The organism is Vibrio sp. C8 (assembly GCF_054051265.1).
Genome location: NZ_JBPAOE010000005.1, coordinates 57672 through 115342 on the forward strand (window position 1 = coordinate 57672; position 57671 = coordinate 115342).

Sequence of the window (57671 nt, forward strand, 5' to 3'; positions counted from 1 at the left end):
CTTCCAATGACCAATTTAGCTTTTTACCTTTGTGGTGTAATTCAAATGTGCCATGAGGTCGAATTTGACCGATACAGGTTACCTTGGTTCCAGTATGCGCAAGCACACTTTCAAGCGAACCTTTATTCTGTTCTGGCACCGTAAAACATAACTCGTATTCTTCACCACTAGTTAAAGCGCATTTTTGGGCATCAGAGATATCACCAAGGAATTGGATGAGCTCTTTAGAGATAGGCAGCAAGCTGGTATCAATTGAAGCACCTACTTGTGAGCGATTCAAAATATGCTTTAAGTCTGCAATGAGACCATCAGAAATATCAATCGCGGATGAAGCAATGTTCAATAAAGCTTGCCCCGCCAAGACTCTCGGAGAAGAAATGTAATGGCGTTTTTCCAGCTCCAAAGCGAAAGGTTCATGCCTTTTTTCAGCATCAAGCACCACACTTAATCCAGCCTGACTATCACCCAGTTCACCGGTGACATAAATCCAGTCACCCACTTTTGCGCCCGAACGGGTCAGAGCACGGGTATCCGGCACAAACCCTTGTACTGTCAAACTTATGCTGAGAGGTCCTTTAGTCGTATCTCCACCAATAAGCTGGATATTGTAGTAATTCGCGAGTTCGAAAAACGCATCACAAAATGGCTTCAGCCAAGCTTCATCAATAGAGGGTAAAGTTAACGCCATTGAAACCCAAGCGGGCGTAGCTCCCATTGCCGCTAAATCACTGATATTTGAGGCTAATGCTTTGTGTGCCACCCAAGCAGGGTTAGCATCCGCTAAGAAGTGAGTACCTGCTACTAAGGTATCTGTGCTGATAGCAATACGTACACCTTCCGGTGCTTTCACAATGGCACAATCGTCCCCAAGCGAAAGATGGACATCTTTACGCTGAGTTTGACGAGTAGAAAAATATTTATCGATTAGGTTAAATTCACCAAACATTCGGTCATTCCAATCCTGTCGAATAGACATCTGATATTCACGATATAAAAAAGGTCAGCAATTGCTGACCTTTATATGCTAAATCGAATTACGATTTTTTACGTACGTGCGGCGCTGCTTTATCAAGCACACCGTTGATAAACTTATGGCTATCTTCTGCTGCGAATACTTTCGCTAGCTCAATCGCTTCGTTGATAACCACTTTGTAAGGTACATCATCACGACGAGTCATCTCGTACATTGCAAGACGGAGCAATGCTAGCTCCATCATATCTAGGTCTTGCATTGGGCGAGACACAAAAGGTCTTAGCTTGCTATCAAGTTCCATGTGGTTAAGCACGACACCCGCTAAAAGGTCGCGGAAATAAACAACGTCAGTTTCTGGCACAGCTAGAGCTGGTTCAGATGCGTGATGCTCTTCTTCATCATACTTACCATTTGATAAAAATTGCTCTTCAATTGTTGCAACATTATCTTTAGTAATTTGCCACGAATAAATAGCTTGTAGCGCAAATTGACGTGCATTACGACGTGCGGCTGGTTTCACACTGGCCCCCATTAGGAATCAAATTCAGAAAGAACGTTAATCATCTCAAGTGCGCTTAGTGCAGCTTCTGCACCTTTATTACCAGCCTTGGTTCCTGCGCGTTCAATAGCTTGATCGATTGTATCAACAGTTAGTACACCAAATGCCACTGGAATGCTGAATTCCATAGACACTTGTGCCAAACCTTTATTCATTTCACTACAAACATAGTCAAAGTGTGGTGTACCACCACGGATCACTGAGCCTAGAGAAACGATAGCGTCAAATTTACCTGTTTTTGCAACACGTTGCGCAGTAAGAGGAAGTTCTACTGCACCAGGGCAGCGAACCACAGTGATGTTATCGTCGCTCACCTGACCGTGACGCTTCAAAGTGTCGATGGCACCAGACAATAGACTTTCGTTAATAAAACTGTTGAAACGAGAAATCACAATCGCTACTTTTGCATTGGGTGCTGGGAAACCACCTTCTATCACTTTCATAAGCTTTCCTTTAACTCTGGTTCATCAAGTGAGAATCGCCGGATTCTAGCATAAGTTTGTGAGCTATATCTAATGGAAATTGGCTCGCTTGGTTATGAATAACCAACATTCAATCACTTGATTTAAAAATCATGATGAAATTTAACCCGCAATAGAAATCTATTACGGGTTCATTTTAACGCTTAGCTTTTGGATTATTCGCAAACGTACTCAACAACGTTCAACCCAAAGCCACCTAGTGCGTGATATTTTTTGTTTGGTGAAGAGAGCAAACGCATATCGCGAACACCCAAGTCAGCTAGGATTTGAGAGCCTACACCTACGCGGCGTGAGGTACCCTGCTTCTTAGCCATTGCTGGAGCATCTCCACTGTCTTGCTGTTCAAACATTTTGATGCGGTGAACCAAAAGGTCACTCGACTCTTCATTACCCAAAATAACCAGAACTCCACCTTCTTCAGCAATGCGTTTCATTGCACTTTGCAACGTCCAGCTACGTTCAGCACTTCTGTTGCTGTGAAGAATGTCCGTAAACATATCTTGTAGATGCACGCGAACCAGTGGAGCGTTATCGGTTAAGTCACCTTTTTGCATCGCAAAGTGTACTTGGTTATCGATGATGTCACGGTAAGTTACCAATTCAAAATCACCGTATTCTGTTGGCAGTTTGCACTTAGCTACACGTTCAATTGTCGTTTCTGTGTTATTGCGGTGTTCAATCAGTGCAGCGATAGTACCGAGTTTAATACCATGTTTCTCTGCAAAGATTTCTAAGTCAGGACGTCGAGCCATGCTGCCGTCTTCTTTCAGAATTTCGACAATCACAGAGGCAGGCTCTAATCCTGCAAGACGCGCCAAATCGCAACCCGCTTCAGTGTGACCAGCACGAACTAAAACACCACCATCTTGAGCAGTCAGCGGGAAAATATGCCCCGGCTGTACAAGATCAGACGCTTTAGCATCTTTTGCCACTGCCGCTTGAACGGTGCGAGCGCGGTCTGCTGCAGAAATACCCGTAGTTACACCTTCTGCCGCTTCAATTGATACAGTGAAAGCGGTGCTGTACTGAGCATTGTTGTCTTGCACCATTGGTGGCAAGCCTAACTTTTCACAGCGCTCTTTCGTCATAGTCAGACAGATCAAACCACGGCCATGTGTCGCCATAAAGTTAATAATTTCTGGCGTAATGTGTTCCGCAGCAACGATTAAGTCGCCTTCGTTCTCACGGTCTTCGTCATCCATCAGGATAACCATTTTACCAAGGCGGATATCTTCAATAATTTCTTGTGGCGTGCTGATTGGCATTATTCTTATCCTATTGTTAGCCGCTTAAGCGACTTCCGTTAAGTCAATCGGGTTAAAGTAGAACAGAGTTAAGCAAAACCGTTCTGTTGCAGAAATTCCATCGTCAATCGAGATTCAGGTTGTTTTGCCTGCTCTCTTCCTTGCAGTAAACGCTCTAGATAACGCGCTAATACGTCCACTTCCAAATTCACTTTTCGTCCGACTTGGAACGAATCGATCGTGGTTTCCTGAGTGGTGTGAGGAACGATGGTCAGTTTAAATGCGTTCTTACGTAAATCATTGACGGTCAGACTAATACCATCAACGGTAATTGAGCCTTTCTCTGCAACGTATTTATTCAGTTCTTCAGGTAATTCAACCCAGAATTCGATAGCTCGGCCTACGATGTTGCGCTCGACGATTTCGCCAACGCCATCAACGTGCCCCGATACAATATGTCCACCAAAGCGAGTAGTTGGCAGCATGGCTTTTTCCAAGTTCACCTTGTCGCCAGCTTTGTAATCGGCAAAGCCTGACTTTTTCAGTGTTTCCAGCGATAAGTCAGCGCTGTAACTCGTGTCATTAAAGTCCACGACAGTTAAACACACACCGTTAGTCGCAATACTGTCACCCAACTTAACATCAGACATATCCAGTTTGCCGACATTGACAGTGATGGTAACGTCTTCGCCTTTTGGTGTGATTGCGGTAAGTTGGCCGACCGCTTCGACAATTCCAGTAAACATATGATTAAACTTTTCTTTTTGATTCTATTGGCATAGGTACGGCGACAAGTCGAACGTCCGAGCCCACCAGCCGGCAATCTTTAATATCAAGCTCCAGCACTTGCTGCATATCCGTTAAGCCAAACGCGCCGAATAAACCGCGACCGTCACAACCCATAATTTTAGGTGCCAAATACAAAACAAGCTCGTCAACCAATTGCTCTTCAAGCAAAGATTTGGCAAGCGTCGCTCCAGCTTCTACCCAAATATGGTTGATATTATGTGTCTTGGCTAATGTCGCGAATGTTTGGCGCAAATCTAGCTGACCTGATTGGTTCACTTCAACGATGACTTCAGCATTTTCATTACTGACTCGCAATACAGGAGAGTGAGAAGCATACAGTGCTAGCTGCGGATGTAATTTATTCTGCCTGTCCAGAATGACGCGAGCAGGTTGACGCAATTCTGCTTCAGGATAGTGTTCTTTTACGCTTTCAGGCAGCTCATTCCAACGCACGGTTAATGATGCATTATCATCAATAACCGTTTGGCTTGTAGACAATATTGCGCCTGCTTGTGCTCTATAATTCTGAACATTTTGGCGAGCCTGTTTTGATGTTATCCACTGACTCTTGCCGTTAGCAAGTGCGGTTTGGCCATCGATACTGGCTGCCATTTTCAGTTGGACAAACGGCATGCCTGTTTGCATTCGCTTGATGAATGCAGGGTTCAACGCTTTCGCATCCGACTCCAGCAATCCAACTTCAACCTCAATACCGGCATCACGCAGCATTTGAATACCACGACCAGAGACCTGAGGGTTAGGATCCTGCATTGCACAAATGACTTTAGAAACGCCAGCGTTAATCAGGCCTTCAGCACATGGAGGTGTACGTCCGTAATGAGAGCATGGCTCCAAAGTAACATAGGCTGTCGCACCGCGAGAAGATTCGCCTGCCATACGCAAAGCATGAACTTCGGCATGAGGTTCACCTGCGCGGTAATGGAAACCTTCACCAACGATGGATTCGCCTTGGGTGATCACACAACCGACATTGGGGTTGGGTGCAGTGGTAAAGCGACCTTTTTGAGCGAGCTTAATCGCTCGCGTCATCATTTGGTGATCAAAAGGGGTAAACTTCGGCATCATCTATTCTTATTCAGGGAATTTCGAGCGCTGGAAATCAGTCTTCTAATTTGGCAATTTCTTCGCCAAATTCACGTACATCTTCGAAACTACGATAAACCGAAGCAAAACGAATGTAGGCGACTTTATCTAATTCTTTAAGTGCATCCATAACAAGATTACCAATTAGCTGGCTAGGCACTTCTCGCTCGCCAGTGGCTCTTAATTTGGATTTAATCGTGCTTATCGCAAGCTCAATAGAATCTGCGCTCACAGGGCGTTTTTCTAATGCTCGTTGCAAGCCGCCAATCATTTTTTCTTCGTCAAAAGGTTCGCGATTACCATTAGATTTAATGACTCTAGGCATCACTAATTCTGCGGTTTCAAAAGTAGTGAAACGTTCGCTACATGCAAGACATTGGCGACGACGACGGACTTGGTGTCCATCAGCCACAAGACGGGAATCGATGACTTTCGTATCGTTTTCAGAACAAAAAGGACAATGCATACCACCTCCATAGTAAGGTTCCGTTGACTTTTCGAGCAGAACGAAACCTTGGCTAGTTTACAGGAATCACTAATATTAAGAAAACAAAAAGGGGCGTTATACGCCCCATTTCAATGGATTAATTGCTTAAAATACAGAATATAACTGCAGTTCGAAAAGAGTAATTAAGCACGAGAAAGATAATTTGCCTTACCCACCCATTTGTAACTCGTTAGCTCTTCCAAGCCCATTGGTCCGCGTGCATGCAGTTTTTGCGTCGATACCGCAACTTCTGCACCCAAGCCAAACTGCGCGCCATCAGTGAAACGAGTTGAAGCGTTAACATATACTGCCGCAGAGCCCGCTGAGTTAATGAATTTTTCAGCGTTGAACAGATCATTGGTCATGATGGCATCGGAGTGGCTCGCATTGTGCTCACGCATGTGTTCAATCGCTTCATCGACATTCTGAACCACTTTGACGCCTAAGGTGTAGCTTAACCACTCAGTATCAAAGTCGCCGTCTTGAGCATCGCGAATTTTTTCTGCCGATTGCATCAGAGCTTTCGCTTTCGGCTCTGCAACGAAGGTTACTTTACCATTCAATTTCACCATCAATTTTTCAAGCAGTGATTGAGCGATATCCTGATGAACTAATAGTGTATCTAACGCGTTACACGCCGATGGACGTTGTACTTTCGCGTTTTCAATCACATCAACGGTTTTGTCCAAATCAGCACTCTGATCAACGTAAATATGACTGATACCAAACCCACCAATAATCACTGGGATAGTGCTGTTTTCTTTACACATTTTGTGCAAACCAGCACCACCACGAGGAATGATCATATCCACGTAATCATCCAGTTTAAGTAGCTGAGAAACCAGTTCACGATCCGGTTTTTCAATGTACTGGACTGATGCCGAAGGTAGCTGTGCTTTTTCTAGTGCGGATTGAATAACCTTGACCAACTCCATGTTGGAGAAAAAGGTTTCTTTTCCGCCACGTAAAATAGAAGCGTTACCCGTTTTTAAACACAAAGCGGCGATGTCGATGGTCACGTTTGGTCGCGCTTCGTAGATAACGCCAACCACACCAAGCGGTACACGACGACGAGACAGCGACATACCGTTTTCCAGTACTTTACTGTCAATTTCGCTACCAACTGGATCATTGAGGCTGATGACATTACGCACATCGTTTGCAATGCCCGTTAAACGTTCTTTATTCAGTAACAGACGATCGAGCAGTGCGTCCGATAAGCCAGCTTCACGGCCTAGTTCAATATCTTTTGCATTAGCAGCCAGAATGATGTCTGCATTGGATTCAAGCTCATCAGCAATAATTGATAACGCTTGGTTTTTCTGTGCTGTTGTCGCTGTAGCGAGTTGAAAAGCTGCGTCTTTCGCCGCTTTCCCCATAATAGTTAAGTCCATGCCTATCCTCGATTTATTCTTGGATCACGACCATATCATCTCGGTGAACGACTTCTGAGCCGTAATCATAACCAAGGATGTCGATAATCATTTTACTGTGTTTGCCTGCAATTTTTGCTAGGTCTGAATTTGAATATGCTGCGATACCACGTGCGACAAGCTTTCCAGCTTTATCAGTCACTCGAACTACTTCACCACGGGAGAACTGACCATGAACTCTCACAACACCTTTTGCAAGCAGGCTGCTGCCTTTTTCATTGACCGCTTTAACCGCACCATCGTCAATCACGATATCGCCCGAAGCAGATGGCCCCGCCAGTATCCAGCGTTTGCGATTTTCCAATGACTCTTCTAAAGGTAAGAAGCGAGTCCCTTGGGGTGTATCACTCAAAGAGTCAAAGATTACGTTTTCAGCACGACCTGCGGCAATAATCACTTCAATACCTGCTCGACGTGCAATATCAGCCGCTTGCAGTTTGGTAGCCATACCACCAGTGCCCAACGTAGTGCCACTGCCACCCGCGATTTTACGCAAGGTGTCATCAATGGTTTTGACCTCTTTAATCAGTTCCGCATGCGGATCTTTACGAGGGTCGGCGGTAAACAGACCTTTCTGGTCAGTCAGTAGCAGAAGTTTATCCGCACCACATAAAATGCCAACAAGAGCAGACAAGTTGTCATTGTCCCCTACTTTGATTTCACTGGTCGCTACCGCATCGTTTTCATTAACCACAGGGATAATATCGTGTTCAACTAAGGCATTAATGGTGTCACGCGCATTCAAGAAACGTTCACGATCTTCAAGATCGGCACGGGTTAACAGCATTTGACCAATCTTGATGCCGTAGATAGCGAACAGTGACTCCCAAACTTGAATCAGCTGGCTTTGTCCAACCGCAGCAAGCAACTGTTTGCTCGACATCGCGTTGGGCAGTGCGGGGTAACCTAAATGTTCTCGGCCTGCTGCAATCGCACCCGAAGATACAAGCACCACCGAGTGGCCTTGTTTTTTGAGTTCTGCACACTGACGAGCAAGCTCGACCATATGAGCTCTATCAAGAGCTAGAGTGCCACCGGTAAGAACACTGGTTCCTAGTTTTACAACGACAGTTTGCGTTGCAGTTCCGCTTTGCTGATTCGTTTTCATGCCTTCTTCTTCAAATTGAAAACAGTTAAGAGAAGATGTTTTAGCAATCAACCGCGCTGAGCACAAGAAGAAAAAGGTGCTAAATAGCACCTTTTACGTTCAGTAACATTCAAATAGCTAAAATCACACAAATTCTGCAGATTCTTCATGCATAGAAAGCGTTAAGCCGAAACGCTCACCTAACGTTTGCTCTAGCTTTTTATGAAACTCTTCTTGGTTTTGAATAACGTCAGATAACACAGATGCAGGAATAGCCTTCAATTCCCAATCACCCGCTAAGTTGTAACGTCCTGATTGATATTTTGCCTCATATCCGATATCTGTCTGGTCAAGTACCATCCACCATCCCCAGAATTCACGTTTTTCTGGCGACTTTTTGTCATCCACACAAGCAGCTAAACAGTCAAAAAAATAGCTACCTTCTTTACATTTTCCTTCACGTAAATAGGGGCCAATTGCTTTAAATGCGGATAATAATCGGTAGTGTGTCGGATTTTTCGTCCCTTCCGGCATAGGATTCTCCATTTCTATCGATAAGAATAAATATCACTACTATCTATATGCCTTAAAAAGCATATATTTAGTACAAATATTACTCTTAACTAATTTAGGAGAAATGTCACCTACAGAGTTCCTCTTGAAGCCACTTTATCGCCAAATCGAGGGATTGCTCATATCCTTGCGAAATTGTTTTGCTTTTTATCTGTTTAGCTTTGCCACCTTGGCTAAAAATCGCCGCTAGTTGGTTGTCTGAATGTGGCGAGACAGGATCACCTTCTAACCCTAGAGCTAGAATCGGCACTTTCGTACGTCGGCTACTCAAGAAACCTTGTGTTTTTAATGACCAAGCCTTCAATTGCCCAGATAAACTATCAATATCCACCACATCCTTGCCTAATCTTGATGACAATACGTCGAGATACATTTTAGGCATCTGCTTAAGCTTGGTCGGCGATGTCCACACATCATGGAGAGGCGCACCGATTGCAACACAGGCTTTGACTTTTTCTTGCTCTAGGAACGACAAACGAACCATAGCATTGCCGCCAAAACGGAAACCAATTAAACCAATACAGAAATGGTCAACCCAAGGGATATCTCCCAGTTGGTTGATCACAGCTTGGTGCAGACAAGAAGTATCTTCAGTGAGTGGCCACTGGGAACTGTGACCGATAGAAGGCATATCTATGGTCAACATCGCGATATCGTGCTTTGCCAGATAATCACGGAACAAACGCCACATATCGGTCTGTAAGCTATCCAACCCTGCACTCACTATCACTACTGGATGAGGTTTATCAGTGTTGGTCAGATGTAAGTAACCAGAAAACTTTTTATTTTGATAAGTGAAATCCAGTTGCTTGACGATGTATTTGGTTAACTTGGCTGCTTCAGAATAGGCCTTATTGGCCAACACTTGAGCTTGCAGCGCTAAATTGTCATTTCTCAGGTGCGGATAACCAGCAATACTAAAGCAAAGAGAAGCTTTGAAGAGTTCTTCCGCTGCATCGTCTCCCTCTAATACAGAAGCGGTTTTCTGATGCTGCATACCAAGACGCGTCCACTCAAATGTCCAGTTGCCGTTGTGATACCCCATGACAGTATCAAGCCAATCGTCATCAGTGCGAGAGTGTGTAGAGGATGCAATACGAGATAGCACTTCCTCTTGTTCGATAGGATTAACACCTTGCCACACCCATTGCAGACGACGCACATTGCGATACCAAGAGTATTTTTCTTGTTGCTTCTTCTGCTGTAAAAACTCCATATTACTAGGCATGTATTGAGTCAGTGCTGATGTTTCTTTCGCTTGCTTACGCTTTACAAACAACGTTTCTGACAAATTAGTATTTTTATCTTCTTCAGACATAACCCAGTCTCGCTCAACGAACCATCTATTGGGTTCATATAGTAATAAAAAAAATGACCCATGAAAGGGTCATCTTTGAGTAAATGCTATTTTTTAAGCAAAAGCCATGTTTAAACAACAGCAATGTAGGTTTATTTACGCTTACGATTTACTGGCTCAACAAAAGACAATTGCATATCCCAAGGTTGTTCAATCCAAGTATCTTGTTCGATATCTACGACATACTCATCAACCAAGTCTTTACCTGCTGGTTTAGCACATACAGTTACGAACTTAGCTTTTGGATACATTTCACGAATTTTACGTGCTGTGTCGCCGCTATCAACCAAATCATCAATGATCAGGAAGCCTTCTCCGTCATGCTCTGGTGCTTTTAGTACACTCATATCACGCTGATGATCGTGGTCGTAGCTAGAGATACATACTGTATCTACATAGCGAATACCCAGTTCACGAGCGAGAATAGCTGCTGGTACTAAACCACCGCGGCTAACACCTAGGATACCTTTCCATTGTTCTGCAGGCATTTGACGCTCAGCGAGTTCACGACAATAGTTCTGCATATTGTCCCAAGTGATAACGAATTTTTTGCTCATTGTAATAAACCTAAATTAAAACATGTGAAGCGCAGTGTAGTTCACTGCGCCTATTAAATACTTAAGCGAAAATCAATTTAGCTAGGAAAATAGCTGTCATAAACCAAACGCTAACTGAAATCTCACGGCCTTTACCGCTCAATACCTTGATCGCTGTGTAAGAGATGAAACCAAGTACAATGCCTTCAGCAATTGAGTAAGTCAGAGGCATTAATAAACAGGTCACAACAACAGGTGCTGCTTCTGATAAATCACGCCAATCAACACTTATAAGTCCAGACATCATCAAGATAGCAACGTAGAACAAAGCGCCCGCTGTTGCATAAGCTGGAATCATCCCTGCTAATGGCGAGAAGAATAATGCAAGAAGGAACAAAATGCCAACCACAACTGCAGTTAAACCTGTACGTCCACCTTCTGCCACACCCGCTGTACTCTCTACATAAGAAGTCGTGTTCGAAGTACCCAGTAGTGCACCAATAGACGTTGCTGTTGAGTCTGCTAGCAATGCTTTGTTTAAGCGAGGAATCTTGCCATCTTTACCGATAAGGTTTGCTTTAGTAGCAACGCCCACCAATGTACCTGCCGTATCAAACAGGTCAACAAACAAGAATGCAAAAATGACTGAAATCATACCGATTTCAAATACACCGGAGAAATCTAATTGTAGGAAAGTAGGAGCAATACTTGGTGGGGTAGACATAACGCCATGCCATTGAACATCACCAAAAATCAAACCTAAACCTGTAGTAAGTAGAATTGCAATCATTACCGCGCCTTTTACGCCACGGTTAACCAGACCGATAGTCAGGAAGAAGCTTACTGCAGCCAATACTGGAGAAAGACTAGTGAAATCGCCAACAGAGACAAGTGTCGCTGGGTTGTCTACTACGATTTTTGCATTTTGTAGTGCAATAAAAGCAAGAAACAAACCGATACCCGCAGATATACCCGTTCTCAGAGCCATTGGAATTGAGTTGATGATCCACTCACGAATCTTAAATAGGCTCAAAATAATGAAAAGTACACCAGAGCAGAATACTGCTGCTAGAGCCACTTGCCATGTATAACCCATACCGAGAACAACGGAATAGGTAAAGAATGCGTTCAAACCCATACCTGGAGCTTGCGCAATTGGGTAGTTAGCAACTAAGCCCATAATGAAACAGCCAATAGCCGCAGCTAAACAGGTCGCTACAAAAACTGCGCCCTTATCCATACCTGTTGAAGATAAAATGGCAGGGTTCACAAAAATAATGTAAGCCATTGTCAGGAACGTAGTTACCCCTGCAATGGTCTCAGTACGCACGTTTGTGCGGTTTTCACTGAGTTTAAATAGCCTTTCCAGCATGATCGAGTCCTAATAAAGGTAAAAAGTAAACGGTTGCGTAAACGATTGGGCGCAGATTATAAAGACATCAGATCACAAATTCCAGACCGAATTTATTTTGATTTCAAAACAACTGATGAAAGATTATGCAAGTAAAATCATAGATGGGTGGGCTATTTTACTCATGAACACTGTTTTCATGGATATAAAGTAGCGTTTTTGCAAATGCTCTACCTTTGAATATTCATCTTAGGTAGAGCATGAAAACTAGATTAATGTGGAGTTATCAAGCCATCACTTTATTAGGTAGCCAAGTGACGATGTCTGGAAATACCATACAGATGATAAGCACCAACAATTGAACCAATATAAACGGCGTAACTGACTTATACAGATCCATCATTGTTACGCCTTTTGGTGCTATCCCTTTCAAATAGAACAGAGCAAAGCCATAAGGTGGAGTCTGCACAGCAATGACAATATTTAAAATCATCAATACGCCAAACCAAATAGGATCATAGCCAAGAGCAACGGCTACTGGTGTGAATATAGGTGCACACATCAGTACAATGATGAACTCATCGATAATGAACCCTAAAAGCAACATGATAACTTGAAACATCATAATGATAACGATGGGTGGTAAATCAAGATTACGAGTAAACCCTGACACCATTCCCTGTATTCCCATCAGTAAATGGAAATTACTGAATACAGAAGCGCCTAATATTATCCACATAGCAACGCTGACTAACATCGCAGTTTGCATACCTGATTTCATTAGAATTTCAGGTTTAAAACGCTTAAACAGTATAGATAGCAGAATGGCACCAGCCACGCCTAACGCACCGGACTCGGTGGGTGTTGCAATGCCTGCAATAATACTTCCCAAAACCACAACAATCAGAGCAAACGAAGAAGCCCCATCACGAATGGTTTTAAATAACTGATAGCCTTTTGGAATTTCAATGTCGTTGTCAGAATCAAATGGGGCACGTTCCGGCTTAATTTTACAGCTGATTACGACATACGTAATCAATAAAACAATCGTAATTAATGCAGGCACCATAGCGCCAAGAAACATTTTCCCCACTGAGTTTTGAGTCGCCGAGGCAAACATAATCATTGGAATACTTGGGGGAATCAATATGCCCAAAGAACCACCAGCCATAATGACACCGAGAGCCAGTTTTTTATCATAACCGCGGTCAAGCATAGGTTTTAAAGCAATACTACTGGACGTCATAATGCCCGCGCCAATAATTCCGACCATAGCGCCGATCATTGAGCACACACCAATAACACTAATTGCAAGAGAACCTCGCACACGGCCGATCATCAGTTGGCTGGCATTAAACATTGCGTCGCCAATTCCCGAACGAGTTAGGATTTGTCCCATATAGATATAGAGAGGGATAGCAAGAAGTATGAAGTTAAAAAAGGTACTCTCAACCGTCGTCGGAATAATATTAAAAAGTGCCTCCCCCCAAACTAAGTAGCCGACACCCATAGCGATCCCGCCTAGAGCTAGACCGACCTGAGCTCCGAGAGCAAATGCAGCTAAAATACAGCCCAAAAGGACTAGGGTTAACATCTCAATTCCCATTTGTGCTCTCCTTGTCAAAAACGGAATTCAATTGGTCGCTATCAACCTTAAAAGGCTGCTCTTCCAACGCTATATGTTGGTGAACTTCACCATTCAGTTCGCGGCCTTTGATCAAAAAGAACAAGTTAGAAATTAACTCTGTTGAATACTGGAGAATAAAAATCACAGATGAAACGCTAATCATCAACCAGAAATGATGCATTGCTGGCGCCCATTCACTCTGTGTTTTATAGCCGAATTGCAAACTCTCAAAAAACATCTCAAGACATACTTTTGCCATGACAGTCAAAAAACCGATCGCAATCACTCCGGTAAACAGATCAAAAATACGACGCGTTTTTTCAGAGACTTTAGCGTGAAAGATATCCACGTTGATATGCGCTTCTTTCTGTTGAGCGTATGCTCCACCTAACGCAGAAATATATCCAAATAAGAACAATGACGTGTCATAGCTCCAGATTGTCGGTTTACCTAAGATGTAGCGGGCAAATACTTCGTAAAAAACAATCGCCGCTAACACAGGAAGTAAATAAGAGACCGAGCGTCCAATTAAGCCGACAATGTACTTTATGAACTGACAATACTTCAGTAAGAGGACTTCCATCATACAATTTATCCCTAAAAAAACAGGTGAACCCCTCTCGAAGTCCACCTGATTGAATCCATTACTCTTGTTCTAAAATCTCAACAAGTTGTTTTGAGTATTTATCTTCACCTGCATACTCTTTTGCTAATGTCAGACCTGCATTTTTCCAAGCAGCAACGTCTTCATCTGACGGTTTAGGACTCCATTTCAAACCTTTTGCTTCCATTTCAGCAACCGCTTTAGATTCCCACAGTTTAGATTTCGACATTTGCTCTTGAGCATGTACAGCTGTTGCTGCTTTCACAATCGCTTGTAAATCAGCTGGAAGTTTCTTCCACTCTTTTTGATTGACCACAATAGGTAGAACCTGAGCACCAGCTAGTGGTACTGGGTACATATATTTCGCGACTTCTACATGGTTACCGTCGCGGTGATCAATCATGTTTGAACCGATAGAACCATCGATAACACCTGTAGCTAATGAAGTGTAGATTTCACTCCATGCAAGAGACACAGGCGATGCGCCAAGATTACGCAAGAATTTGCCATAAGCACCCGGCGCACGAATTTTTAAACCCTTAAAATCTTCAAGTGAATTGATCGGTTCTTTAGTGATGATATAAACAGGAGGCTGAATGTAAGGGTCTAACCATGTTAAACCTTGTGAAGCGTATGCTTCCTCCATCACTTTACCGAAGCCTTTATCATGAAACAGTGTTGTTAGTTCGGCCACATCAGAAGTACCACCAGGTAAGCCAACTTCTACAACACCAGCAGGAAACTCTCCAGCATGCATGGGTTGAAATGGTGCTCCCATCGTAATAAGCCCCGACTTCACCGCGCTTAGAATGCCACTGGTTCCTACTCCCTCTCCAGAATAAAGCACCTGAACGGCAATTCGACCATTTGACATGGTTTCAATATTTTTAGCCAAGTCTTCATAAACCTCACCAAATGCGGTACCACGGCCATAAAGGTTAGCAAAGCGCCAATTATATTCAGCAGCCATGCTAGCTGTTGAAGTAACCAAAGCACTGACACCAATAGCTGCAGCCAATACTGCTTTGGTAAATTTGTTTCCTTTCATTCCTAGCATAAGAAATTCCTCTTTCTCACATTGTTACACTTTTGTTAGCGATTTATTTCTTGGTTAAATATGAAGAACGGATTTCGAATGCGACAGTGCCAGAGGTGAAGTTGTTATGGTACCAGCACCGACTTCTTCGCTGGTACCAAAGTTTTGACACAACTGGTACTTAGATGACGCTGAGTTTTGAGACTACTATGCATACAACAGACTACAAAAGAGACACAAACATGGACCAAATCATTAACAAATCACTACTTAATGCGACTTGTCCTGAGAGTGACGAAGCGATTGCTGTCATTAACCCAGCGACTGACAAAGTTCTTGCTTATATCCCGTCAGTAGATACACAAACCATTCACTCGCTAATACAAGCTTCGAAACAAGCTCAAATCCTCTGGCAGCAAAAAACGGCGGCTGAGCGTTCAGTGATTCTGAAGCGTTGGTACGATTTAATGGTACAGAATGCTGATGATTTGGCTCGTATCATGACTCTTGAACAAGGCAAGCCTTTAGCAGAAGCGAAAGGAGAAGTGATGTACGGTGCTTCATTTATCCAATGGTTTGCTGAAGAAGGTAAACGCGTTTACGGCGAGACGATTCCTTCACCTACTGGTGATAAACGCCTGATGACGATAAAGCAACCTATTGGTATCGCGGCAGCCATTACACCTTGGAATTTCCCAATTGCAATGATTACCCGTAAAGCCGCTCCCGCTTTAGCTGCCGGTTGTAGTTTCATTGTGAAACCAGCAAATCAAACGCCACTCTCTGCCTACGCAACAGCAGAACTCGCTTATCAGGCTGGTTTACCAAAAGACTTGCTGGTCATAGTGAACAACCACTCTTCTGTGGCAGTGGGTGAAATTCTTTGTACTCACGAAGATATCAAAAAACTGTCATTTACAGGCTCAACCGAAGTGGGTCGAAATCTGATCAATCAATGTGCGAATACTATTAAGCGTACGTCAATGGAACTCGGTGGTAATGCACCATTCATCGTCTTTGACGATGCCAATGTTGAACAGGCGGTAAAAGGAGCAATTGCTTCTAAATTCCGCAACGCAGGACAAACCTGTGTGTGTGCTAATCGCTTCTATGTACAAGATGGTATTTACGATCAGTTCGTCGAAAAATTCACCGCTGCGGTTGCTGAATTAAAAATGGGCAACGGCCTTGAACCGGGCGTTAACATTGGACCGCTAGTGGATATCAAAGCGAAGAAGAGTGTTCTTGGCTATATCGATAATGCCGTTAAACAAGGTGCAAAAATAGTTCTGGGTGGTAAAGCAGAACAAGGGTTGTTTGTTCAGCCAACCATTCTGACTGAAGTAACTCAAGACATGGATATTACCCAAACCGAACTTTTTGGCCCAATAGCTCCAATCATTCGCTTCTATGACGATCAAGAATTAGTAGAAAAAGCAAATGACACCATCTACGGACTCGCAAGTTACTTTTACACCGAAAACATCAAACGTGCCTTCAACATCGCGGAAAAACTTGAATATGGCATGGTTGGTATCAATGAAGGGTTGATTTCAAATGAAGTAGCTCCTTTTGGCGGCGTAAAACAATCGGGCTTTGGCCGTGAAGGTGCAAAACAAGGCATCGATGAATATCTAAACATTAAGTATCTCTGTTTCGGCGGCTTTTAATCTTCATTAGCAACTGACCGATAACCACTGAATAAGGACAATCAAATATGACCAATATGGAATGGCAAAGCCGTAAAGAAAAAGTTGTCGCCAAGGGAATGGCAAATCTTGCACCGATTTATGCGGCAAAAGCTGAAAACGCTCTAATTACTGATATTGAAGGTAAAGAGTATATTGACTTTGCGGCGGGCATTGCAGTTAACAACACAGGCCACTCAAACCCACGAATCGTGGCAGCAGTAAAAGAGCAACTAGAGTTGTTCAGTCATACCTGTTCAATGGTTACCCCATACACCAGCTTTGTTGAACTGGCCGAAAAAATTGTAGAAATCGCACCGGGCGACTTTGATAAAAAAGCGGCATTCCTTACAACGGGAGCTGAAGCTGTTGAAAATGCCATAAAATTCGCTCGTGCGCATACTGGTCGCAGTGGTGTAATTGCATTTAAAGGCGGGTTTCATGGTCGTACCAACTTATGTATGGGACTGACAGGTAAAGTTGCTCCATACAAAGCGGGCTTTGGTCCTTTCCCCAATGAAATTTACCACCTGCCTTATCCAAACCGATACCACGGTGTTAGCGAGGCACAAAGCTTGTCTGCGTTAGCGGATTTATTTACCTGTGATATTGAACCGTCTCGTGTTGCTGCGATCATTTTTGAACCAATTCAGGGCGAAGGTGGCTTCTATCAAGCACCTAACGCATGGGTAAGTGAATTGCGTAATATCTGTGACCAACACGGAATAGTACTTATCTGTGATGAAATTCAAACTGGTTTTGCACGCACAGGTAAACTTTTTGCGTGTGAATATTTCGATGCAAAACCAGATTTAATCACTATGGCAAAAGGTATTGCTGGCGGTTTCCCTCTATCAGGGGTAGTGGGTAAAGCTGAAATTATGGATTCAGCAAACCCTGGCGGTATCGGCGGTACTTACGCAGGCTCACCGCTGGCATGTCGCGCAGCACTAGAAGTTATCGACATCATTAAAGAAGATAACCTATGCGAACGAGCTCAACATGTTGGTCAGCAATTCAAAGAAATACTGACTGTACTGCAAAAAGAAATCCCTCAAATCGGTGATATCCGTCAGATTGGCGCTATGATCGCGATTGAGCTAAATGATCCAACCACAGGACAACCGCTTGCAGATCTGACTAAACAACTGGTATTAAAGAGTAACCAGCACGGCCTCATTCTTCTTTCTTGTGGTGTAAAAGGTAACGTTATTCGCTTCCTTCCACCGTTAACAATTGAGCCAGAATTAGTCTCAAGAGGGCTGGAAATAGTTAAAACGCAACTACAGTCGCTTATTTAAAAGTGTAGAGAGAAAGTGAGCCGAATTTCACTTTCTCTCCTTTTTTGGACTTTAGATGCGGCGGTTACATAAGCGGGGAAGCTATGCTGTATCAATTTATTCATATCGACTCGCAAGATTCGAGAACACTGCAAGATCAAATCAAAAGCGACATCGCTAAAGCCATATTCGCAGGTTTTGTTCCAAAGCAAACCAGCATAACTTCCTCACGCCAATTAGCCGAAAAACTCAAAGTTTCCCGCAACACGATTTTACGCGTTTACGAACAGTTAGCCGAGGAAGGGGTACTTATACCAATAGAAAGAAAAGGCTATTACGTTAATCCTCAGCTTGAACTGAATAAGGCATCACCCGATCAGCAAAGCGCACAACCAGTCTCAACTCTCAATTGGGATGATTACTTAAACAGTGAACAGTCCCTCTCTGATGCCTCAGTAAAAGATCTTTCCAACTACCCTTATTTGTTCGTTAATGGCATGGTCGATGAAGATCTCTTTCCTGTGAGTGAGTGGCGTAAGTGCAGTATTCAATCTTTAAATAAAAGTAATCATCGTAGTTGGACATCAAACCATAATGATTATGAAGAGTTAATTGAACAGATACGTACTCGTGTTCTGACTAAACGTGGAATATTCGTTAACAAAGAAAATATCGCCATTACACTGGGTTGCCAAAATAGCCTTTACTACCTCACTCGATTACTGGTTTCTAAACAAACGTCAGTAGGTATGGAAAACCCTGGCTACCCAGAAGCACTTGTTCAGTTTCAAGCTCGTCGAGCAAATGTAGTCCCTATTGATGTCGATGCAAAAGGGTTAGTCATCGATTCTCGTCTCAACAATTGCAATTTGGTTTATACAACCCCCAGTAATCAGTTCCCAACCACCGTTCGTATGTCACCAGAAAGGCGCAGGGCACTTATTGAATCAGCGAATGAACATGACTTTTTGATTATCGAAGATGATTTTGAACACGATGTTAACTTCATTGAAGATAGCTGCCCTCCGCTGAGGTGCGAGTATCCAACAGAGCGAATCATCTACATATCCAGCTTCACCTCTACGATTGCACCAGGGTTACGGATTGGATTTATCGTTGCGGCATCGCCGTTAATCGATCAAATCAAAGCACTGCAAGTACGTACGCACAGTCTGCCACCCAAAAGTAACTGTCAGACCTTAGCTCTGTTCCTCAGTCTAGGCTACTACGACATGCTGACTCAGAAGCTACTTAAACGCTATAGAGAAAAGTGGTTAACGATGGAAAAAGCAATGAACTATTACTTTCCGCAATCCGGTGTTACTCCATCGTTAGCCGGAACCGCTTTTTGGGTTGACTATAAGGAAAGTTTTGATGCAACTCGATTTGAGCGACTTGCAGAAGAGAATGGTATTTTGATTAATAACGGGCAGAAGTATTACTGCTGCAACCACAAGAACAATAGCTTTAGATTGAGTTTCCAATCGATTCGCACCGAGAATATACGTGAAGGTATTGCTCAACTGGCGCGTATAGCTAAAGAAGTTTTACCCAATATTATATTGGCCGAATGCTCCGAACCGCCATTAACGGGACAACAAATTAGAGCTATGGTGACCAATAAAACACTGCTATCCAAAGATTGCTTCAATATCCCCTATCGGATCACTCTGCAAGCGGATGGCAAAATGATCGGAATTTCCGATCGCCCTAATGATATTGATGAAGGTTACTGGTGGGTAGAAAATGACAAATTTGTTTACCAATGGCGTAACTGGCAATTTTCAGATATTCGACACATTACGATCGTTTATGAAAACAATGAGCTGAAACGCTTTGATGAAGAAGGCTACTTCATTGGAGAAGTCAGTATCATTGAAGAGTAATACTTAACAGCAGGCAAAAAAAACGCCATCTGAGGTACAGATGGCGGCGAATCATATTAACCACACTTGGTTCACCAAGCTGTGACTAAAAGAAAATTCCAATATATAGGGGTGAACATTACTGTTCAAATCACATGCATTTGGTCTCACTCACCAAAGGCGTGTGGGGTGTAACATTGCCGATCGACGTAACATCTTTCATTAATATTACGAAGGTAAACTGGCTTCGAATGCATCGCTTTCGAATTGGTTACTAATATACCACAAAGAAAAAACATTACAAATTAATAGTGATTAAAATCACATTATTCTTATAAAACCTACAATAATGTCGGAATTATTGGTAATAAAATTACATAAATCATATTTTATTTTTGAAGTGCATAGCAAAATAAATGCAACTTATTGAGTAATCCAATTATACGTTACGAGTCGCAACGCATTTATCAAACTATACTCCGCAAAAAATCCCCTTCCTTGCTACTACTCGATTTAACGACTCAATGGTATGCTGTCACACAAATATTGCCCCGTCAGACAGGTTATTTCTCTACATATATAACCTTTCCTCACCATTTAATCGGGGTATAGATAAATAAAGGAGTCATCTATGTCTGAGTTCCATTCTGAAATTAGCACCCTATCACCCGCTCCAGTTTGGCAATTTTTCGATAAAATCTGCTCAATTCCGCACCCTTCAAAACATGAAGAAGCGCTAGCACAAGCCATTATTGGCTGGGTAACAGAACTTGGCATGGAAGTTCGCCGCGATACAACGGGCAACCTGTTTATCAAAAAGCCAGCAACTCCGGGAATGGAGAACAAGAAAGCTGTCGTGCTTCAGGCTCATATCGATATGGTTCCTCAGAAGAACGAAGACACCGACCATGACTTCACTAAAGATCCAATCCAGCCTTATATTGATGGCGAATGGGTAACGGCAAAAGGTACAACACTTGGTGCTGACAACGGTATGGGCATGGCGGCATGTTTAGCTGTACTAGCGTCAACCGACATCAAACATGGTCCACTAGAAGTTTTGCTTACTATTGATGAAGAAGCAGGAATGACTGGCGCATTCGGTCTTGAAGCGGGTTGGTTAGAAGGTGAAATTCTTCTAAATACCGATTCAGAACAAGAAGGCGAAGTTTATATGGGCTGTGCTGGCGGTGTTGATGCTTCAATGAAGTTCGACATCAAACGTGAAGCAATCCCAACCAATTTTGTCACTCGCCAACTTGTACTTAAAGGCTTAAAAGGCGGTCACTCAGGATGTGATATTCATACTGGTCGTGGCAACGCAAACAAGTTACTTGCTCGCTTCTTAGCGGGTCACTCAAATGAGTTGGATCTACGCTTAGTCGAATTCCGCGGTGGTAGCTTACGCAACGCCATTCCGCGTGAAGCATTCGTGACTGTGGCTCTTCCTGCTGAAAATGAAGCGAAGTTAGCGGAGCTATACAGCTTCTATACCAATCTAATAAAAGAAGAACTTGGCAAAGTTGAAACCAATATTGTTACATTCAACGAAGCTCAGCCAACCGCTGTTGATATGTTTACAGTTGAAACACAGAAACCATTCATTGCTGCATTAAACGCTTGTCCTAATGGCGTTATCCGTATGAGTGATGACATTGAAGGTGTGGTTGAAACGTCATTAAACGTGGGTGTAATTAAAACGGAAGAGAACCAAATCACCGTACTTTGCCTAATCCGTTCACTGATCGATTCAGGTCGCAGTCAAGTTGAAGGAATGCTAACGTCAGTTGCTGAACTCGCAGGTGCGTCAATTCAATTCTCAGGCGCATACCCAGGCTGGAAACCAGACGCAGATTCAGAAATCATGCATATCTTCCGTGACATGTATGAAGGTATCTACGGCAATAAGCCAAATATCATGGTGATTCACGCAGGTCTTGAGTGTGGTCTGTTTAAGAAACCTTACCCAAATATGGACATGGTTTCCTTTGGTCCAACGATTAAATTCCCGCACTCTCCAGATGAAAAAGTGAAAATCGATACTGTTGGATTATTCTGGGAACAAATGGTTGCGCTACTGGAAAATATCCCAGCTAAATCTTAAGTTTTTTAACAGAAAAGCCTGACACCAAGCCGAAGCTGACAGCTTCGGCTTTTTTGCTTATGAACAAATATTTTTGTCGATACGACCATTTTTTTTCATTAGCGAGACAATAATCACTACTGTTAGAGTGCGCGTCCTTGAAGTTCCCAGAGAAGTTCACCACACTCTATTCAGGGCATTACGTCTTCACGACGCATATGCGGGCTGTTCTCCATTTCAGCCTTAAATAAATTCCAAACAAAACACTAAGATACTGCGATGAAAGAAAAAATGACTGTCGGATGGCGTGAAAGACTTAGCCTTCCTGGGTTAGGTATTGAGAAAATTAAAGCGAAAATTGATACCGGAGCCCGCACATCTTGCTTACACGCATTTAAGTTAGAGAGCTTTACTAAAGAAGACAAACTTTGGGTTCGCTTCTGGATCCACCCTAATCAACACGATGTGGATACTGTAGTAGTTTGTGAGGCTGAAGTAATAGAAGAGAGAACAGTACGAGACTCAGGTGGTCATGAAGAATCTCGTTACGTTATTAAGTCCGACATCAGTTTAGGCGGACAAACGTGGCCTGCGGAAATTACATTAACCAATAGAGAAAATATGGCATTCCGCATGCTTTTAGGTCGCACCTCGATGCACCATAGGATTGTTGTTGATCCAACAGCATCGTTTTTAATTCCTTTTGAGGCACCCAAGTTATGAAAATTGGTATTCTGTCACGCAACTCTTCGCTATATTCAACCAAGCGATTAATCGAAGCTTGTAAGCAGCGTGGGCACGAAGTCAAAGTGATTGATGCTTTACGTTGTTACATGAATATCAATTCAGATAAACCTGAAATCCATTTTAAGGGTGAAGAGTTAGCTGGATTTGATGCGGTTATTCCACGAATTGGCGCATCAGTCACCTTTTATGGCACAGCAGTATTACGTCAATTTGAAATGATGGGTGTGTACCCAGCCAACGAATCTGTCGCGATAAGTCGCTCAAGAGATAAGTTACGCTCAATGCAGCTGCTTTCTCGTAAAGGGATTGGTATGCCGATTACAGGTTTTGCAAGTAAGCCAGATGATGTTAAAGATTTACTAGACATGGTTGGCGGTGCACCTGTAGTAATTAAACTGCTTGAAGGTACTCAAGGTATCGGTGTTGTTCTTGCCGAAACTCGCAAAGCAGCCGAGAGTGTTATCGAAGCCTTTATGGGCCTGAAAGCGAACATCATGGTTCAAGAATATATTAAAGAAGCTGGCGGTGCGGATATTCGCTGTTTCGTCATTGGTGATAAAGTTATCGCAGCAATGAAGCGACAAGGGGCTGAAGGCGAGTTCCGTTCTAACCTTCACCGTGGTGGTTCAGCATCACTGATTAAGATCACACCACAAGAACGTAAAACAGCTATTGAAGCCGCTAAAATCATGGGGCTTAATGTTGCTGGTGTTGATTTACTTCGCTCTGCGAGAGGACCTTTGGTCATGGAAGTAAACTCATCACCAGGTTTAGAAGGCATTGAAGCTGCAACCGGCAAAGATATCGCCGGAATGATTGTCGAATTTCTAGAAAAAAATGCGGCAAGTAAAAGGACAAGAACACGTGGTAAAGGCTAGAAAATATAAGAATACTGCATATGAATTTCTGGGGGAGAAAATTCCCCCAGCAACCAAGCGAGTCATAGAACTGGAGGGTGCGAAACTCTATACCCATTCGCCCCTTTCCATTCCTATCGAAATTATCCATGGCGCTTCACCGGGACCGGTACTTATGGTGAATGCCGCCATCCATGGTGACGAACTTAATGGTGTAGAGATCGTAAGACAACTTATTAACTCCATCGATCCTACTAAGCTCAAAGGTACGCTTATTACCGTACCTATCGTGAACGTCTTCGGCTTTATTCATAAGTCTCGTTATTTACCAGACAGACGTGACTTAAACCGCTGCTTCCCCGGCAGTGACAGCGGATCTCTAGCTTCAAGAATGGCGCATATTTTCTTTTCCCAAGTCGCGTTGAAATGTGATTACATCATAGACCTGCATACTGGTGCGATTCACAGAACAAACCTCCCTCAAATTCGAGCAGACTTAAGCAATCCAGAAACACTGCGTATTGCTCAGGCTTTCGCAACACCAGTAATTCTGGATTCCCCGCTCAGAATGGGCTCTCTACGTAGTGAAGCAGAAAAATCTGGTATCACAGTACTGACTTATGAAGCAGGTGAAGCGCTTCGTTTTGAGCCTATTGCGATCAGTGCAGGTGTCGTTGGTGTCAAACGTGTGATGCAAACTATTGGTATGCTACGCGCTAGCCGCAAAAAACTACCAAGCTCTGTGATAGCAAAATCGACCAGTTGGTTACGTGCTGAAGCAGATGGAATCTTACGTACCGTAGTGTCACTCGGCGATCGTGTAGATAAAGGTCAAGTATTAGCTTACATCAACTCACCGTTGGGCAACGTCGAAGTTGAAGTCAAAGCCAACAAAGGCGGTATTGTTATCGGTCAGCAGACACTACCTTTAGTGAATGAAGGTGACGCAGTATTCCATCTCGCTTACTTCACTCAAAATGACGACATGGTTGAACAACTAGTGGGTGATTTCATTGAAGAGTTTATCGAAGTGGATTTAGAGCCTCTCACCACAGGGCAAATCATGCCGCCATCCCCCTCGGAATAGCAAGAACAATAAACTCTGCTTTTCATGCATAAAAAAACCTTGGTATCACTACCAAGGTTTTTTGTTTCTGCTTGGATTAACCAAACGAAGCCCAGATAACCGTTGCTACTAAAATTGGGCAGACAAACTTCACATACCAAGGCCAGATTTTTCCAAAAGTGCTTTGACGGAACTCTGGGAAGCCATGCTCCAATTCTTTAAGCTTAGCGTTACGATTCCATACCCAACCACCAAACAAACAGAACATCAATGCTGCTGTCGGTTGCAAGTACTGTGTAGCAGTGGTAGCCACTAAGCCAAACAGTTCACCAAAGTTGTAAACAATCACGACACTGAACAGAGCAATCAGCCCACCTAAAACCCAACTTGTTGGTGTACGTTTAGTGTTAAAGCGTTCTGATACCAAAGCGACTGGACATTCCAACATAGAGATAGATGAAGTCAGCGCAGCAATCGTCAACAACAAGAAGAACACGATTGCAAATAACTGACCTAATACGCCTAGGCTATCAAACATTAAAGGCAGAACCGTAAAGACCAAAGTATCCGAACTCAATAGTGAACCGTCTTCTGCGTATATCTGTACACCTTTATTCATTGCTACAAACATAGCAGGAAGAACAACAAGACCCGCAATAAAAGCGACACTGGTATCCACTAACGTCACGTTCATCGCCATTTTCGGCAGATTTTCTTTCTTACTTAAGTAAGAACCGTAGATCAGCATTGAACAACCACCAATGGTCAAAGAGAAGAATCCTTGTCCCATCGCAGCCAAGATCATTTTACGGTCAAAAATCTTTGTGAAATCAGGTACTAGGTAATGCTGTAAACCTTCCATAGCACCCGGTTGCATCATGATGTAGATGAACAGAACACCAAATAGAACGAACAGCGCTGGCATTAAGCGGGTTGACCACTTTTCAATACCTTGTTTAACACCACCTTGAACAATCAAGATAGTGAGAACATAAAACACTAAAGTACCGAATAAGTTACGTTCAACGCTAAAGCCTTTAAACCAAGCGGTCGCACTTTCCATACCCAGTAACTCTGTAATAGCGCCAAGCATAAAGCAGATGATCCACCCACCAACGATGCTATAAAACGCCAGTACGGCACTAGGAACACTCAGACCTAACCAACCGACTAATGCTCCAGCTTTCTTAGCTGTAGGGTTAGGCGTCAGTGAACGCATACTATCAACAGGGTTTGCTTGTCCTGAACGTCCAATGGCCATTTCAACCACCAGCATAGGGAACGCAACCACTAAAATGAGAACCAAATAGACTAACAGGAATGCGCCACCACCATTACTGGCTGCCTGAGTGGGGAAACCCCAAATATTTCCAAGGCCAACTGCAGCACCAGCTGCGGCCAACACAAACCCAAGGCGTGAACCAAAAGTTTCGCGGGTATTACTCTGCGTCATCACTACTCACAATAAATATCAACAAACTAGTTGGCTAGTACATTAAATGAAATTGACTAGTGACACAATAAACACCAGTACAGTTTGCTGCTTTAATAGACAAATATTTAGCATTTATTACGTAATAATTAATTTACACCGATTAAACGCACAGAATGTTTGTTGAATTGTTGTACAACGTACTGATCTCTACCTTTTCTCTTTGCTGAATACAGTGCTTGATCAGCCTGATGAAACATTTCTTGAAAATAAGCCATGCTAGGTTTATCTATTTGCACTCCACCAATGCTAATAGATAAGTGTTCGCGCCCCGCTATAGGGATAAACGGATGAGGTATCTTCAAATTGGAAACCGCGTCTTTTAGCTTCTGTGCATGTTCACTTAGATTAATAGGCCCATCACTGGCCAATACCACACAGAACTCTTCACCACCAAAGCGAGCAACGATCTTGTCTCCGTTGTACTCAACAGCTTCAAGAGCTTTAGCAACAGCCTTTAAGGCATTGTCACCATCCATATGGCTCAAATTATCGTTATACAATTTGAAATAATCGACATCCACCAAATAGAGCGAAATATGACTAAAGTGATAGTCATTTATAAAAGCCGTCAGACGACTGTTTAAATGGCGGCGATTAGATAGCTCCGTAAGTGGGTCGTGCTCAGACTGCCAGCGTAGCTCTCGTCGGCTTGCCTCTAAGTCATTCATGATTTTGTTGATACTTCGAGCAAAGCCTTTCATCTCTTTTGAAATGAAATAAGACTCATCTGGAATGAAACCACCTTGTGCTTGAAACTTCTCCAATACCAGATTGGCGTTGGTGATGGGCTTGACCAAAGATTTAGCCAACAGAAGATTGATGAAATAGAACATGATAGAAAAAGCCAAAAGTGCAAACACCTCTTCCCAAACAATAAAGCTTGGAATTTTCACATGGTGAAATACCTTGATAACCACACTAGATCCGGCGTTGTAATCGAGCTTAGTGATATAGGAGACATTTTTAGCAGGCTCGAATGTTTGAGTGTTGCTTTCGTTAACTAGAATGTCGATCTGAATGCCGGTGGCTTTATTTATCTGCTGAGAGAAGCGCTCAGAAAGCTTCTTGAAGAAGATAATGTACCCTTTATCACAGCCTGATGCGTCACTATTACAAACACGAGAAGCAGCAGCAAAATAAGGCTCATTATCAATCACAATGAAGTGAACGACTGCTTTTACAAAACTAGTGTCCAACTGCTCTGCTTGGCTAAGAATTGTTGGGAAATATTGAGTATAACGCTCATCATCAACGAGATGGTTGGTCTCGATATCAAGCGTTTTTCCCCATACAAAGGTTTTATCTGCTGCAAAGACAAAAAAGCCATTTATGAGTTGTGATGTGTATGAGTGTGCACCAATACCGCTTTCGATAAATTCTTCATTTGGAGAACGGATGAACTCAACCATATCGTCCCAAGCAGCATAATCCACAATCGAATCACCCAGTTTAAGCTTGGCAATATCAATAACAGTTTCAACTCGTTCAATCTCTTCTCTCTGTAGTTCCTCGGCTTGTGCGATTTGACGATCATAGCTCCATAAATACTTAAACGCTAAGTAGCAGGCAACAAAACAAATCACAACAGATACAGCGGTTATGACCGTTATCCAACGAACACTAACATTGTTAAAACTCATCGCACCTTCAAATAGACCAAAGTAAAAAAGAGCGCTTGATGCGCTCTTTTAGTTTAGATCGTAAAGACTTGGTAATTCTTTAGTTCAGGTATCTTTTTGTGCAATTCTTGCTCCTGCTCAACAATATCATCAAGGGATTCACACAATTCTTTGCCTTCTTTTTCTACTGTAGCTTCATGCTCTCTCAAACGGGCTTCGAACTTCGCAGTCAGTTCACTCATGGTGTTGCCCAGTTCGGTCAGGTTTATACCACCGTCCTGTTTCATCTTTTCAGACACAGCATCAAACGCACTAGAGAAAAACTCCTGACTAAACATGGCTTTTGCTTTTTCAAAATCCTGTTGCCATTGCTGAGTCATAGATTCAAAGGTGTTGGCGGGTAAAACAAAATCTTCACCTTGGTAATAACGGCTTTCTACATCAGCAAAAAAATCTTTCATAGACTGCTTAACTCCTTCAAATGCGTTTGGCGCATCGAGGCTTTCCGCTACGTCATCTAGCAGCTCACTGGCGACATCCATTCCTTTCTGAGCCAGCGCTTTCGCACGGGGAACTGCTGAACTGACACTTTCTCGGTAAGATTGGATAGCTTGTTGCTGAGAACTGTCTAATTCAATTTGTTCACCATGAAGATAGAGACGGTTGCTTCCATCCATCACTGCGGTGTCGCCACTGGTTGTATGTATTTCAACACTAGAGCCACTTAGATGAACTTCATTTTGCACATCGATTTTACATTGAGCAGCCCAAACAGAAGAGCTACACAATAACGAAGCGAGTAAAATTGTCTTTTTCATACCTGTCTCTCAGGTCTGTTGACCTTTAGAAATTAAATTTTGCTTAACAATATCGAATGTTGATTAGTGATACGTTAATGCCGTGTCAGTTATTATGCCCAAAGCGCTGGGTTAGCAGATTTAGAGCAAGTGGAACGCTTAAATACTCAGGTATCTTAAGCTAAATCAGACTATAGAAAAAAGCCTAAAAGAAACTGAGCTGCTTAGATTGTTCTTCTGGTTTTAACATCACAGACAGCCCCAACAAGCGGATCTCTCGCCCCTTCTGACGTTTCAGAACATCACTAAGCAACTGCCTGAAATCATCCAGCTCCAACTGCGGGTGAATATGTTCTATGGTCGTAAGCTGAAAATCTGCGAACTTTACCTTAATCCCCTGTTTAATGATCGCTTTATCCGGACTCGCTTTTGCTAAACGAATATCCAGCTCAGGGAACAGCTTCCCTTCGATGACTTGCCAACACTCTTCATATGTCGAAATATTCTGGCTGAAAGTACGCTCAACCCCGACAGACTTACGCTCACGTTCTACGACCACTTCCCGATTATCAATCCCATGACTCTTCTTCCATAACGATGCACCTAAGCGACCAAACTTTCTCAGTAACTCACGGTAGTCACTGTTCTTGATATCTTCACAAAGAAAAAAGCCAGCTTGGTGTAACTTCTCTAAACTCACCTTCCCGACTCCGGGAATTTTCTCTAACGGTAGCTTATCAACGGTAGATTGCACCTCTTCCGGCGTAACCACAAACTGACCGTTAGGCTTATTGATATCAGAAGCGACTTTAGCCAAGAACTTTATCGGTGCGACTCCCGCTGATGCCGTCAACTCAAGCTCATTCCAAATGTCTCTGCGGATTGCTTGAGCGATCAACGTGGCACTTCCATGGCAGAGTTCGACATCGGTAACATCCAGAAAAGCTTCATCTAAGGATAGCGGTTCAATGATTGAGGTATAGCGCAGGAAAATGGCGTGAATTTTACGTGATACATCTTTATATACCGACATTCTACCGGGCACCACTAAGAGCTGAGGACACAACTTCAAAGCTTGAGCCGTTGGCATAGCAGAACGGACGCCAAATTTGCGCGCCTCATAATTACAGGTACTCAGCACTCCTCTTTGTTTCTCATGCCCTCCGACAGCTAACGGCCTGTCGCGATATAACGGGTTATCACGCATCTCTACTGCGGCATAAAAACAATCCATATCAATATGAATGATTTTTCTCGTCGATTCTTGTTCCACACGCCACCAGACAACTGTACAAAAACACAGTTATTGTAGAACCAATTTAAGCAAAACGAAAACAACTTTCTTCACATGACAAAATACCGACATAGTCCGTCAATTAATCATCTTATTCCTACATCTGATAACTCAGTTCTCATGTATAAAAGGCACCCTGTTAAAAAACCATCAATCGGCATCGATTTCAATCAAGGCAAAGCTATCGTGAATCGTTCAAGCAACTCTGTACTCGTTATAGATGGAAGTCGTACTTTTCGTAACTACCTTAGCACTCAACTTTCGGAGCTGGGGTTTGAGGTCATTGTGTGTGAAGATCTCGGGCAAACCAAGCAAATACTGGAGTTGAGAACTGACTTCGCCTTTGTTGTGTCGTGTTACCACCTTATCGATGCCGAAGATGGAGAAGTGATCGACCTCTTATTACACAAACAACTCAAAGTTGTCGTGCTTACCGCCAAATTTGAGCAGGAAACTCGTCAAAAGTTTCTTAAAAAGGGGGTTCTAGATTACATTCTCAAAGACAGCCTCAGCTCAGTGCAGTACGTCATTCCGTTTGCTAAACGTATCAAGAACAACCAGTTTCATCATGCGCTAATCGTGGATGACAGCACCATGATTCGACGTACTATTTGTCAACTACTAGAATCGCAGTACATTCGCACGACTCACGCCAGCAACGGTGAAGAAGCGCTGGAAAAACTGGCGGAAAATCCTGACATCAGCCTTATCATCAGCGACAACTATATGCCTGAAATGACCGGACTTGAGATGATTCGTGAAATCCGCCGTCACAGCACTCACGATGGTATTTCGATTCTTGGTTTATCCGGTTCAGACGATAAAACCATCACTGCTCAATATTTGAAAGCAGGTGCTAATGACTTCTTGCATAAGCCGTTTAATCAGGAAGAGCTGTTTTGTCGCGTAAACCAACTGCTTAATATGCAGGAAGCGACTAAGGAACTGTTTAAGCTTGCCAACCAAGACGCTCTAACCAGCCTGTGGAATCGCCGTTACTTATTCGACACTGTTGGCAAAAGTGAAGCAGAGCGCTGTATTGCCATGCTTGATATCGACTTCTTTAAGAAGGTCAATGATAACTATGGCCACGATGGTGGCGACGCCGCTTTGATTCACATATCAGATATTCTCAAAGCCTTTTTCGGTGATCAGGTTGTGGCCCGATTTGGTGGCGAAGAGTTCTGTATTCACTATGACGGTGAGTTCGAAAAGTTCTGTAAACAACTTGAACGCATGCGTCGATGTATTGAAGCTGATCAAGTTGAACATCAAGGTCAAGTAATCAAATACACTATCAGCATAGGTGCCACATCCATGAAAGGTACCCTTGATGAGCAGATAAAAGTTGCGGATATGCGTCTGTACAACGCCAAAGAAGGTGGACGAAACCAACTGGTTAACGCTTAAAATCTAACGCCTTAAATCTAATGCCTTATAACCATACTCAAACAAAAAGGGTTCTATCTAACGATAGAACCCTTTTTTAATCAGAACTGCTGACACGTTTACGCGATGCGGTCTTTTTCCCAAGCAGCCAATTTCTCAGCTCTTGCCGCTTCACGAGCTTCTCGTTTTTTACGTGCGTCACATGGCTCGGGACAATTACACACTTTCTCAATGCCAACTGCACCTAAACCACCACAACTGCCTTTGACGACTTTTTTCTGGAAAATATAGCCCACAGCCATCGCTGCGATAACAGCCAAAAAGACGCCGAAAGTAATCAGAAACGTACTCATAATGACAAACTCACTTCTGCTATTTGCGGTTTAAGAATGGTTTGAATGCGCTTGAAGAAATCTCTTCAAAACCGTCATCCGTTTTCACAATCATAAACACAGGAATATTATTTTGCTCTGCGATCTCAATACCTTTGCTTTCGCCTAACACCATTAGACCTGTTGCAAGACCATCCGCTGTCATACAGGATTTATCTAATACTGTTACCGATACAACACGGTTGTTAATAGGGCGCCCTGTTTGGGGATTAATAATATGCGAGTAACGCACACCATCACGCTCAAAGTAGTTACGATAATCACCAGAGGTAGCAATCGCATAGTCACCCGGTTCAATGACTTCTTGAATCGTGCGTTCATCCACTGTCGGTTTTTCTACCGCGATACGCCAACCGACACCTTCACGATTGACACCTTTCAAACGGATTTCACCACCGACTTCCACCATGTAATTAGCAACGCCTTGAGATTCAATATAGTCAGCAACCACATCCACACCCCAACCTTTAGCAATCGTCGAAAGGTCAACGTACAAATGAGGAAGGTCTTTACTCAGCATGTTGCCTTCAACACTCAAATGCTCAATACCGATGTTCGCTTTACGCTCTGCTAACTCTTCGTCGGTTGGAACCACTTCAGGACGCGCTTCTGGGCCAAACCCCCACAAGTTCACCAACGGGCCAACAGTGACATCAAGAGCCCCTAAAGTCACTTCGTTAAGACGAATCGCTTCACGAACCACAGTTGCAGTCTGAGGTGAAACTTCAAACGGAGTTGTGTCTTGGAACTGGTTAAAACGGCTCAGCTCTGACGTTTTGCGGTACGTTGACATCTGGTCGTTTACTTCTTCAAGTAAGCGATCGATCTCTTTGTGCAGATCTTCAGAAGACGGGATGCCATCTTGTTGAAGATATTTAATGTTGTATGTGGTGCCCATTGTTGGGCCGCTTAAATGAACTTGCTCGACTGGTTTTTCACAACCAGCTAAAAGCAATAAAGAAGCTAATGCAACAAGCCAAGTTTTCACTTGTTTACTCCTATTGAGATAAGTAGATATAGAGAATCCATGTGTTATTCCACACATAAACCTTACGAGATTCTCTATACAAACTTCAAAAAATTATGGCTGACTCAATTGAGTCAGCCATTAAATCAGATACTTAGCGGAGATTAACCACCGAAGTCATCCAACAAGATGTTTTCATCTTCTACACCAAGATCTTTCAGCATGCCGATAACAGCCGCGTTCATCATTGGTGGACCACACATGTAGTATTCACAATCTTCAGGAGCATCGTGATCCTTCAGATAGTTTTCGTACAATACATTGTGGATGAAGCCTGTATAACCATCCCAGTTATCTTCTGGTTGTGGGTCTGATAGCGCACAGTGCCATACGAAGTTGTCATTTTCAGCCGCTAGGCCGTCAAAGTCTTCCACGTAGAACATTTCACGCTTAGAACGAGCACCGTACCAGTAAGACATCTTACGCTTAGATTTCAGACGTTTTAGCTGATCGAAGATGTGTGAACGCATTGGAGCCATACCAGCACCACCACCCACAAACACCATTTCAGCATCTGTATCTTTCGCGAAGAACTCACCAAATGGACCAGAAATCGTACATTTATCACCAGCTTTTAGAGACCAAATGTACGAAGACATTTGACCCGGCGGTACGTTTGGATTGTTTGGCGGCGGAGTCGCGATACGTACGTTTAGCATAATAATGCCGAACTCTTCAGGGTAGTTCGCCATAGAGTATGCACGAATGATATCTTCATCTACCTTAGACTCGTAGCGGAACAGGTTAAACTTGTCCCAGTCGCCACGGTACTCTTCAGGTACATCGTAATCCGCGTATTTAACGTGGTGAGCAGGAGCTTCAATCTGGATGTAACCACCAGCACGGAAAGGTACTGATTCGCCATCTGGAATTTGTAGCTTAAGCTCTTTGATGAATGTCGCTTTGTTATCGTTAGAGATAACCGTACATTCCCACTTCTTAACGCCGAAGATCTCTTCAGGAAGTTCGATCTCCATATCAGTTTTCACTGCAACCTGACACGCTAGACGCTCACCTTCACGAGCTTCACCTTTAGTAATGTGGTCAAGCTCGGTCGGTAGAATGTCACCACCGCCAGATTTAATTTTTACGCGACACTGACCACAAGAGCCACCGCCACCACATGCCGATGACACGAATACGCCAGAATTCGCCAATGCGCCAAGAAGCTTGCCGCCTGGAGAAGTAATGATCGATTTGTCTGCATCGCCATTGATTGAGATTGTAATGTCACCTGTTGGTACTAGCTTAGATTTAGCGAATAAAATCACTAGAACTAGCGCTAGAACAATCAGAGTAAACATCACTACACCAAGAATAATGTCCATTGACTATTCCTTAATTGTTGCGGTTTACCCGTCTTACAGTTGAACACCAGAGAATGACATAAAGCCAAGCGCCATTAGACCAGCAGTGATAAAGGTAATACCTAAACCACGTAAACCTGGAGGCACGTCTGAATACTTCATTTTCTCACGGATACCTGCAAGAGCGACGATAGCTAGCATCCAGCCCAAACCTGAACCGAAACCATAAACTACAGACTCTGCGAAATTGTAATCACGCTGAACCATGAAAGATACACCACCAAAGATTGCACAGTTAACTGTGATCAATGGAAGGAAGATACCTAACGCGTTGTACAGAGGCGGGAAGAAACGGTCTAAGATCATTTCTAGAATCTGTACTAGTGCAGCGATTACACCGATAAAGGTAATGAAGTTAAGGAAACTTAAATCCACACCTTCAGCAAGCGCATCTGGTTTAAGAACTAGGTTGTAAACTAGGTTGTTCACAGGAACAGAGATGGTTAATACCACTGTTACCGCAATACCTAGACCAAATGATGTCTTAACTTTCTTCGATACCGCCAAGAAGGTACACATACCTAAGAAGAAAGACAGTGCCATGTTCTCGATGAAAATCGATTTCACCATCAAACTAATATAATGTTCCATGACAACCTTACTCCTTCGCTTCTACTTGTTCAGGCTTGAAGGTACGAATCGCCCAAATCATAAATCCGATCAGGAAGAAAGCCGAAGGTGCTAATAGCATTAAACCATTTGGCTGGTACCAACCACCATCTTTAACTAACGGTAGAACTTCCATACCAAACAACTTGCCAGAGCCAAACAACTCGCGGAAGAAGCCAACAGTGATAAGAACGAAACCATAGCCCAAACCGTTACCAATACCATCAATTAAAGAAGGAATCGGAGCTGACTTCATAGCGAACGCTTCAGCACGACCCATTACGATACAGTTAGTAATGATAAGACCAACGAAAACTGAAAGCTGTTTAGAGATATCGTATAGATACGCCTTCAAGATTTGGTCTACCACAATTACTAACGATGCAATGATCGCCATCTGTACGATGATACGTACACTACTAGGAATGTGGTTGCGAATAAGAGAAACGAAAAAGTTAGACAAAGCCGTTACAAACATTACCGCTAGAGTCATAACAAAAGCCGTTTCAAGCTTGGTCGTTACTGCCAAAGCAGAACAAACACCAAGAACTTGTAGCGCGATTGGGTTGTTATCCAATACAGGCGCTAACACACTCTTTTTAATATCTTTTGCGCTAGACATTAGTTCAGACCTCCGTCACGAACTTTTGCTAGGAATGGACCAAAGCCCATGTCACCTAACCAGAAGTCGAATGTGTGTTGAACACCGTTACTGGTTAATGTTGCACCTGATAAGGCATCAACACCATGCTCAGAACCTTGTGGTGCGCCACCTTTTACAACTTTAATTGCAGGTTTGTGGTTCTCATCGAACAGCTTTTTACCTACGAATTGAGCACGCCAGTTAGGGTTTTCAACTTCACCACCCAATCCAGGAGTTTCGCCTTGTTCGTAGTATGTAATACCAGCAACTGTGTTACCGTCGGTTTCCACAGCTACAAATGCATACATCATAGACCATAGGCCGTTACCATGAACGGGTAAAATTACTTTAGATACTTTGTCACCATCTTTCACAAGGTAAACAACACTTGTGTTTGAGCGGCGAAGAATTTTCGCAACATCTTCCTCAGGAGACAGTTTTACTGATTCACTAGGGGTTTTTGAAGCTTTACGCTGATCAAAAGTTGTTGCGTCACCTTTAACAAAGTCGCCACTGTCAAGGTCAATAAGACGAGGTTCAATGTACTTAGAGTACAACTCTGGAATCTTACCTTGTTCAGTGATACCTGCTACTTGAACGATTTTGCTTTGCTTATCAAGCATAGCATTCGCTTTTTGCTTGTCTCGCAGGCCAACAGCCGCTGTCGATACAATGATTGAGCACACTAGGCTCAATGCGATAACAACAAACAGCGTTTTCTTAATGCTATCGTTATTACTTGCCATAGCGCGATAATCTCCGCTTGATGTTTTTCTCTACCACAATATGGTCGAACAGAGGAGCAAATAGGTTAGCGAATAGAATCGCTAGCATCATGCCTTCTGGGTATGCAGGGTTAACCACACGGATTAGTACACACATAGCACCAATCAAAATACCGTATGCCCACTTACCTTTATCTGTAAACGACGCAGATACCGGGTCCGTTGCCATGAAGAACATACCGAATGCGAAGCCACCTAGAACTAGGTGCCAATGCCATGGCATGTTGAACATCATGTTGGTGTCAGAACCAATCACGTTGAACAACGTAGAAAGAGCAATCATACCGATCATCACACCAGCGATAATGCGCCATGAAGCAATACCCATGTACACGATGAATGCAGCACCGATTGCCAAAGCAAGCGTAGACACTTCACCAATTGAACCTGGGATATTACCAATGAATGCATCCATCCAAGTGATTGCTTGACCTGTTGCAGCATTCATCAGAGCACCGCTACCACCTTGAGTCCATTGACTAAGAGCAGTTGCGCCTGAGAAACCATCCGCAGCGGTCCAAACTAAATCACCAGAGATTTGCGCTGGGTATGCAAAGAATAAGAATGCACGACCTGCTAGAGCTGGGTTTAGGAAGTTACGACCAGTACCACCAAAGATTTCTTTAGCCACAACAACACCGAAGGTGATACCTAACGCTGCTTGCCATAGAGGAAGCGTTGGCGGAACGATCAATGCGAAAAGAATCGAAGTTACAAAGAAACCTTCGTTTACTTCGTGCTTACGCACCATACAGAACAATACTTCCCAGAAACCACCAACAATAAATACTGTTGCATAAATTGGAAGGAAGTAAGTTGCACCTAACAGAATTTTACTACCCCAACCTGCATCAGACGACATAGTGCCGCCTAGCATTTCAGTCAGCCAGTAATGCCAGTTGCCATCAATGATGGTTGCAAGTTGATCACTTGCGTACAAGTGATGAAGTGCAGAGATAGCCTGGCCACCTGCGTTATACATACCCCAGAACATTGCTGGGAACACAGCTAACCAAACCATGATCATGATACGTTTTAAATCAACGCTATCACGGACATGAGCGCCTCTCTTTGTCACAAGACCCGGCGTGTAAAACAGAGTTGCAGCAGCTTCATACAAAGCAAACCATTTCTCGTGTTTACCACCTGGTTCAAAGTGATGCTCGATGTCTTCAAGAAACTTTTTAAGGCCCATGAAAATTACCCTTCTTTCTCAATCTTATCGAGGCATTCACGAAGTAACGGACCGTACTCGTATTTACCAGGACATACAAAGGTACACAATGCTAGATCTTCTTCATCAAGCTCCAATGCGCCAAGGCGTACTGCACTATCAGTGTCACCAGCACACAGATCACGAAGCAACAGAGTTGGCTCCATATCTAGCGGCATAACTTTTTCGTAGTTACCAATTGGCACCATTGCGCGATCACTACCGTTAGTCGTTGTTGTCATGTTGAACAACTGACCTTTGAATAAGTGACCTAAGAATGAGCGAGTAACAGAGAACTTGTTCTTACCAGGCATTGCCCAACCAAACAGTTCTTTCTCACGACCTTCGCGAAGAACAGAAACCTGTAAGTGATAACGACCTAAGTAAGCATGTGGACCTGTAGCTTTAGTACCTGTTAGTACTGAACCAGAGATCACGCGAACTTCGCCAGGCATCATTTCGCTATCCGTCAATTGCTCTAGGCTTGCACCTAATACAGTACGGATTAATCGAGGATTATTTACGACAGGACCCGCAAGAGAAATAACACGCTCGCTGTATAACTCACCAGTAAGGAACAATTTACCGACAGCGATAACGTCCTGGTAGTTAATGTACCATGCCACATTTTCTGCATTTACAGGATGCAGGAAATGCATGTGTGTACCAGCTAAACCTGCTGGGTGAGGGCCGTCAAAGACATGTTCTTCAACATTAGACTGAGTTGAGCGTGGTAAGCTGGTACCTTTTTTACAAACGTACACTTTACCTTCAGTCAAAGCTGAAAGTACATCAAGACCAGCAACGAAGGCTTCCGAATTGTCGTTGATGATAACCGTCGGCTCTGCTGCTAATGGATTAGTATCCATGGCAGAAACAAAAATAGCCTTAGTCGTCGAATCAACTGCAGGAACCTTGCTGAACGGACGAGTACGCAGCGATGTCCAAAGACCAGAATCAACCAGTTGAGTTTTCACCGCTTCGCGGTCAAGACTTCCTAATTGATTAGCTTCAAACTTGTCAAACGTCACTTGGTCATCACCTGCAACTTCAATCACTACAGACTGAAGTACACGTTTTGCACCACGATTAATTTCAACAACTTTACCGCTGACCGGTGAAGTAAATTTCACTCCCGGATTCTTCTTATCTTCAAAAAGAACTTGAGCTTTCTTTACTTCATCACCTACGCGAACATGCATAGTAGGACGCATGCCGACGTACTCTTCGCCAAGCAAGGCGACTTTGTTGATGGCTTTGCCATCATTAATCACCTGGGAAGGAGTTCCTGCGATAGGAAGGTCCAAACCCTTTTTTATTGTAATCATACGCACTTGCACTACTTTATCGGGAAAAAGATTCATTCATTGCGCAAATTGGAGGCGGTGGTCATCAGTACTTCTACTGGAAGTGTGTAATGACAAAACTAAACCGTCTCTAGACACGACATTATTATATCTGCCCGCCTTGGTTGTTTAATCACCAAAAGCGCAACATACTTTTAAAAATCACATTACAGATTTGAGATGAGATTTATCAAGGGCAGTAGTTTAGCACCTTTTACGAATACGATTCCATTCAAGATCTCTAGATTCGTGATTTTATTTGGGCACAAATTCGTTTAAAAGGCGCATTAATAATCATTATTTTGATATGTCGCACAATTATTTTCACCCCCTCAATATCAGGGGTATTTTTTGCATTTTTTTTTAAAAAAATGGGTTATACGCCGTTTTACAGAATGACTGCTGTATTAAAATTGTTAAACAATCATCCAAATCAAGAGCAATTCATGAGCACTTAGCTCATCACTATCCACCCAAACACATCGGGCTATCTGGCGCTTGTTTCTTCAACTCATCCCACTCTTGTGGTGTGTAAGTATGTATAGCCAGAGCATGAATATGGTTGCTTAACTCTTCCGACAAAGTTTGATTGACTTGACGGTGACGCATAATCAAACGTTGCCCTTCAAAGCTCGAAGTGACAATTACTACTTTAAAGTGACTCTCTGAGCCGGGTGCCACATTATGCATATAGCTTTCATTCACAACCTGTAAATGATGAGGTTGAAATGTATCTTGTAGCTTAGTCTCAATGACTTGTTGAATCATAATGCTCCCTTCTTTCACACACTGATATAACAAAACCAACAAACAGTTTACTTTGGCGAGCTTTGCTTTGACAAACACAAACCACAGGTTCGACCAACAAAATACCAGCGAAAGGTTTATGTTTCTTGATCGTCGAGCATCTGAGACAATAATAGTGTCTTTAAAACTATCAATTAAACCGAATATGAAAACTGAGCTTTCGCTATTTGAACATACGCTAACCCTTCATCGCTTCCCGATTCGTAATAATGAACTTCTGCAGGCTTGGGATGCAGGTGATGAGTATCTGATCTCGCATATTGAAGAGCTAGCGCTAACCTCATCAAAACGCATTTTGATTTTGAATGATTCATTCGGCGCACTCACTTGTTGGTTTTCAGCACAGCATCAAGTGTTCATGATGAGTGATTCTTTCATTGCTCACAAAGCAACACTGGAAAACTTAAAACGTAACTCTTGCAATGACGTGACACTTCTCAACACCATGGATGAGATACCTAACGACATCGATCTGGTGTTGATGCAAATCCCTCGAAACAACCGCCATTTGGTGTGGATTCTGAGTAAGCTTCGTCAATCTGTAGACGAAAAATGCCCCATTATTTCTGTCAACAAAGCAAAAGAGATTCATTCTTCAACACTGCAGTTGTTTGAGAAGTATTTGGGGGAAACTAAGACATCTCTGGCATGGAAAAAACACCGCTTAGTGTTTTCTTTTGCCAATTGCACACCAGTACCAAATGTGGATGAAGAAGTTCGATGGGAAGTCGAAAACGAACAGATGAGCTTAGTGAATCTTCCCAATGTCTATTCTGGCGAGAGCCTCGACCAAGGCGCCCGCTTGCTGCTTGAACATTTGCCTAGTGAAGACCTCACGGACTTCATCGACCTAGGTTGTGGAAATGGCGTGTTATCGATAAAACTGTCGAGGTTAAATCCTAATGCCTCGATTACCTGTGTTGACGAAAGCTTTATGGCGGTGGAAGCCGCTAGACGCAACCTGAATGACAATTTGCAATCACAACCTGAGATAACCTGCGTCGCGAACAATTGTTTAGATGAGTTTGAATCAGAGAGCGCATCGTTTATCGTATGCAATCCCCCTTTTCATCAACAACAAGCAATCACAGATCATATCGCATGGCAGATGTTCTGTGATTCAAAGCAAGTTCTTAAAAAAGGGGGCAAATTATTGGTTATCGGCAATCGCCACCTCGGATACGATATAAAACTTGCTCGCCTTTTCGGTCACACACAAGTAAAGACTGTCGCTAGCAACAATAAATTTGTTATCTTACAAGCTACTAAGTATTAGGGTCTGGTGACCTTAAGCATGTTTCTGACATGCCAAAACAAACGAAAGGAATTGACCATGAAAAAACTGGTTCTCGCTGCTTCTATTGCTTTATTGGCCGCTTGCTCTGCACCTCAGCAACAGCAGGTAAGCTTCAATCCTACAGCTGTTTTAAGTAACAGTGATATCGTGACAAACGGCAAGTTCACTTTGGTTAGTAAAGACGTTCGCTCTGCGCAATATGTGGCTTTAGTCGATAGCGGCCGTAACAACATCGAACCTGTTCATGCACGACAAAATGTTCGTATCGCTTTGGAAAATGCACTTTCAAGCCAGTTTGATTCTCAAGGTTTTACGATCACAGTAAACAGCGAAAACATGTTGACGCTTGAAATCCAAGAAGCCTTGGTGACTGTGACTCATACCATCATGGAAAATGAGATGAACGGTAAAGTTCTGCTACAGCTGACAGCAGAAACACCTAAAGGTAAATTAGTGAAAAGCTATACAGGTACAGCAAAACGTACTGGTGCTCTAAGCGCTTCAAATGAAGATATTGAACAAGTTCTCAATGATGTTGTGAACCTTGTTCTTAAAGAAATCGCAGCAGACACAGAACTGCAAAACTACATGAAGGAGCGTTTCCATGGTTAAAAAACTATCCATGGTGAAAAGAATGTCCATGGTGAAAGGCTCTTTGGCTGCGATCGCTATTGCAGCGAGCAGCTATGTTTGGGCAGGACCTCAAGTTGAAGTTGAAACCACTTTAGGCACTTTCACCATTGAATTGAACGAAGAACAGGCGCCAATCAGTGCAGCCAACTTCCTTCGCTACGTTGAAGACGGCAGTTATGTCGGTACTATCTTCCACCGCATTATCCCAGGCTTTATGGCACAAGGTGGCGGTTTTGATACCGATATGAAGCAAGTCAGCACCTATGCTCCAATTCAAAATGAAGCGAGCAACGGTTTACGCAATGACACCGCGACAATTGCTATGGCTCGTACCAACGATCCAAATTCAGCCACGCGTCAGTTCTATATCAACCTCGTTGATAACGATTTTCTGAACTACGGTCAACGCCCACCAGGCTACGCTGTGTTCGGTCAAGTCACCAAAGGTTTTGAAGTCGTTCAAAAGATGGCTCAACAACCTACTCGATCAATTGGCTACATGAAGGATGTTCCTGTAACACCTATCATCATCACCAACGCCACTCTGATTAAATAACACCTAAAGCTCCGATCTATTCGGAGCTCTTTTTCCGACAAGGAAAGGTCCATGCAACAAGAAAATCAATCTCTCACTTGGGTTGAGACTATTCGTAGCTACTTCGATAAGCGTCTGCTTTGGGTATTGATGCTCGGATGCTCCAGCGGTTTCCCTTGGGTATTGATTGGCTCGAACATGTCTGGCTGGTTAAAGGATGCGGGGCTGACTCGTAGCGCCATTGGCTATTTTGGCAGTGTGTTTGCGGTCTATGCGATTAACTTTTTGTGGGCACCTGCGGTTGACCGAGTTCGCTTACCCGTCTTGCACTCACTGCTTGGACAGCGCCGCAGTTGGATACTCCTTTGTCAGGTTCTGATTTTAATTTGTACGCTGTTTATTGCTGGCGTGAACCCAGCGACAAACCTGATGCTGACGTCCATGCTCGCCTTAGGTATTGCGATTGCTTCGGCAACTCAAGATATTGCGGTTGATGCATTTCGTATTGATACCTTTCCAAAATCGGAATCCAGTAAACTGCCACAAGCTTCTGCTATGGCGGTGATTGGTTGGTGGACGGGCTATTCAGTTCCCGGCTATCTGGCATTTATCAACGCTGATTCAATGGGCTGGAATGGCGTGTACTACGGCATGGCTGCCATCGTTGGTGTATTGATTCTGTTTACTCTTCTGGTTGGCGAACCTAACACCAACCGAGAAGCACTGCAGAAACAAGCCGAACAGCGACACAACAGAGTGGTTCACTCAAAAACCATGGCTTGGTTGAGTGTAACCGTATTGGAACCATTTATTGATTTCTTCCGCCGCAACGGTACTTCGGTGGCAATTACACTGTTGTTGTTCGTTTTCCTATTTAAGATTGGTGAAGCGTTCCTAGGCAGAATGTCTATCGCGTTTTACAAAGAAATCGGCTTCAGCAACGAGCAGATTGGTTACTACTCCAAATTGATTGGCTGGGGTATTACTATGCTGTTTACCCTACTTGGCAGTATGGTAAACGTGCGTTTCGGCATTGTCCGCGGTTTGATGATTGGTGGTATCGCCATGTCAGCCAGTAACTTAATGTTCTCTTGGATTGCTCAAGTTGGTCCAAATGAACATCTGTTCCTCGCCACCATTATTGTTGATAACTTCACGACAGCGTTTTCAACTGTCGCCTTCGTCTCCTTCTTGACGGTGATGACGGGGCAGGCATTCTCTGCAACTCAGTACGCCTTGCTAGCCTCATTAGGCAACTTCGGCCGCACCACGCTGGCCTCTTTCAGTGGCGAGCTGGCGGACTACTTAAATGATTGGTCGCTGTTCTTCATTTTGACGGCTTTGATGGTTATTCCAAGTTTGATCATGTTGTATACATTGCGTCATTACTTCACAAACATGCTAAATAAAGCGAAAGAGCACAAAGAAGAACTGGTAGAAGAAAAAATAGTGAAATAAAAACAAGAGGGAACCTTAGGTTCCCTCTTGTTTACCCACTGAGTTATTCGTAGTCATCTAAATGAATGCGCGGTGCTCTTGCGGCATTCACCGCGCAGATAAGAGCAAGAGTCCCTGCGAGCAAGAAACCCGTCTGGAAAGCATTAGAAATCACAGGCTGCGGTGTATTGAGTAACTCACTGAGTGAGCCTTCTGCACTGAAATTCGGAATCAGTGAGTAAATCAATGTACCAAACACCGCAGTACCCACAGAAGCTCCGACAGAACGGCTTAGCGATCCCATTGATGTGATTCGGCCTAAATTTTCTTTTCCAGCAATGGTCTGAATTTGCAGTTGAGTCGACGGCATAACCGTTCCGAATCCCAAACCACATAAGCAACCAAATAAACTCACAACATAAGGCCCGAAATCAAACATCGCCAATGAGAAAAATGCCAGACAGCTTAACGACATGCCCATCACAGGCATCCATTTAGGGATACCCGTTTTGGCGATAACCTTACCTGTAATATAAGAACCACTAATCATTCCCGCAGACAACGGCATCAACAGTAGTCCAGCAGTCGCTGCGGAAGTATTGAGCCCCACCTGAAGATAAATCGGTAAGAAGAACACCAATGAAAACAAGCACGCTGCAAATAAGAAGGTGGAAGTGAGTGGAATATAGATTTCTTTTTGCACTAGAAGCCGCAAAGGAAGAAACGAGTGAGAAACCCTTTTTTGTTGCACAACAAACACAACTAGCAACACAGAGAAAGTAGCGAGAAGCGTTAAACTGGTTGAAGAGTCCCACGGGAAGTAATGCCCACCAGCAGATAACCAATAGATAATCGCAGTCATCATGCTTGGAAATAGAATTAATCCAAAGAAATCTATCGGCTTTTTCTCGGCTTTACGGCTCACTTGTTCCAGTTTTGCTAAACGATACAGTGCAAATCCAATTAGGGGTAAGTTAAACCAAAACAACCAATGCCAAGTTAGATAGGTCACCACAACACCACCAAGCACAGGGCCACAGATACTGGATAAAGCAAACAAAGAGGCAAAATAACCTTGGAACTTGGCTCTTTGTCTAGGCGGAACATATTCACTAATCAAAGCTTGAGACAGGCTCATTAAGCCGCCACTCCCTAGCCCCTGAACAATTCGGCCAAACACTAAACCGTGCATACTCACGGCTAACGCGCAAACCACAGAACCAACGGCAAAAATGCAGAGCGCAATCATCAGCATTTTTTTACGACCATACTGATCACCAAGCCAACCATACACAGGTACGGAAGCGGCACCCGCAAGCATATAACCAATTGCAATCCAAGATGAAAGCTGAATATTACCCAGATCTCTGACCATTACGGGTGTTGCGGTTGCTAACAGTGTTTGATCGATAGCCGCCAAAAACATCGGCAAAAAGACTGTGGTAAAGATGGTAAGAAAGGTTTTCTTATCTATCGGCTCCGCCATGGTATTCCTTCATTGATAACCAGTGCCAACATCATACACTGAAATAGCGTTTTATTAATCTGATAGCACCCAATGGGTTCATTTCTAACCTTGACATAAGCCACTGTATAAAAAGATTAAACCAACATATTTAATAAAAATAACTTGCATAAATTATTTTTAAATGAACAAAGGTACCCTTTCATTTCCTGCCTAGATTGAGCACAAAAAATGCTTAATAAACTCGTTCAAAAAGACAGACAAAAAGCGCCAGCACTCATATAAAACAAGGCTTACAAAACGAGTTTAATACCAACCATAAACCAACTGAATATTTAGCAAAACATCATCTTCCAAGCTTTATTAACAAAACATGTTGGTTAATCGATCTGCTTCAAAAACAACAACCGAAAAATTTTAAGTGACAAAAATCACATTAAAAATGCAATAAAATGAAATTTAAATTTAGTTCACTTTTTATTTAAATTAATTAGATCTAACTCACAATGTTTATCCACTTTTGCAACTTTTCTCACTTTCAATTGAGATTTAAATCGCTATCATGCACCCAAATTGGACAGGCGGTAATCAAGCCGCTCCTGAATTGATACAAAACATAGAGAGTTACCCTTATGCGTAAATCACTTCTTACTCTTGGCGTTATTGCTGCAGCTGCTGCGGTTCCTGCTCAAGCAGAATATCTATATGGTTTTGGTAGTATGTATGCTGACTACCAAGTTTGGGACCAAGGATTTGGCAATGATAATGACAACTTCGGTGGTGATATTTCTGATCGCAACCAAGCTGTAATCGGTATCGAAGGTGGTGCTGGTTTCGATTGGGGTCAAATCTATGGTTTTTATGATTATGAAGGTGTAGATCGTGCTGGTGATGACCGTGGTGCTTCAACCAAAGGTACTATTCACTACAATCTTACTGAATCAGGCGTATCTCTTTACGGTCAGGTTTATAACACTGACGCAGATAAAGCTGCATTCCATGAGCAAAACCGAGTTCTAGGTTTAGGTTTCACTGGTCTTAAAGGTCAAGGATGGGGGTTCACTCCATTTATTGGTGTACACCAAATTAACAGCGGCGACATCAGCGGCAACAATGGCGGCATGTTAGGTTGGGTGGGTTACTACAACACTGATATTGCTGGTCAAAACTTTACTTTCTCAACTTGGGGTGAGTACGAATTTGCACGCAATGATGAATACTCAGCGGTTCAAGGTGGTGATTACGGTTTAAACGGTAGTATCAATGCTCTATGGAACTTCCACAAAGACTGGTCTGCAGGTGTTCTTTACCGTTACACAGTAAACAAACTAGCTCGTGAAGGTTACGAAGATCTAGTGATTTACCGTCTACAATACAACTTCTAATAAAAGTCTAAATTGCTCGAAAGGCGCCGATTGGCGCCTTTTTTATTGCTTTCCCAGTCCTGCTCATTATCCTTAGCCGCAGAGATTATTTAGCGGTGGTTTTAGGGAAATATGAATATCGTCATTGTTGGTCCGGGTGCAATTGGCAGCCTATGGGCGTACAAGCTGCATCAGGCTGGACACAAGGTTTCCTTGTGGGGCACTAAGCAAAACCAACAGTGGATGTTGGCAGCGGATGATTCCCCTGAAATTTTATTTAGCTATAACCAACCACAGACTCTTATCGATGCGGATCTTTTACTGATCACAGTAAAAGCATGGCAAGTTGAAGCCGCGATAACTCCACTCCTACCTCATGTGAACAAAGATGCCATTTTGCTTTTTATGCATAATGGTATGGGGGCTGCTGATAACATCGCAGAACTGATATCCGAGTATCCGGTCGTCATCGCCACCACAACCCACGGCGCACTTAAAGTCGACGCTCATCATGTAAAACACACGGGAATTGGTCAAACTCAGCTTGGCGCTTTCAACTTAAAAGGCAGCCAGTGTATCTTTCTGGTTGATGTATTGAACCACGCTTTACCGACAGTATCGTGGAACCCAAGCATACAGCTTGCTCTGTGGAATAAATTAGCCATCAACTGCGCAATCAATCCCCTGACAGCCATTCACCAATGTCTGAATGGTGCACTAGAAGAAGACAGATTTCGCCCGACACTGAACGCTGTAATTGACGAGTTAGTGTGTGTGATGCAAGCAGAAGAGATTCCCGTCGACAGGAAGCAACTGACAACCACCATCGACAATGTCATTCGCGCCACAGCAGCTAATAAATCATCAATGCATCAAGATATTTTCTATCGTCGTCAAACCGAGATAGACTTCATTACAGGCTACCTTGTACGTAAAGCTCAACAACATGGCATAGAAGTGCCAGCCAATAGTGAGCTGTACAAGCAAATCCAATTATTAGAAAAATACGGAAAACATCATGACTAAACGCATACTTGTTCCTATCGCTCCGGGTACGGAGGAAATGGAAGCGGTAACCATCATTGATATTCTGGTACGTGCTGGCTATCAGGTCGTGGTGGCGAGTGCCGATTTTGAAGGCAAACTCACCATGAAGGCGTCTCGTGGCGTGACCTTAACAGCCGATTGCAAGTTGGTTGATATCGCAGATGAAGAGTTCGACGCTGTTGTTCTACCGGGCGGCGTGCAAGGCTCCGAGAACTTCCGTGACAGCACCGTTTTGGTTGAAATCATCAAGCAACAAAAGTACGACGGACGCTTAGTTGCTGCTATCTGTGCTGCGCCGGCAGTCGTTCTAATTCATCATGATCTTTTCCCAGGTGCGTTAATGACAGGCCACCCGAATTTTAAAGACCATATTCCTGAAGATTTATGGCGCAACCGTCGCGTAACTTACGATGTGAACAACAACCTTCTCACCAGCCAAGGTCCAGGTTCAGCGTTAGAGTTTTCTATTGAGATCATTGCCCTACTCTCTGGTAAAGCGTTGGCTCGTGAAATTGCACTGCCTATGGTTCCAGTGCCACAGCTGAACTATGAAAAATACGGTGAGGCATAAATGCTGGATATCAACGGCATTCGTGCGCAATTTCCAGCCCTGTCTCAGAACGTCAATAATGAACCCTTGGTTTATCTCGATAGCGCAGCAACCACTCAGAAACCTCAAGTCGTCATTGATGCGATCACTCATTACTACAGCGCGCAAAATGCTAATGTGCATCGCGGCAGTCACAGCTTAACCGCGCACGCCACCAGCCAGTTTGAAGCAGCAAGAGATAATGTCGCGCAATTTATTGGTGCGAAGAGCAGTAAGAGTATTATCTGGACTCGCGGCGCCACCGAAGCGCTGAATCTGATCGCTCAAACCTATGCGAGAAACACGCTCAACGTCGGTGATGAAATACTGATTAGTGAGATGGAACATCACGCGAATATCGTGCCTTGGCAGATCGTTGCACAACAAACGGGTGCGACGATTGTAAAAGTACCAATGACGCAAGATGGCGAATTCGATTTAGCGGCATTCCATCAGTTGCTGACCACTAACACCAAGATCGTCGCATTAGCTCATATCACTAACGTGACGGGATGCCGTCAACCGATTGAGGAAGTTATTCAAGCGGCTCGGCTTAAAGGGGCGGTTGTCGTTGTCGATGGCGCTCAAGGCATAGTGCATGAAAAAGTGGATGTCTCTGCATTAGATGCTGATTTCTACGTATTCTCTGGTCACAAACTCTATGCTCCTGCGGGTATTGGGGTTCTTTACGGAAAGTTAGATCTGCTAGAGGCGATGCCACCTTGGCACGGAGGCGGCAAGATGGTCGAGAAAGTGTCGTTCTCTGGCACAACCTTCTCAGGCTTACCTGGCAAATTTGAAGCAGGCACTCCAAACGTAGCAGGAGCGATAGCTTTAAGCTGTGCAATTGACTGGTATGAAAGCTTTGATAGAAATGCCATCGAAGATCATATTCATCAGCTCCAACACAAAACTTATCAGGCATTAAGTGCGATTGATGACATTCGTGTATTGGGTTACCAAAGTAACGCCAGTGTCTTAAGTATTGTTATGGATGGTGTTCATCATCAAGATTTAGCGACTTTGCTTGATCAACAAGGAATCGCTGTTCGCGCAGGACATCATTGCGCCCATCCTCTGATGGAAGCGTTTGGTGTAAAAGGAACCGTGAGAATTTCGTTTGGTATCTACAATACGGATGAGGATGTCGACCGCTTAATTGTAGCTATCGAAAAAGCTGTCGATATGCTGTAAGGCTCATTTGTTTTTTACTTAATAGCCGCATAAATTGCGGCTATGTCACTTTTTTCTACAGGTAAAAAAGTAACCAAAAAACCCGTTTGCCAACATTCCCTTTTTTCATTGACTTCCAAGAATGATTTCTAGCTACCATGTTGAATGCCACTTCCTGTGGCAGTCAACATTTAGCCTAGCTTCCCTGCTAGGCTATAGCTGATCATTCTTTCCACTCAATGAGGGAATGATGCAAAAGTAAAAGCTAAACAGCGATCTCTTTTACTTTATCGATAATAGCTTTTAGACCATTTCCACGAGAAGGGCTTAAATGTGTAATAAGACCGAGTTGTTCAAAATAACCATCCACATCGAAATCTTGAATCTGTTGTGAAGTCTTGCCTTCAAACGCCGCCATCACTAACGCAATCAAACCACGTACGATACGAGCATCAGAATCGGCGCAGAAATGCCAGATACCATTTTCTTGCTGGCTAACCAACCAGACTAAGCTTTCACAACCAGAAACCGTTACTTGTTCACTTTTTAGTTCTTCTGGCATCACAGGTAGCTTTTTTCCCCACTGAATAACCTGACGGTAGCGATCTTCCCAGCCTTTAAACTGTTGCATGGTCTGCACTATATCTTCGCTGGTGATTTCTGTGCCAAAAGGTGAAGTCGGCAAAGCAGTCATGAACAATACTCCAGTGATTACTTACTGTGTTTCTGAATGATTTTTTCTACGATACGCGCAACGGCAACAAAACCAAATGTTGCGGTAACGACGGTAGCAGCACCAAAACCAGACGCACAATCCATACGTTTAGGACCTTCTGCTGTCGATTTGGTCGCACATACTGAACCATCCGCTTGTGGGTACTTGAGATGCTCCGTTGAGAAAACACAGTCGATGCCAAACTTGCGTGCCGGATTGGTCGGGAAATTATGGTGCTGACGCAGACGATCTTTGATCTTCTTCGCCAGAGGATCTTGAATAGTTTTGGTCAGATCGGCCACTTTAATTTGCGTCGGATCGGTTTGACCACCAGCCCCACCAATCGTAATCACTTTGATCTTGTTACTACGGCAATAAGCAAGCAGAGAGGCTTTTGCCTTCACACTGTCAATCGCATCCAACACATAGTCATAATCTTTGGTCAGATACTCATGCTGGTTGTCAGGCGTGATGAAATCATCAATCAAATTAACTTTGCACTCAGGGTTAATTAGCTTAACGCGTTCCGCCATCACTTCAATTTTGCTCTGACCAACAGTGCCAGACATAGCATGGATTTGACGGTTAATGTTGGTCACACAAACATCATCCATATCAATCAGCGTCAATTCACCAATACCAGTTCTTGCCAACGCTTCAACAGCCCATGAACCCACACCGCCAATACCAATAACACATACGTGCGCTGCACGTAGGATATCGACTTCGCTATTGCCATACAGTCGACGAGTACCGCCGAATCGTTGGTTATAGCTATCTGAGGCTGGAGTATCGAGTTCACGCATGACAACAATCCAAATTAAAGAGGGTTCAAAAAGAAAGAGTGCGATTTATACGCACTCTTAATATAAATGTCCAGACCATCACATCCAAACTCCGCCAAACTTATTGGCGTTGCAGGCAGACAATAACTAGCAGGCTAAAAAGTTATTCCAATTTTTCGGGTGGTAATGCCCAAGGCGCCTGCAGTGGCGAGTTCTCAAGACCTAATTTCCAAACACGGCCAAAATGTTTGTAGTGCCCCGCTTCAGTACCCGCTCTTGGTCCCATACCATGATAAAGGTCGAGATGGTTCTGTTTTACCGCGCCACCTGTGTCTAACACAATCAGCAAACGTAATTGGTGAGCGCCAGACCAAGTGCCATCCGCATTCAACAAAGGCACTTCAGCCAAAATAGGTGTGCCCATCGGAAATAGAGTGCGATCGCCCGCTACCGATGCCATTGGTAATAAAGGAATACCTGCCGTCCCCGTTACAGGTGCAGCCGCTCTTGGTTGGAAAAAGACATAAGAAGGGTTCTGTTCCAGAAGCTCTTTCACTGTTGCTTCATCATTCGAGTGTGCCCACTCATTGATGGCTTTGAGCGACATCTTTTCCCGTTCAACCAGTCCTCGCTCAATCAGCACTTTGCCAATACTGATGTAAGCTTTGTTATTTTTACCTGCATAAGCGAAGTATTCTAAAGTGTCATCATCACCGAAGTGCACAAAGCCACTGCCCTGCACTTCCATAATAAAAGGATCAATTCGGTTTGCCGCATATCCTAGCTCAAGCCCTTGTCCATCAAGTGCGCCATCGTAGATTTGTGCTCGTGTCGGACACTCAATTTCACACTTAGGCATGCTGTGAACGGGATACTTAAAGGTTTCGTCTGGAGTATGACGCAGCTCTATCACCGGAGAAAAATACCCAGTGAACAAAACATTACCGTTACTATCACCGCCGCCTAACTGAGCAGACTGGATACCAAACTGAGAGAGCTGAGTGGTATCGCCACTTTCTATTACCCACTCGTTAAGCTTCTCATAGAGAGGGCCAAAGGTTTTAGCCATAGAAGGAGAATTAACAACCACTTGCTCACTTTGCTTGGCAAATTCAGTAAAGTCGCGCGGTTTATTGGATTCCACCACATCCACTTTATTCAGTGTTCTGGCAAAAGGTTCGTCTATGTATTGTTGCGCTCGGTCGGTCGGTTGAGCACAACCAAACAGAAGCGCTAAGCTGGCAAGAGAAAGAAGGCGTTTGTTCACTGAAGGCATCCCATATTGAATTCGACCGAAAGGATGACAAACTAACTACCGAAGCGCAATTGCGAAATTGTTAAATTAGTTTTTTCCTGACATTCGGAAAATGGGTTTGTAATGAGCGCTGGTTATCTGCTTCATTTCCGTGTTCTCAGGGTTCGTCATTTGAAACTTGTATTCCTGCCCCGCAACCTCGAAGGTTAAATAGTGTCCGTCGAAATCGTACCGCGTGGTATAAACACGCCCTTCCATCGTAATACCGTCAGGACCAATTTCCAGCCTACGAGTTGAGTAATAAGCCACATCTTGCTCCACCCAGACTCCGTAAATCTCTTGTTTCGGCGCAAGGGTGCTTTTTATTCGGTCAATCACATTTCCGTAAAGAATCGCCGCTACAATACTTCCCAAAACCAAGAGTAAGATTAGGAAGAGTTCCAACCGTTTTCTATTTTTCACACCACTGCCATTCGCGGCAGTGTCTTGTTGTGAATTATTAAACATTTGGTCTCTATTTAATTTAGCTGCTTTAGGCATCGTATCTCTTACTTAGAACTTATTTAAATCAACACTGCCAATACAGCGTTACAAAAAAATAGTCGCGTTAACCTACTAAAAACCACTTGCTCACAGATGAATAAAAAGTCATTATCCAGACATATTTAAACAACCATAAACATAAAGAGTGCCATCAGTGAAAATTCGTAGTACCGCTCTTGTTAAAGGCTTTAGACAGTCAGCTCCCTATGTTAACGCTCACCGTGGAAAAACCATGGTTGTTATGGTGGGCGGTGAAGCGATTGCCGATAAAAATTTCGCGAATATTATTAGTGATCTAGCACTGCTACATAGTCTTGGTGTCAAAGTAGTACTAGTTCACGGCGCGCGCCCACAAATAAATCAGATTTTAGAGACAAATAACCACACCACTCCGTATCACAAAGGCATTCGAATCACTGATGAAGAAGCTTTAGGCTTAGTTATGCAAGCAGCAGGTCAGCTTCAACACGCGATAACCGCACGCCTTTCTATGAGCTTAAACAACACGCCAATGGCCGGTACTCAGCTCAATGTGGTCAGCGGAAATTTTGTGATCTCTCAACCACTAGGTATAGATGATGGTGTCGATTATTGCCACAGCGGGAAAATTCGTCGAATTGATATCGATGGCATTAACCGTATGCTCGACCAAGGATCTATTGTCCTGCTAGGCCCAATTGCTAGTTCAGTCACTGGCGAATGTTTTAACTTGCTCTCAGAAGAAGTTGCGACACAAGTTGCGATAAGATTAAAAGCTGAAAAGCTGATCGGCTTCTGTTCTGAACAAGGCATCATGGACAGCGAAGGTAATTCGATTGCAGAACTGTACCCTGCTGAAGTGAATAACCTGATTGAAAAAATGGAAGCTGGAGACGATTCCAACGGCGAGGAAAGATCGGGCGCACTGCGTTTCTTAAAAGCAGCCGTGGCTGCTTGCCGAGCAGGTGTTCCTCGTAGCCATTTGGTCAGTTACAAGGAAGACGGAGCGTTGATCCAAGAACTGTTTTCTTTTGATGGTATCGGTACACAAATTGTAAAAGCGAGTACCGAGCAACTTCGCCAGGCACAGATCGATGATATCGGCGGTATTTTTGATCTGATTCGCCCACTGGAAGAACAAGGCATATTGGTGCGTCGTTCACGTGAGCAATTAGAGCAAGAGGTTCACAAATTCACCATTATTGAAAAAGATGGTCTGATCATTGGTTGTGCGGCACTTTATCCTTATCCAGAAGAGGATATGGCTGAGATGGCATGTGTGGCTATTCACACCGAATACCGCGATGGTGACCGTGGTGCTTTACTGCTTCGCCATATGAAACAACAAGCTAAACTTATGAATATAAATAAGTTATTTGTATTAACCACCCACAGCTTGCACTGGTTCAGAGAGCAGGGGTTCATCGAATACGGTGTCGATGCACTGCCTATGTCAAAACGTCAGCTCTACAACTATCAACGTCGCTCAAAAATACTCATTCTTAAGCTTTAGTCACATAAAAATAATCAATCAATAGCAGGTGCAACATTTATATCTGCTATTGATTGAATAATTAGTATATTAATTTGTATTTTAGATGTTCATTAATTAATCACTTTTCATACAACACAGAGCTGTGTAAAATCTCGCCAGTCGTGACATAGATCACCTTATTGCATTGAGTTGGAATTCTACCTAAGGACTTAACTTAGGGAGAGCACGGATTGCTTCAACGATAAATAACTTATTGAAGAGCAAACTAATTTATATGAAAACCGTAATTTGTAATTCGCTACAAAGCTTCTGGGATATGGCAGATCATAACTTCCTAGAAGGTCTAGATGTACATTGCGTGTTTCCCGTCAGTGACTACCTAAAAAGCTTTATCTTAGGCTCACAAACGCGCTATAAGATTCGCAATATCACTTTTTCAAAAGCTGTTTGCTAACACCTTTTGTCAATTCGCTAGGCAGCCAAGGAAGGTTGCCAGAATCTCTGCCTACGTACTTATTAACTAAACATTAGTAACGACTCATTGTCTCAACCAGAACCGTGAAGTTACCCTTTTAAGCGTTCAACCAATCCACTCGCTCGTTCAGTCTTAAACTGAATACCTCGTTTCAGCACTCCGATATCACAATACAAAGCCAGACGCTCTTTCGCTCGGGTAATTCCTGTATAGATCAGTTCACGCGTCACTATCGGACTGTACTCTGGCGGCAAAATCATCGCGGTGAATTCAAACTCACTACCCTGTGATTTATGAATCGTCATGGCAAACGCGGTTTCATGTTGAGGAACTCGGCTTGGCAATACAGCTTTTACGCTACCATCAGGAAGCTCGAAATAGACTTTCAGCCTTTGCTCGGCATCCTCTTCATCTCGCATACATATGCCTATGTCACCGTTATACAAACCAAGAGAGTGATCGTTCAGTGTCACCATTACAGGGCGACCGTGATACCAAAGCTCCTGCTGAGTCTTTATCAAATTACGAGCCGCCAAAGCACGCTCAATACGATGATTCAGCCCCACCACACCAAAGTCACCTTCACGAACCGCACACAATAAACGACTTTGACTGAATGCTTTTAATACCGCCTTGGCTTTACTTGCCATCGTTTCAAGCTGCAAGCTTTCAACAGCATCAGTTGTGACATTAGCTTTGTTACGCTTACCTGCTCGTTGAAGATAAACAGAATAAGCGTCCACCAAAGATTTGATCATCTGGTTATAGTTGTCGCTGCTTAACGGGTAGTGGTTAATATCCGAGAAATCTTGATTCCAGACTTCATCCACCTTCGCGGTTCTGCCACTGTTTATCGCTTTAGCCAATTGTCCAATACCGGATCGGGCATCAAAACGGTAGCTCTTTTGCAGCATACACAAGCTATCTGCAACGCTGCTGTGCGAAGTCTTAGTGTGGGTAGATGAAACTGGATTGCCCAAGGAGTGGAAGCCCGTCAGTTCAGAGAGCAACTTGCCTTGCGCGGCGCTGTAGCCGTTATCAATAAATGTGCAGATATCACCCAACACCGCCCCCGCTTCAACAGAAGCGAGCTGGTCTTTATCACCAAGTAAAATCAAACGTGCATGGCTAGGCAGTGCATCAACCAGTTTGACCATCATGGACAGATCCACCATGGAAGCCTCATCCACCACCAGCACATCTAAGTGCAGCAGGTTTTTGCTATGATGACGAAATTCAGCGCTGCCCGGAATAGCACCAAGCAGACGATGAATAGTACTGGAGGTGGTTGGAATGGCAGATTTTAACTCCGGCTCTACAGCTAAACTTTCTACCGCTTTACCGATAGATTCAGTTAAACGAGCGGCCGCCTTACCTGTTGGTGCAACCAACTTAATATTCGGTGTATGACCTTGCTGCTGCGATTGGCGAATTAAAGCCGCGAGCAATTTGATGACTGTTGTAGTTTTACCGGTTCCCGGTCCTCCGGAAATGACAGCAAAGCGACGAGTCAAGGCCACTGCTGCTGCTACTTTCTGCCAGTTTAAACAGCAGCTCGAAGGAACGAGCGTATCCAGCGGTTTAAGATCTTCCATTCGCTGAACGCTGGTTAGCACGGCATCAATTGCAGTCCAGTCCAGTTGGCCATCGTCGACCACATCAAGGAAATCACACACCATTCGCTGACGACTGACCTGAGAAGTCTCACTGCTTTTCAAGGCTTTAAAAAGAAAGCGGTAGTCGCGTTCAAATAACACATCGAGCAGCTCTTTTAGTTTTTGTACATCAGTAGGCTTTAAGATCATTGGTGACCCAAAGCTCTGTAATCTGTGTGCCAGAGTCACTTCATAATGCCAGTAACGATGCAAATAGAGCCTCTGCCCATCAAACATCAGCGGAACAGCCTCGCCTTGCAAACCAACCAACTTTGAGTTTGGCAGAATACGATTCCAATCCGCATTTATCCAAAGAGGATTCACCGCTAAAGCCGATTCGCCATACAAACCCAGTTTGGCAGACAGATCAACGCTGCTGCCGCGACTGTCCCACAGAGCTAGACAAATATTGCCTTTGCCCAGCTCCGCACTGACAGCAGCAACCAGTAAAAAAAAAGCGTTTTTATCTTCTGCATTTAACTCATTCCCAGACAACAAAGAAGCAACAAAACGAGCAAACTGGTAATCAAGCTGGCGAATACTGCCCTGCTTAGCCAAACGCGCTAACACATCCAAAGCTTGTGTGCTCATAATCCTAGCTCCATTTGCCCAGCAGAGTTTGTGCGTTCATCCGGCTCTTTACCTTGTATTAATAAATCCAGTTCTTCTAACATTGTTTGGCTTGGTTTTGCATTGAAAATACCGTGCTGCGCTTTGCCATCCATACCGCGCAGGAACAGATAGTAAACACCACCGAAGTGTTTGTTGTAGTCATAATCCGCTAAGCGACTTTTTAAAAAGCGGTGCAGTGCTAATGCATACAACTGATATTGCAGATCGTATCTGTGTTCTGCCATTGCTGAAGCCAAGCGTTCACCGTGGTAAGCCTCGACTTCATTGCCTAAATGATTCGATTTCCAGTCCAGAACATAGTATTTGCCTTCATGCTCAAACACTAAATCGATAAAGCCTTTCAGCATCCCCTGAACGGTATAGAAACCAAGATCACCAGCTTTGGCCGAAAGAGGATCATGCCGTTGAACCACACGGTTTAACGCCGGTGCGGTGAGCACTTCAATCGGCAACAAAAATTCCATCTCAACCAATCTCTGATGAGGCTGTTTTTGGTTAAGCAGTAACTTTTTACCATCTAGCGGAGTCGCCAACACATCGTCCACCAGCTTTTGGATCACAGGTAACCATTCCATCTCTAGCTGTTCTAGTTCCAGCAGATGACTGATGATTTGCGTGTTGCGCTCGCTGGTTGCAGATTCAGTGAACTCAACCTCTTCAAACACGGTGTGCAAGAAAGTACCGGGACGCGCGCCTCGCGGAAAAGTGAAAATGGTTCGCTCTATTTCCGTCTCTGTCTGGTCATCGTGTTCGTCCGCAGAATCCACATCGAAACCCGCAATCTCAATTGTCGCGTCATGTTCTTTTTGATGACTGCCCTGTTTCACCAAACCCGAGTAACTGGTAATACGCCAAAAACGGTCAATCTCACTTTGCAGCTCCTTGGCTTTAAGAGCAGGCAGTGTTTGTTCTGACGGCGTAAAAACGGTGTCATGTGCTTCTGGAGGCGAAGTAACAAAGACAGAAGATAAGTGTTTTGCATGGG

Annotated in this window: 54 protein-coding genes (2 of these 54 cut by a window edge); 18 read left to right on the top strand and 36 right to left on the bottom strand. The window is 43.6% G+C overall.

Translation table 11 applies throughout. The annotated features are described in order from the left end of the window. The 16 genes from thiL to ACRQQK_RS03350 form a co-directional block, all read right to left on the bottom strand. Positions 1 to 946 carry the 5' portion of a thiamine-phosphate kinase gene (thiL, locus tag ACRQQK_RS03275; protein WP_457510089.1) on the bottom strand. The gene continues 29 nt to the left of window position 1, outside the view, so only the first 946 of its 975 coding nucleotides appear in the window; the start codon lies at positions 944 to 946; its stop codon lies beyond the left edge, outside the window. 88 nt (positions 947 to 1034) lie between these two features. Then, positions 1035 to 1505 carry a transcription antitermination factor NusB gene (gene nusB / locus ACRQQK_RS03280; protein ID WP_457510043.1) on the bottom strand — a complete coding sequence of 157 codons (471 nt, stop codon included), beginning with the start codon at positions 1503 to 1505 and terminating at the stop codon, positions 1035 to 1037. Then, a complete protein-coding gene (gene ribH / locus ACRQQK_RS03285; protein WP_457510044.1) occupies positions 1505 to 1975 on the bottom strand; it encodes a 6,7-dimethyl-8-ribityllumazine synthase in 471 nt (156 codons plus the stop codon). Before ribH ends, nusB begins: the two co-directional genes overlap by 1 nt. Before the next feature lie 194 nt (positions 1976 to 2169). Next, positions 2170 to 3279, bottom strand: coding sequence for a bifunctional 3,4-dihydroxy-2-butanone-4-phosphate synthase/GTP cyclohydrolase II (ribBA, locus tag ACRQQK_RS03290; protein WP_457510045.1), 1110 nt, complete (start codon positions 3277 to 3279; stop codon positions 2170 to 2172). A gap of 68 nt (positions 3280 to 3347) precedes the next feature. Further along, complete coding sequence (locus ACRQQK_RS03295; RefSeq protein ID WP_042480161.1) at positions 3348 to 4004, bottom strand: riboflavin synthase; 657 nt, start codon at positions 4002 to 4004, stop codon at positions 3348 to 3350. 4 nt (positions 4005 to 4008) lie between these two features. Next, on the bottom strand, positions 4009 to 5130 hold the full coding sequence (ribD, locus tag ACRQQK_RS03300; protein ID WP_457510046.1) for a bifunctional diaminohydroxyphosphoribosylaminopyrimidine deaminase/5-amino-6-(5-phosphoribosylamino)uracil reductase RibD: 1122 nt from the start codon (positions 5128 to 5130) through the stop codon (positions 4009 to 4011). Positions 5131 to 5167: 37 nt separating this feature from the next. After that, positions 5168 to 5617, bottom strand: coding sequence for a transcriptional regulator NrdR (gene nrdR / locus ACRQQK_RS03305; protein ID WP_167413072.1), 450 nt, complete (start codon positions 5615 to 5617; stop codon positions 5168 to 5170). A gap of 164 nt (positions 5618 to 5781) precedes the next feature. Beyond that, a complete protein-coding gene (locus tag ACRQQK_RS03310; RefSeq protein WP_457510047.1) occupies positions 5782 to 7032 on the bottom strand; it encodes a glutamate-5-semialdehyde dehydrogenase in 1251 nt (416 codons plus the stop codon). A 13-nt stretch (positions 7033 to 7045) separates the two neighbouring features. Beyond that, the gene (proB, locus tag ACRQQK_RS03315) at positions 7046 to 8179 is read right to left on the bottom strand and encodes a glutamate 5-kinase (protein WP_457510048.1); all 1134 of its coding nucleotides are present in this window, start codon (positions 8177 to 8179) and stop codon (positions 7046 to 7048) included. Positions 8180 to 8302: 123 nt separating this feature from the next. Further along, entirely contained in the window at positions 8303 to 8692 is a 390-nt protein-coding gene (crl, locus tag ACRQQK_RS03320) for a sigma factor-binding protein Crl (protein WP_457510049.1), read from the bottom strand. Positions 8693 to 8798: 106 nt separating this feature from the next. Then, on the bottom strand, positions 8799 to 10049 hold the full coding sequence (gene frsA / locus ACRQQK_RS03325) for an esterase FrsA (protein ID WP_457510050.1): 1251 nt from the start codon (positions 10047 to 10049) through the stop codon (positions 8799 to 8801). A gap of 131 nt (positions 10050 to 10180) precedes the next feature. Beyond that, on the bottom strand, positions 10181 to 10645 hold the full coding sequence (gpt, locus tag ACRQQK_RS03330) for a xanthine phosphoribosyltransferase (RefSeq protein WP_457510051.1): 465 nt from the start codon (positions 10643 to 10645) through the stop codon (positions 10181 to 10183). A gap of 61 nt (positions 10646 to 10706) precedes the next feature. Next, a complete protein-coding gene (locus ACRQQK_RS03335; protein ID WP_457510052.1) occupies positions 10707 to 11996 on the bottom strand; it encodes an NCS2 family permease in 1290 nt (429 codons plus the stop codon). Between the two features lie 265 nt (positions 11997 to 12261). Continuing rightward, the gene (locus ACRQQK_RS03340) at positions 12262 to 13581 is read right to left on the bottom strand and encodes a TRAP transporter large permease (protein WP_457510053.1); all 1320 of its coding nucleotides are present in this window, start codon (positions 13579 to 13581) and stop codon (positions 12262 to 12264) included. Further along, positions 13571 to 14188, bottom strand: a complete 618-nt coding sequence (locus tag ACRQQK_RS03345) for a TRAP transporter small permease subunit (protein WP_457510054.1) — start codon at positions 14186 to 14188, stop codon at positions 13571 to 13573. Before ACRQQK_RS03345 ends, ACRQQK_RS03340 begins: the two co-directional genes overlap by 11 nt. A 58-nt stretch (positions 14189 to 14246) precedes the next feature. Further along, positions 14247 to 15263, bottom strand: a complete 1017-nt coding sequence (locus tag ACRQQK_RS03350) for a TRAP transporter substrate-binding protein (protein WP_457510055.1) — start codon at positions 15261 to 15263, stop codon at positions 14247 to 14249. 221 nt (positions 15264 to 15484) lie between these two features. Here ACRQQK_RS03350 and ACRQQK_RS03355 point away from each other — a divergent pair, with 221 nt between their 5' ends. The 7 genes from ACRQQK_RS03355 (at position 15485) to ACRQQK_RS03385 (ending at position 24849) form a co-directional block, all read left to right on the top strand. Then, a complete protein-coding gene (locus tag ACRQQK_RS03355) occupies positions 15485 to 16912 on the top strand; it encodes an NAD-dependent succinate-semialdehyde dehydrogenase (protein WP_457510056.1) in 1428 nt (475 codons plus the stop codon). Positions 16913 to 16959: 47 nt separating this feature from the next. Then, positions 16960 to 18231, top strand: a complete 1272-nt coding sequence (gene gabT / locus ACRQQK_RS03360; RefSeq protein WP_112403198.1) for a 4-aminobutyrate--2-oxoglutarate transaminase — start codon at positions 16960 to 16962, stop codon at positions 18229 to 18231. An 83-nt stretch (positions 18232 to 18314) separates the two neighbouring features. Then, complete coding sequence (locus tag ACRQQK_RS03365) at positions 18315 to 20096, top strand: aminotransferase-like domain-containing protein (protein ID WP_112403200.1); 1782 nt, start codon at positions 18315 to 18317, stop codon at positions 20094 to 20096. Positions 20097 to 20706: 610 nt separating this feature from the next. Continuing rightward, positions 20707 to 22179: an aminoacyl-histidine dipeptidase gene (locus ACRQQK_RS03370; protein WP_457510057.1), complete on the top strand. Its 1473-nt coding sequence runs from the start codon at positions 20707 to 20709 to the stop codon at positions 22177 to 22179. Positions 22180 to 22437: 258 nt separating this feature from the next. Beyond that, on the top strand, positions 22438 to 22881 hold the full coding sequence (locus ACRQQK_RS03375; RefSeq protein WP_112403204.1) for an ATP-dependent zinc protease family protein: 444 nt from the start codon (positions 22438 to 22440) through the stop codon (positions 22879 to 22881). After that, positions 22878 to 23783 carry a 30S ribosomal protein S6--L-glutamate ligase gene (gene rimK / locus ACRQQK_RS03380; protein ID WP_042480199.1) on the top strand — a complete coding sequence of 302 codons (906 nt, stop codon included), beginning with the start codon at positions 22878 to 22880 and terminating at the stop codon, positions 23781 to 23783. The genes ACRQQK_RS03375 and rimK overlap by 4 nt, the downstream gene beginning before the upstream one ends. Further along, positions 23743 to 24849, top strand: coding sequence for a succinylglutamate desuccinylase/aspartoacylase family protein (locus ACRQQK_RS03385; RefSeq protein WP_457510058.1), 1107 nt, complete (start codon positions 23743 to 23745; stop codon positions 24847 to 24849). The genes rimK and ACRQQK_RS03385 overlap by 41 nt, the downstream gene beginning before the upstream one ends. A 76-nt stretch (positions 24850 to 24925) precedes the next feature. Here ACRQQK_RS03385 and ACRQQK_RS03390 read toward each other — a convergent pair whose 3' ends face one another. From ACRQQK_RS03390 to dinB, 4 genes are all read right to left on the bottom strand, one after another. After that, a complete protein-coding gene (locus ACRQQK_RS03390) occupies positions 24926 to 26281 on the bottom strand; it encodes a sodium-dependent transporter (protein ID WP_457510059.1) in 1356 nt (451 codons plus the stop codon). 128 nt (positions 26282 to 26409) lie between these two features. After that, positions 26410 to 27963 carry a sensor domain-containing diguanylate cyclase gene (locus tag ACRQQK_RS03395; RefSeq protein ID WP_457510060.1) on the bottom strand — a complete coding sequence of 518 codons (1554 nt, stop codon included), beginning with the start codon at positions 27961 to 27963 and terminating at the stop codon, positions 26410 to 26412. 53 nt (positions 27964 to 28016) lie between these two features. Beyond that, positions 28017 to 28760, bottom strand: a complete 744-nt coding sequence (locus tag ACRQQK_RS03400; protein ID WP_457510061.1) for a YggN family protein — start codon at positions 28758 to 28760, stop codon at positions 28017 to 28019. Positions 28761 to 28944: 184 nt separating this feature from the next. Next, entirely contained in the window at positions 28945 to 30012 is a 1068-nt protein-coding gene (dinB, locus tag ACRQQK_RS03405; RefSeq protein WP_457510062.1) for a DNA polymerase IV, read from the bottom strand. A 141-nt stretch (positions 30013 to 30153) separates the two neighbouring features. On the opposite strand from dinB, the gene ACRQQK_RS03410 reads away from it, so the two are divergent. Next, positions 30154 to 31443 carry a GGDEF domain-containing response regulator gene (locus ACRQQK_RS03410; protein ID WP_457510063.1) on the top strand — a complete coding sequence of 430 codons (1290 nt, stop codon included), beginning with the start codon at positions 30154 to 30156 and terminating at the stop codon, positions 31441 to 31443. A 98-nt stretch (positions 31444 to 31541) separates the two neighbouring features. On the opposite strand, the gene nqrM is transcribed toward ACRQQK_RS03410, so the two are convergent. The 9 genes from nqrM to ACRQQK_RS03455 form a co-directional block, all read right to left on the bottom strand. After that, a complete protein-coding gene (gene nqrM, locus ACRQQK_RS03415) occupies positions 31542 to 31775 on the bottom strand; it encodes a (Na+)-NQR maturation NqrM (RefSeq protein ID WP_042480206.1) in 234 nt (77 codons plus the stop codon). A gap of 19 nt (positions 31776 to 31794) precedes the next feature. Continuing rightward, the gene (locus ACRQQK_RS03420) at positions 31795 to 32802 is read right to left on the bottom strand and encodes an FAD:protein FMN transferase (RefSeq protein ID WP_457510064.1); all 1008 of its coding nucleotides are present in this window, start codon (positions 32800 to 32802) and stop codon (positions 31795 to 31797) included. A gap of 143 nt (positions 32803 to 32945) precedes the next feature. After that, the gene (gene nqrF / locus ACRQQK_RS03425) at positions 32946 to 34169 is read right to left on the bottom strand and encodes an NADH:ubiquinone reductase (Na(+)-transporting) subunit F (protein ID WP_457510065.1); all 1224 of its coding nucleotides are present in this window, start codon (positions 34167 to 34169) and stop codon (positions 32946 to 32948) included. Positions 34170 to 34202: 33 nt separating this feature from the next. Further along, the gene (gene nqrE, locus ACRQQK_RS03430; protein WP_042480213.1) at positions 34203 to 34799 is read right to left on the bottom strand and encodes an NADH:ubiquinone reductase (Na(+)-transporting) subunit E; all 597 of its coding nucleotides are present in this window, start codon (positions 34797 to 34799) and stop codon (positions 34203 to 34205) included. Between the two features lie 7 nt (positions 34800 to 34806). Next, positions 34807 to 35439, bottom strand: coding sequence for an NADH:ubiquinone reductase (Na(+)-transporting) subunit D (locus ACRQQK_RS03435; protein ID WP_112403218.1), 633 nt, complete (start codon positions 35437 to 35439; stop codon positions 34807 to 34809). Then, positions 35439 to 36206, bottom strand: coding sequence for a Na(+)-translocating NADH-quinone reductase subunit C (locus ACRQQK_RS03440; protein WP_112403220.1), 768 nt, complete (start codon positions 36204 to 36206; stop codon positions 35439 to 35441). The genes ACRQQK_RS03435 and ACRQQK_RS03440 overlap by 1 nt, the downstream gene beginning before the upstream one ends. Next, positions 36196 to 37440, bottom strand: a complete 1245-nt coding sequence (locus tag ACRQQK_RS03445) for an NADH:ubiquinone reductase (Na(+)-transporting) subunit B (RefSeq protein ID WP_102966123.1) — start codon at positions 37438 to 37440, stop codon at positions 36196 to 36198. The genes ACRQQK_RS03440 and ACRQQK_RS03445 overlap by 11 nt, the downstream gene beginning before the upstream one ends. A 5-nt stretch (positions 37441 to 37445) precedes the next feature. After that, positions 37446 to 38786: a Na(+)-translocating NADH-quinone reductase subunit A gene (locus ACRQQK_RS03450; protein ID WP_457510066.1), complete on the bottom strand. Its 1341-nt coding sequence runs from the start codon at positions 38784 to 38786 to the stop codon at positions 37446 to 37448. A 483-nt stretch (positions 38787 to 39269) separates the two neighbouring features. Beyond that, entirely contained in the window at positions 39270 to 39572 is a 303-nt protein-coding gene (locus tag ACRQQK_RS03455) for a BolA/IbaG family iron-sulfur metabolism protein (protein WP_102963540.1), read from the bottom strand. Positions 39573 to 39756: 184 nt separating this feature from the next. On the opposite strand from ACRQQK_RS03455, the gene ACRQQK_RS03460 reads away from it, so the two are divergent. From ACRQQK_RS03460 to ACRQQK_RS03475, 4 genes are read left to right on the top strand one after another with little or no spacing between them, the layout of a single operon-like run. After that, positions 39757 to 40887, top strand: coding sequence for a methyltransferase (locus ACRQQK_RS03460; RefSeq protein WP_457510090.1), 1131 nt, complete (start codon positions 39757 to 39759; stop codon positions 40885 to 40887). A gap of 57 nt (positions 40888 to 40944) precedes the next feature. Then, the gene (locus ACRQQK_RS03465; protein WP_457510067.1) at positions 40945 to 41520 is read left to right on the top strand and encodes a YajG family lipoprotein; all 576 of its coding nucleotides are present in this window, start codon (positions 40945 to 40947) and stop codon (positions 41518 to 41520) included. A gap of 28 nt (positions 41521 to 41548) precedes the next feature. Continuing rightward, positions 41549 to 42097 (top strand): peptidylprolyl isomerase, encoded by a 549-nt coding sequence (locus tag ACRQQK_RS03470; RefSeq protein WP_457510091.1) that lies wholly within the window; start codon positions 41549 to 41551, stop codon positions 42095 to 42097. Between the two features lie 51 nt (positions 42098 to 42148). After that, positions 42149 to 43534 (top strand): AmpG family muropeptide MFS transporter, encoded by a 1386-nt coding sequence (locus tag ACRQQK_RS03475; RefSeq protein WP_457510068.1) that lies wholly within the window; start codon positions 42149 to 42151, stop codon positions 43532 to 43534. Between the two features lie 43 nt (positions 43535 to 43577). On the opposite strand, the gene ACRQQK_RS03480 is transcribed toward ACRQQK_RS03475, so the two are convergent. Continuing rightward, positions 43578 to 44999, bottom strand: a complete 1422-nt coding sequence (locus ACRQQK_RS03480) for an MDR family MFS transporter (RefSeq protein ID WP_457510069.1) — start codon at positions 44997 to 44999, stop codon at positions 43578 to 43580. A gap of 611 nt (positions 45000 to 45610) precedes the next feature. Between ACRQQK_RS03480 and ACRQQK_RS03485 the strand changes: the two genes are divergently transcribed. The 4 genes from ACRQQK_RS03485 to csdA all read left to right on the top strand — a co-directional run bounded on the left by ACRQQK_RS03485 (position 45611) and on the right by csdA (position 49172). Next, positions 45611 to 46363, top strand: a complete 753-nt coding sequence (locus tag ACRQQK_RS03485) for an outer membrane protein OmpK (RefSeq protein WP_457510070.1) — start codon at positions 45611 to 45613, stop codon at positions 46361 to 46363. 111 nt (positions 46364 to 46474) lie between these two features. Then, positions 46475 to 47368 (top strand): 2-dehydropantoate 2-reductase, encoded by an 894-nt coding sequence (gene panE, locus ACRQQK_RS03490; RefSeq protein ID WP_457510071.1) that lies wholly within the window; start codon positions 46475 to 46477, stop codon positions 47366 to 47368. After that, on the top strand, positions 47361 to 47960 hold the full coding sequence (locus tag ACRQQK_RS03495) for a DJ-1 family glyoxalase III (protein WP_102940401.1): 600 nt from the start codon (positions 47361 to 47363) through the stop codon (positions 47958 to 47960). Before panE ends, ACRQQK_RS03495 begins: the two co-directional genes overlap by 8 nt. Continuing rightward, positions 47961 to 49172, top strand: a complete 1212-nt coding sequence (gene csdA / locus ACRQQK_RS03500) for a cysteine desulfurase CsdA (protein WP_457510072.1) — start codon at positions 47961 to 47963, stop codon at positions 49170 to 49172. A gap of 244 nt (positions 49173 to 49416) precedes the next feature. Here csdA and csdE read toward each other — a convergent pair whose 3' ends face one another. The 4 genes from csdE to ACRQQK_RS03520 form a co-directional block, all read right to left on the bottom strand. Continuing rightward, positions 49417 to 49845 (bottom strand): cysteine desulfurase sulfur acceptor subunit CsdE, encoded by a 429-nt coding sequence (gene csdE, locus ACRQQK_RS03505; protein ID WP_457510073.1) that lies wholly within the window; start codon positions 49843 to 49845, stop codon positions 49417 to 49419. A gap of 17 nt (positions 49846 to 49862) precedes the next feature. Further along, complete coding sequence (gene tcdA, locus ACRQQK_RS03510; protein WP_102940404.1) at positions 49863 to 50672, bottom strand: tRNA cyclic N6-threonylcarbamoyladenosine(37) synthase TcdA; 810 nt, start codon at positions 50670 to 50672, stop codon at positions 49863 to 49865. Positions 50673 to 50814: 142 nt separating this feature from the next. Continuing rightward, positions 50815 to 51918 carry a murein transglycosylase A gene (gene mltA, locus ACRQQK_RS03515; protein ID WP_457510074.1) on the bottom strand — a complete coding sequence of 368 codons (1104 nt, stop codon included), beginning with the start codon at positions 51916 to 51918 and terminating at the stop codon, positions 50815 to 50817. Between the two features lie 75 nt (positions 51919 to 51993). After that, positions 51994 to 52413, bottom strand: coding sequence for a DUF2850 domain-containing protein (locus ACRQQK_RS03520; RefSeq protein WP_171137347.1), 420 nt, complete (start codon positions 52411 to 52413; stop codon positions 51994 to 51996). A 190-nt stretch (positions 52414 to 52603) separates the two neighbouring features. On the opposite strand from ACRQQK_RS03520, the gene argA reads away from it, so the two are divergent. After that, positions 52604 to 53941 carry an amino-acid N-acetyltransferase gene (gene argA, locus ACRQQK_RS03525; protein WP_042480258.1) on the top strand — a complete coding sequence of 446 codons (1338 nt, stop codon included), beginning with the start codon at positions 52604 to 52606 and terminating at the stop codon, positions 53939 to 53941. A 256-nt stretch (positions 53942 to 54197) separates the two neighbouring features. Beyond that, a complete protein-coding gene (locus ACRQQK_RS03530) occupies positions 54198 to 54377 on the top strand; it encodes a hypothetical protein (protein ID WP_081878637.1) in 180 nt (59 codons plus the stop codon). A 110-nt stretch (positions 54378 to 54487) separates the two neighbouring features. On the opposite strand, the gene recD is transcribed toward ACRQQK_RS03530, so the two are convergent. Together recD and recB are read right to left on the bottom strand one after the other, a co-directional pair. Continuing rightward, positions 54488 to 56644 carry an exodeoxyribonuclease V subunit alpha gene (gene recD, locus ACRQQK_RS03535; protein WP_457510075.1) on the bottom strand — a complete coding sequence of 719 codons (2157 nt, stop codon included), beginning with the start codon at positions 56642 to 56644 and terminating at the stop codon, positions 54488 to 54490. Next, positions 56641 to 57671, bottom strand: partial view of an exodeoxyribonuclease V subunit beta gene (gene recB, locus ACRQQK_RS03540; protein ID WP_457510076.1) — the end only. Its footprint extends 2590 nt past the window's final position; only the last 1031 of its 3621 coding nucleotides appear in the window; its start codon lies beyond the right edge, outside the window; the stop codon is at positions 56641 to 56643. The genes recD and recB overlap by 4 nt, the downstream gene beginning before the upstream one ends.

Coding starts and splice junctions, on each gene's coding strand:
- ribD (WP_457510046.1), bottom strand. CDS start 5,130: ATGCCGAAGTTTACCCCTTTTGATCACCAAATGATGACGCGAGCGATT.
- ACRQQK_RS03410 (WP_457510063.1), top strand. CDS start 30,154: ATGTATAAAAGGCACCCTGTTAAAAAACCATCAATCGGCATCGATTTC.
- recD (WP_457510075.1), bottom strand. CDS start 56,644: ATGAGCACACAAGCTTTGGATGTGTTAGCGCGTTTGGCTAAGCAGGGC.
- csdA (WP_457510072.1), top strand. CDS start 47,961: ATGCTGGATATCAACGGCATTCGTGCGCAATTTCCAGCCCTGTCTCAG.
- ribBA (WP_457510045.1), bottom strand. CDS start 3,279: ATGCCAATCAGCACGCCACAAGAAATTATTGAAGATATCCGCCTTGGT.
- ACRQQK_RS03495 (WP_102940401.1), top strand. CDS start 47,361: ATGACTAAACGCATACTTGTTCCTATCGCTCCGGGTACGGAGGAAATG.
- ACRQQK_RS03455 (WP_102963540.1), bottom strand. CDS start 39,572: ATGATTCAACAAGTCATTGAGACTAAGCTACAAGATACATTTCAACCT.
- ACRQQK_RS03385 (WP_457510058.1), top strand. CDS start 23,743: ATGCGGCAAGTAAAAGGACAAGAACACGTGGTAAAGGCTAGAAAATAT.
- ACRQQK_RS03390 (WP_457510059.1), bottom strand. CDS start 26,281: ATGACGCAGAGTAATACCCGCGAAACTTTTGGTTCACGCCTTGGGTTT.
- proB (WP_457510048.1), bottom strand. CDS start 8,179: ATGAAAACGAATCAGCAAAGCGGAACTGCAACGCAAACTGTCGTTGTA.
- ACRQQK_RS03470 (WP_457510091.1), top strand. CDS start 41,549: ATGGTGAAAGGCTCTTTGGCTGCGATCGCTATTGCAGCGAGCAGCTAT.
- nqrE (WP_042480213.1), bottom strand. CDS start 34,799: ATGGAACATTATATTAGTTTGATGGTGAAATCGATTTTCATCGAGAAC.
- nqrM (WP_042480206.1), bottom strand. CDS start 31,775: ATGAGTACGTTTCTGATTACTTTCGGCGTCTTTTTGGCTGTTATCGCA.
- ACRQQK_RS03480 (WP_457510069.1), bottom strand. CDS start 44,999: ATGGCGGAGCCGATAGATAAGAAAACCTTTCTTACCATCTTTACCACA.
- ACRQQK_RS03460 (WP_457510090.1), top strand. CDS start 39,757: ATGAAAACTGAGCTTTCGCTATTTGAACATACGCTAACCCTTCATCGC.
- ACRQQK_RS03440 (WP_112403220.1), bottom strand. CDS start 36,206: ATGGCAAGTAATAACGATAGCATTAAGAAAACGCTGTTTGTTGTTATC.
- nusB (WP_457510043.1), bottom strand. CDS start 1,505: ATGGGGGCCAGTGTGAAACCAGCCGCACGTCGTAATGCACGTCAATTT.
- frsA (WP_457510050.1), bottom strand. CDS start 10,049: ATGTCTGAAGAAGATAAAAATACTAATTTGTCAGAAACGTTGTTTGTA.
- nrdR (WP_167413072.1), bottom strand. CDS start 5,617: ATGCATTGTCCTTTTTGTTCTGAAAACGATACGAAAGTCATCGATTCC.
- ACRQQK_RS03370 (WP_457510057.1), top strand. CDS start 20,707: ATGTCTGAGTTCCATTCTGAAATTAGCACCCTATCACCCGCTCCAGTT.
- ACRQQK_RS03355 (WP_457510056.1), top strand. CDS start 15,485: ATGGACCAAATCATTAACAAATCACTACTTAATGCGACTTGTCCTGAG.
- gabT (WP_112403198.1), top strand. CDS start 16,960: ATGACCAATATGGAATGGCAAAGCCGTAAAGAAAAAGTTGTCGCCAAG.
- crl (WP_457510049.1), bottom strand. CDS start 8,692: ATGCCGGAAGGGACGAAAAATCCGACACACTACCGATTATTATCCGCA.
- ACRQQK_RS03400 (WP_457510061.1), bottom strand. CDS start 28,760: ATGAAAAAGACAATTTTACTCGCTTCGTTATTGTGTAGCTCTTCTGTT.
- ACRQQK_RS03445 (WP_102966123.1), bottom strand. CDS start 37,440: ATGGGCCTTAAAAAGTTTCTTGAAGACATCGAGCATCACTTTGAACCA.
- ACRQQK_RS03375 (WP_112403204.1), top strand. CDS start 22,438: ATGAAAGAAAAAATGACTGTCGGATGGCGTGAAAGACTTAGCCTTCCT.
- csdE (WP_457510073.1), bottom strand. CDS start 49,845: ATGACTGCTTTGCCGACTTCACCTTTTGGCACAGAAATCACCAGCGAA.
- nqrF (WP_457510065.1), bottom strand. CDS start 34,169: ATGGACATTATTCTTGGTGTAGTGATGTTTACTCTGATTGTTCTAGCG.
- ACRQQK_RS03335 (WP_457510052.1), bottom strand. CDS start 11,996: ATGCTGGAAAGGCTATTTAAACTCAGTGAAAACCGCACAAACGTGCGT.
- ribH (WP_457510044.1), bottom strand. CDS start 1,975: ATGAAAGTGATAGAAGGTGGTTTCCCAGCACCCAATGCAAAAGTAGCG.
- rimK (WP_042480199.1), top strand. CDS start 22,878: ATGAAAATTGGTATTCTGTCACGCAACTCTTCGCTATATTCAACCAAG.
- ACRQQK_RS03530 (WP_081878637.1), top strand. CDS start 54,198: ATGAAAACCGTAATTTGTAATTCGCTACAAAGCTTCTGGGATATGGCA.
- gpt (WP_457510051.1), bottom strand. CDS start 10,645: ATGAGCAAAAAATTCGTTATCACTTGGGACAATATGCAGAACTATTGT.
- ACRQQK_RS03520 (WP_171137347.1), bottom strand. CDS start 52,413: ATGTTTAATAATTCACAACAAGACACTGCCGCGAATGGCAGTGGTGTG.
- ACRQQK_RS03395 (WP_457510060.1), bottom strand. CDS start 27,963: ATGAGTTTTAACAATGTTAGTGTTCGTTGGATAACGGTCATAACCGCT.
- ACRQQK_RS03345 (WP_457510054.1), bottom strand. CDS start 14,188: ATGATGGAAGTCCTCTTACTGAAGTATTGTCAGTTCATAAAGTACATT.
- ACRQQK_RS03295 (WP_042480161.1), bottom strand. CDS start 4,004: ATGTTTACTGGAATTGTCGAAGCGGTCGGCCAACTTACCGCAATCACA.
- ACRQQK_RS03310 (WP_457510047.1), bottom strand. CDS start 7,032: ATGGACTTAACTATTATGGGGAAAGCGGCGAAAGACGCAGCTTTTCAA.
- panE (WP_457510071.1), top strand. CDS start 46,475: ATGAATATCGTCATTGTTGGTCCGGGTGCAATTGGCAGCCTATGGGCG.
- ACRQQK_RS03340 (WP_457510053.1), bottom strand. CDS start 13,581: ATGGGAATTGAGATGTTAACCCTAGTCCTTTTGGGCTGTATTTTAGCT.
- ACRQQK_RS03350 (WP_457510055.1), bottom strand. CDS start 15,263: ATGCTAGGAATGAAAGGAAACAAATTTACCAAAGCAGTATTGGCTGCA.
- ACRQQK_RS03450 (WP_457510066.1), bottom strand. CDS start 38,786: ATGATTACAATAAAAAAGGGTTTGGACCTTCCTATCGCAGGAACTCCT.
- ACRQQK_RS03475 (WP_457510068.1), top strand. CDS start 42,149: ATGCAACAAGAAAATCAATCTCTCACTTGGGTTGAGACTATTCGTAGC.
- ACRQQK_RS03465 (WP_457510067.1), top strand. CDS start 40,945: ATGAAAAAACTGGTTCTCGCTGCTTCTATTGCTTTATTGGCCGCTTGC.
- tcdA (WP_102940404.1), bottom strand. CDS start 50,672: ATGCGTGAACTCGATACTCCAGCCTCAGATAGCTATAACCAACGATTC.
- ACRQQK_RS03365 (WP_112403200.1), top strand. CDS start 18,315: ATGCTGTATCAATTTATTCATATCGACTCGCAAGATTCGAGAACACTG.
- ACRQQK_RS03435 (WP_112403218.1), bottom strand. CDS start 35,439: ATGTCTAGCGCAAAAGATATTAAAAAGAGTGTGTTAGCGCCTGTATTG.
- ACRQQK_RS03485 (WP_457510070.1), top strand. CDS start 45,611: ATGCGTAAATCACTTCTTACTCTTGGCGTTATTGCTGCAGCTGCTGCG.